This window comes from Vogesella facilis (assembly GCF_042648525.1).
Lineage (GTDB): Bacteria > Pseudomonadota > Gammaproteobacteria > Burkholderiales > Chromobacteriaceae > Vogesella > Vogesella facilis.
In genome coordinates this window covers 8,132-64,573 of the sequence record NZ_JBHRXN010000031.1, presented here as the reverse complement: position 1 = coordinate 64,573, position 56,442 = coordinate 8,132, and the positions used below count along the sequence as shown (strand labels likewise).

Genomic DNA, 56,442 nt, shown 5'->3' with positions numbered 1-56,442 from the left:
AGGTAATCATGGCCGGCCTGCCGACGGTGGAAAAACTGATCGTGGTGCCCTACGTCGGCGATACCGACACCCTGGCCGCCAGCCTGCCGCGCGCGCTGACGCTGGACGACTTCGTCGCCGGCCTGGTGGGCAGCAGCGTCAGCTTCACCCGCGTGGCGTTCAACCACCCGCTGTTCATCCTGTATTCCAGCGGCACCACCGGCAAACCCAAGTGCATCGTGCACGGCCACGGCGGCACCCTGCTGCAGCACCTGAAGGAACACCAGCTGCACGCCGACATCCATGCCGGCGACCGCCTGTTCTACTTCACCACCTGCGGCTGGATGATGTGGAACTGGCTGGTTTCCGGCCTCGCCAGCGGCGCCACGCTAATGCTGTTCGACGGCTCGCCGTTCGCCAAGAGCGGCCGCATCCTGTGGGAATATGCCGAGGCCTACCGCTGCAGCCACTTCGGCACCTCGGCCAAGTACCTCGATGGCCTGAAGAAGATCGACCTGCAGCCGGGCCGCGACTACGACCTCTCCTGCCTGCGCGCGGTGTTCTCCACCGGCTCGCCGCTGGTGGCGGAAAGCTTCGACTGGGTGTACCAGGCGATCAAGGCCGACCTCAACCTGGCGTCGATTTCCGGCGGCACCGACATCGTGTCCTGCTTCGCGCTGGGCTGCGCCAACCTGCCGGTGTACCGCGGCGAGCTGCAATGCCGCGGCCTGGGCATGGCGGTGGAAATCTGGAACGACGCCGGCAAGCCGGTGCGCGGCGAGAAGGGCGAGCTGGTATGCACCCAGCCGTTCCCGTCGATGCCGGTGGGCTTCTGGGGCGATGCCAGCGGCGAGAAGTACCGCAAGGCCTACTTCGAGCGTTACGCCGACACCTGGTGCCACGGCGACTACGCCGAGCTGACCGCGCACGACGGCATGATCATCTACGGCCGCTCCGACGCGGTGCTGAACCCGGGCGGCGTGCGCATCGGCACCGCCGAGATCTACCGCCAGGTGGAAACCTTCGACGCGGTGCTGGAAAGCATCGTGGTGGGCCAGCGCTGGCTGGACGACGAGCGCGTGGTGCTGTTCGTCAAGCTGCGCGACGGCAGCGAACTGGACGCCGAGCTGGTGGCGCGCATCAAGGACAAGATCAAGAACGGCGCCAGCCCGCGCCACGTGCCGGCCAAGATCATCGCCGTGGCCGATATTCCCAAGACCATCAGCGGCAAGATCGTGGAGCTGGCGGTGAAGAACGTGATCCACAACGAGCCGGTGAACAACCTCACCGCGCTGGCCAACCCGGACGCGCTGCAGCTGTTCGCCAACCTGGCGGAGCTGCAAAGCTAGGCTGCGGCCAACCTTGCCTGCCCTCACAGCGCCCACCAGCCGGTGGGCGCTGTTTTCTTTGCAGCGCCGCTGCCGCACAGCGACATGCCCCGCCTGGGGCCGGCAAAAAAACAGGCACCCGCATGGGTGCCAGACAGGATGCTACGGGGAGAGCACTGCATTACCACGGACTGCCGGCGCAGCGGCTGCGGCAGCCGAGCACCGCCAGCGCTGCGCCGGAGTCCTTAGTTACGGTTCTGGTAGTTCTTGTAGTTGGCCGCAGTCACCAGCTCGTACGGCACCCAGATCATGCTGGGCACCTTCTCGCCGGCAGCCAGGCGCAGCGCCGCATTCACCGCGCCCTTGCCCTGCGCCGCGGCGTCCTGGAACACCGTCACCTTCATGTCGCCGGCCTTCATCGCGTTCAGCGCATCCTGGGTGGCGTCGATGCCGGCCACCACGGTCTTGGCCAGCTTGCCGGAGGACTTCAGCGCCTGGATCGCGCCGAGCGCCATTTCGTCGTTATTGGCCACCACGGCATCGAACTGCAGGCCGGCGGTCATCCAGTTCATCACCAGGTCGCGGCCCTCGGTGCGCGACCACTTGGCGGTCTGTTTTTCCACCAGCTTGATGCCGCTGCACGGCGCCTTGGCCATCACCTCCTCCGCGTACTTGGTGCGCAGCCGCGCCTCCTGGGTGGCCAGGTCGCCCATCATGATCACCACATTGCCCTTGCCGTTCAGCTGGCGGCACACCTCCTGCATCTGGATGGTGCCGGACACCGCGTCATCCGAGCCGACGAAGGCCACTTTCGGCGGCAGCGTCTTGTCGGTGGGCATGCGGTTGACGAACACCAGCGGGATGCCGGCCGCCTGCGCCAGCTTGGTGATCTTCGGCGTGGTGCTGGTATCCACCGCGCTGACCACGATGGCGTCCACCTTCTGCGCGATGAAGTTCTGCACCTGGCTGATCTGGCGGCCAACGTCGTTCTGCGCGTCCTCCAGCTGCAGGTTCACCCCCTTCTGGCTGGCGGCGTAGCTCTTCATATTGGTGCGCAGGATGGTGAGGAAATTATTGTCGAAAGTGGCCATGGTGACGCCCAGCCGCGCGGCGGAGGCCGGCATGGCCTGCATGGCGAGGGAAACCAGTACTACCGAACCTGCATGTTTGATGACGCGTTTCATTGGTGTATCTCCTGTGTTTTATTAATACCACCGACCCCGGCCGCCTCCCCGCAGGAAGACCGCCGGAAAATGACGCTGTTTCAGACTGCTGTTGCCTTACCCGCCGCGGCGCGGCACCTGCGGTACGCCCGCCGCGGCCGGCTGTTCATCACTGCTGGATTGCCGCCTGGCCGCGGATTTCGGCCAGCGCCACCGGACGGCGCTCGGTCACCGAGGCGATGCAGGCCAGCGCGATTTCCAGCGCCGCCTTGGCGTCCGCCCCGTCCGGGCCGCTGTTGCGACCGCTGCGCACCGAGGCGACGAAGGCGTGCAGCTCGGCGGTGTAGCCGTCGATGAAGTGGTCGGTATCCAGCCGCCAGGTGTCGTTGGACACGCCATCCTTGTCGAACAGCGTCATGCTGGAGCGGCGCACGTCGCCCATGGCGACCATGCCGCCGGAGCCGAACACCTCGCCGCGGATGTCGTAGCCGTAGCTGGCGCAAAAGTTGGCCTCCGCCACCGCCACCGCGCCGTTGTCGAAGCGGATGGTCACCACCGCGGTATCCAGAAAGCCCTGCTCCTTGCAGTCCGGGCGCACCAGCGCGTCGGCTACCGCATACACCTCGGTGGCGCGGGCGCCGGCGTTCAGCCACAGCAGGGTGTCGAAGTCGTGGATCAGGGTTTCGAAGAACACCGTCCACAGAGGAATGCGTGCCGGATCCCCGCCAAACGGACCCGGATCACGGGTCAGCGAGCGCAGCAGCTGCGGCGTGCCCACCTTGCCGGCCTCGATCGCCGCCTTGCCGTCGGCAAAGGCACGGTCCCAGCGGCGGTTGAAGCCCACCTGCAGCGGCACGCCGGCCTCGCGCGCCGCGGCGATGGCCAGCTCGGCATCCGCCAGCGTCAGCGCCATCGGCTTCTCGCAGAACACCGCCTTGCCGGCACGGGCGGCGGCCACCGCCAGATTGGTATGGAAACGCGCCGGCGAGGCGATGATCACCGCCTCGATCTCCGGGTTGGCCAGCAGCTCATCGACATCGGTGTAGGCCAGCGGGCATTCCAGCTGGTCGGCCAACTTCGCGGCGGCGCCCGGTGCCGGGTCGGCAATGGCGGCCAGGGTGGCGTTCTTCAGGCGACGGGCAACGATCTCGGCATGCGAGGCGCCGATGCGGCCGGCACCGATCAGCGCCACGGCTACGGGTTTGGTGGATGACATGTCTCACTCCTTGTGTTGTGGGGGATGAATGCAGCAGCGCGCTCAGGCCGGCAGCGTGAAGGCGTCGCGGAAGCGGCGCAGCGCCAGCTCGTCGTCGCCGGAGGCAAACGCCTCCAGGCCGATGCTGCCGCGGTAGCCCAGCGCCTGCAGCGCCCGGGCGATGGTCGGATAGTTGATCTCGCCGGTACCCGGCTCGCAGCGGCCGGGCACGTCGGCCACCTGGATTTCGCCGATATGCGGCGCGCACTTGTGCAGCAGCTCGATCAGGTTGCCCTCGCCGATCTGCGCGTGGTACAGGTCCAGCATCAGCTTGAGGCCGGGGCGGTTCACCGCCGCCACCAGCGCCAGGCAGTCCTCGGCGCGGGCAAACGGCACGCCGGGGTGGTCCACCGCGGTGTTGAGGTTCTCCAGCACGAAGGTCACCCCTTCGCGCTCGCCAAGATCCGCCAGCTGGTTGAGGGTGTCGCGCGCCTGCAGCCACATGGCGCCGCTGACATGGTGTGCCGGCTGCACCGGCAGGCCCTTGTTGTCGAGGCCGGTGCCGTGCAGGTTCAGCCGCGGAATGCCCAGCGCCTTGGCCACCGGGATCGACTCGCGCGCGGTGTGCAGCAGCTGCTCGGCGCCGGCCGCATCGGCCAGCGTGCCGCGGATATAGCCGGTCATCGACGAGAAGGTGGCGCCGGTGCGCGCCAGCGCGTCGATGTCGTGGCGGGTCCAGTCCCAGATTTCCACCTGGAAGCCCAGGTCGTGGATGCGATGAATACGCTCGACGATGGGTAAATCGCGAAACACCATTTCGGCACATACCGCCAGCGTGAACGGGCTGGCTTGCTGCTGATCCTGACTGCTCATCTCTCTCTCCACTGTGGATTCGGTTCTGCGGCCAACCTTGCGGCGGTCGCCTTACTGCAAAATTTGCTACCGGTTGCAAAAACGATTGCAGCCATGCCGACAAGGCTTGCCGCCCAGTGCGCCAGCCGCGTGGCCGCACACCGCTGGCGCAGGTCTGTCATTTGCAACCGGTTGCAAGCCCGAGCGTAATAACCACCGCCCGTGCCAGCCGCCTGCCGCAGCCCATCCGGCCGCGGCGGGCAACCCGCTTTGCTACCGGTTGCAATGGCGTTACATTAGTAGCCGCTTCGGCACGAAGTCAAGAAATAATTTTCTTTTAAATTTACAATCGGAAAATAAATTTCAAGGAAGCAACATGAGCAAATCCAGCCGCGCCACCGCCGCCGACGTGGCCCGTGCCGCCGGGGTGTCGAAATGGACGGTCACCCGTGCCTTCACCCCCGGCGCCTCCATCGCCGAGCACAGCCGCGAACGCGTGCTGCAGGAGGCCGCCAAGCTGGGCTACCGCCCCAACCTGCTGGCGCGCAGCCTGGCCACCAAGACCACCAACCTGGTGGCGATCCTGGTGGACGATTTTGCCAACAGCTACAAGCTGCCGGTGCTGGAGGTGCTGACCCAGGCGCTGCAGGCCGAGCAGATGGCCGCGGTGCTGATCAACATCAACCAGCACTTCGACCACCTGTCCGCCATCCTAGACGCCGACCAGCGCCAGGTGGACGCGGTGATCCTGGTCGGCACCGATTTCAAGGACGAGGCGCTGAACGAGCAGGCGCTGCCGGCCTCGCGCCCGCCGCTGTACGTGCTGGCGCGGGAAAGCACCATCGCGCACATCCCCGGCGTGTCCTGCGACGCACGGCTGTCGATGGCGGCGATCAACCAGCACCTGTGGCAGCGCGGCTACCGCCGCCCCGGCTTCATGTCCGGCCCGCGCTCGCTGTCCACCGCGCTGGGGCGCAAGCTGCATTTCGCCGCCTTCTGGCAGCAGCAGCTGGGCATCGCGGTGCCGGAGCTGCGTGCCGGCAGCTACGACCGCAACGCCGCCGCCGCCGCGCTGCGCCAGTATCTGCAGGCCACGCCGGCGGCGGAGCGCATCGACGTGCTGATGTGCGAGAACGACGCGCTGGCGATCGGCGCCATCGAAACCGCGCGCCACGAGTTCGGCCTGCGCGTGCCGCAGGATCTGGCCATCGTCGGCTACGACGGCGACGAGCTGGCCGCCACGCCGTCATTCAACCTCACCAGCTACCGCCAGCCGCTGCCGCAGATGGTGGCGGCGCTGATGGCCATGCTCAAGGGCCAGGCGCCGGCGCAGTCGCTCAACTTGCCGGGCGAACTGCTGCTGCGCGGCTCCAGCTGAGCACCGCTACACGTTGGCCGCAGTGTAGGTAACAAAGGGCAGCGTGCTCTGCAGCGAGCCGCGCGGCGCCTTGTGCTGGATCGCCGCCACCATCACCTCCACCAGCCGGCTGGCCAGCCATTCCTGCGGGTGCGACAGCACCATGTTGACGCGGCGGTCGATCAGCGCCTGGCGGGTAATGGCGGTCAGATCCAGGCACACCGTCACCAGCTCGCGCGGCGCGGCGCCGATGTTCAGCGCCTGGATCACCCCCTCGATGCCGCCGCCGGCGATGTAGAGGCCGCACAGGTCCGGGTGCTGCTTCAGCAGCTGCAGCGTGGCCACCTGCGCCAGCTGGATATCCTCCAGGCTCACCAGCGTTTCCAGCAGCTGGAACTGCGGCGCGTATTCGCGGAAGTAGGAGCGGAAGCTCATCTCGCTCTGCTCCTGGCACAGGTAGCGGTGGCTGCCGACGATCACCCCCACCTTGCCCGGCACCGGCGCCAGCTCGGCAATCGCCCACGCCGCGCTGCGGCCAACCTTGCGGTGGTCGATGCCGACGTAGCCGCTGCAGCTGTCGGCGCTCAAATCGGAAATCAGCGCGAACACCGGCGTGCCGGCGGCGCTGATGGCGTCTATCGCCTGGCTCACCAGCGGGTGGTCGGCCGCCACCACCGCGATGGCGTCCACCTGCTTGCTCAGCTGCCACAGCCGGCTGACCACCTGCTCCGGCGTCAGTTCATCCAGAAACGACACCAGCGGCCGCCCGGCCGGCACCAGCTGCGTCCGGGTGGTGGCCTCCAGCACCGCACCCAGCTCCTGGTAGAACGGGGTGCTGCTTTTTTGCAGCACGAAGCCCAGCCGGTAGCCGGCGGTGCGCTCGTCGATGCGGTCGCGTATCAGCCCGGCGCGGCGAAAGCCCAGCCTTTCCGCCGCCACCAGCACCCGCTCGGCGGTGTCCTGGCTGACGCTGGCGCGCTTGTTGATTACCCGGTCCACCGTGGCCACGCCCACCCCCGCCTCGCGGGCCACATCCGCCATTGTCGGTCCCATTTTCTTGCTCCGCCTTGATGGTTTCTATCATCACATCGCCAGCACTTCATGATAGCAACTGATGCGAAATGAAGTTGCCGGATTGTGCGCTAACGCTTGCTGATTATACTCGATTTACCACGCCACAGCCTTGATTCACCCCAAGGCCATGCCGCGTCGGCGATCAAGAAAACACCCAGAGGAGAATGATAGAAAATGATAAAAAACACCCACATCCGCGACTACAGTCTGGACGGCCCCTGCGGCCAGCAGGCCGCCGCGCGCGGCCTGGTATCGGCACAGTGGTTTGCCTGCACGGTAGACCGCAAGCAGATGAAGCAGCTGATGCAGCGCAGCGACTGGCAGGCGCTGCAATACCTGGGCACTTGGCTGGCGCTGCTGCTCGGCAGCGGCGTGCTGGCCTATCTGAGCTGGGGCACACCGTGGGCAGTGCCGGCCTTCCTGCTGTACGGCCTGCTGTACGCCGCCGGCGAGCACGGCTCGCACGAGCTGTCGCACGGCACGCCGTTCCGCACTGGCTGGCTGAACACTTTCTTCTTCCAGCTCACCTCCTTCCTGGCGCTGCATGAAACCGTGTTCTGGCGCTGGAGCCACGCCCGCCACCACACCGACACCATCATCGTCGGCAACGACCGCGAGATCGCCTTCCCGCGCCCCATCCGCCTCATCGGGCTGTTTGCCGACTTCTTCTTCCTCAAGTCCGGCAGCATCGAATTGCTGCGCACCGTGCGCCACGCCTTCGGCAGCGTCAGCAGCGCCACCCGCTCCTTCGTGCCGGCGTCCGAGGTTGGCCGCATGATCCGCAGCAGCCAGGTGCACACCCTGATCTTCGCCGCCACCATCGCCGCCTGCGTCTACAGCGGCAGCATCCTGCCGGCGATGTTCATGGTGCTGCCGCGCTTCTACGGCTCGCCGCTGACCCAGGTGTTCAACATCACCCAGCATGCCGGCCTGGCCGAGGACGTGCTGGACCACCGCCTGAACACCCGCACCGTAATCTTCAACCCGCTGTTCGCCTTCCTGTACATGAAGATGAACTACCACGTGGAGCACCACATGTTCCCGATGGTGCCGTTCTACAACCTGCCCAAATTGCACGCGCTGATCCGCGAGCAGTGCCCGCCGGCCCACCCCGGCCTGCTGCACGCCTACCGCGAGATCATCCCGGCGCTGTGGCGCCAGCGCCGCGAGCCCGGCTACACCATTCCGCGCCAACTGCCGCCGGCGCCCGCCCAGAGCACGCTTGCGGCCAAGCCCGTTACCGCCGCCAGCGCGGCCTGACAACACATACCAGGAGACCGCCATGAGCCACTGGATCAACGCCTGTGATATCGACGACATCGAACCGGAAGACGTGCTGCGCTTCGACCACGCCGGCCACAGCTACGCCATCTACCACGCGCCGGACGGCCAGTTCTACGCCACCGCCGGCCACTGCAGCCACGAGAAGGTGCACCTGGCCGACGGCCTGGTGATGGACCACATCATCGAGTGCCCCAAGCACAACGGCCGCTTCGACTACCGCAGCGGCAAGGCGCTGGGCGCGCCGGTGTGCGTGAACCTGCCGACCTACCCGGTAAAGCTGGAAGGCGGCCGGGTGTGGATCGCGCTGGCCGACGCCTGAACGGAGCCGCGCCATGAGCCACCCCGCCCCCATCATCATCGTCGGCGCCGGCCATGCCGGCGGCCGCGCCGCACTGGCACTGCGCGAACAGGGCTACGCCGGGCCACTGCTGCTGATCGGCGACGAGCCGCACCTGCCCTACGAGCGCCCGGCGCTGTCCAAGCAGCTGCTGCTGGGCAGCCAGCCGGCGGAAGCCTGCCATATCGGCAGCAGCCAGCAGTACCGCGAGCTGGACATCGAGCGGCTGAGCGCCACCCGCGTCAGCGCCATCGCCCCGGCCAGCCGCCAGATCACCCTGCACGACCGCCGCACGCTGCCTTATCACAAGCTGCTGCTGGCCACCGGCGGCCGCGCGCGCCAGGCCACACTGCCTGGTGCCGACCTGGCCGGCATCCAGCTGCTGCGCACGCTGGACGACGCCGCCGCGCTGCGGCCGCGGCTGCAAGCCGGCCAGCGGCTGCTGGTAGTCGGCGGCGGCTTTATCGGCCTGGAGGTGGCGGCCAGCGCGCGCCAGCTGGGCTGCCAGGTTACCGTGCTGGAAGCCGGCGACAGGTTGGCCGCACGCGCGCTGCCGCCGGCCATCTCCGCACGCCTGCTGCAGCTGCATCAGGCGCATGGTGTGGAGGTGCGGCTGGGCTGCAGCCTGCGCGGCTTCGTCGGCCACGGCAGCGTAACCGCGGTGGAGCTGGCAGACGGCGAACGCCTGCCGTGCGACACAGTGGTGGTGGGCATCGGCATCCAGCCCAACACCGAGCTGGCCGCCGCCGCCGGGCTGGCGGTGGGCAACGGCATCCGCGTCGACAGCCGGCTGCAGAGCAGCGATGCGCACATCTACGCGGTGGGCGATGCCTGCGAGTTTCCGGCGCCGCAGGATGGCCAGCCGCAGCGGCTGGAAACCTGGCGCAATGCCGAGCTGCAGGCCCGCCACGTGGCGTGCAACTTGCTGGGCGCCGACGAGCCGTATGCCGCGCTGGGCTGGTTCTGGTCCGACCAGTACGACCACAGCCTACAACTGGTGGGCAGTCTGCCGGCGGCGGCCAACTGTGTGACGCGCCAGCTGGCCGATAGCGGCGTGCTGCTGTTCTGCCTGGATGCGGCGGGCCGCCTGCAGGGCGCCTGTGGCTGGGGCGCCGGCAACAGCGTCGCCCGCGACATCAAGCTGGCGGAAATGCTGATCGCCAGCGGCAAGGCGCTGGACCCGGTGGCGCTGGCCGCACCCGATATCAACCTGAAGACCCTGCTGAAAGGGGCAAGCCGTGACTAAACGTTTGCTGGTATTCCAATCGCTGTGGGCGATGGAAAACATCCATAACGGCCACAGCCGCAGCGTGGAGGAAAACCTGCAGCAGCTGGCCGCCGCCGGCTTCGACGGTTTTACCGACCACTACTACCAGCGCGCCCACGTGCAGCGACTGGCCGCCACCGCCCGCGAGCTGGGCCTGCAGGCCGAGGGCCAGGTGTTCCCCACCGATATCGACGGCCTGCAGCCGGCGCTGGAGCTGGGCAGCGAGTTCGGCTGCCACCACATCACCATCCAGGCCGACCTGCGCCCGCGCAGCGTGCGCGAGGCGGTGCGGGTGCTGGAAGGCTGGCAGCGGCTGGCGGAGCAGGTGGACTTCCCGGTGCTGCTGGAAACCCACCGCTACCGGCTGAGCAACGACCTGCTGTTCATGCTGGACGTGCTGGAACAGCTGCCCCACCTCAAGCTGCTGGCCGATCTGTCGCACTACGTGGTGGCGCGCGAACTGCCGCTGCCGCCGGCGGCGGAAGACCAGCAGCAGATCCGCCACATCCTGCAGCACAGCTGGGGCTTTCACGGCCGGGTGTCCAACGGCCACCAGGTGCAGGTGCCGCTGGGCTACCCGCAGCATCAGCCGTGGCTGGATGTGTTCCAGGACTGGTGGCGCTACGGCATGCAGCACTGGCTAAGCCGCGCCGGCAGCGAGGACACGCTGTCGTTCACCTGCGAGCTGGGGCCGGCACCGTATGCCATTACCGGTGCCGACGGCCTGGACGTGGTCGACCGCTGGCAGGAATCGCTGCAGCTCAAGCGCATCGCCGAGCAGGCCTGGCAGCAGGCGAGCGCGGCGGCGGCGCCCGCCCCCGGCCGCGCCCGGCACGCGTAGCCGCGCGCTACGGCTGCCGGCTGGAGGCCAAGGTTGGCCGCAACGCCCGGTAGCCGGCGCTGGCGCTCAGTAGCAGCGCCAGCACGACCAGCGGCAGCGCCACGGCAAAGGTGACATGCATGCCGTGCGCCACCTGCGCCGGGCTGGCAGCTGCGGCCGCGCCGCCGGCGGCGGCGGCGAACACCGCACCCAGCAGCGCGCTGCCGCTGATCAGCCCCAGATTGCGCGCCAGGTTGAGCATGCCGGCCATCAGCCCGCGTTGCGCCGTGTCGATGGCGGCCATGCTCTGCGTGGTGTTGGCGGCCTGGAACAGTGCGTAGCCGGCGGTGAGCAGTGTCATCGGCGCCACGTACGCCGCCACCCCGAAGCGGCTCGGCAGCAGCGCCAGCAGGCCGCAGCCCAGCGCCACGCCGGCCAGGCCGGCAAGCTGCATGCGCTGCGCGCCGAGGCGGTCGACCAGGCGCCCGGCCGGCACCCCGCTCAGCGCCGCCACCAGCGGCCCCACCGCCACCACCAGGCCGACCGCCCCGCTGCCCAGCCCCAGTGTGTGCGCCAGGTAGAACGGCCCCACCAGCAGCGTCACCATCACCACCGCCGCCACCAGCAGGCTGCTGGCCAGGCTGGCGCGCAACAGCGGCTGGCGGAACAGCCGCAGCTGCAGCAGCGGCGATGCCACCCGCGCCTCCACCAGCACGAACAGCCCCGCCCCCAGCAGCGCCGCCGCCAGCAAGGCCAGGTTGCGCACACCGAACTGGCCGCGCCCCAGCGTCATCGCCAGCGCATAGGCGGCCAGGCTGCCGGCCAGCAACAGGGTGCCGGCCACATCGAAACTGGGGCGCGGCGCCGCCGGCTGGCGGTCGGGCCCGGGCAGCTGGCGCCACACCAGCCACAGCGCCAGCAGCCCCAGCGGCACGTTGAGCAGGAAGATGGCGCGCCAGCCCAGCGCGGCGATCAGCAGCCCGCCCAGCGACGGCCCCAGCGCGGTGCCCAGCGCCGAGGTGGTGCCCAGCAGCCCCATCACGCTGCCGGTTTTGTCCGCCGGCACCAGTTCGCCGACAAAGGCCAGCGTCAGCGCCATCATCACCGCCGCCCCCAGCCCCTGCAGCGCGCGGGCGGCGATCAGCAGCGGCAGCGATGGCGCCAGCGCGCACAGCAGCGACGCCAGGCTGAACAGCGCGAGGCCGCCCAGCAGCAGCCGGCGCTTGCCGAACAGGTCCCCCAGCCGCCCGACGCCGACAATCAGGCTGGTGACCGCCAGCAGGTAGCCGAGCACCACCCACTGCACTTGCTGGAACGACGCCTGCCAGACCTGCGCCAGCGTCGGCAGCGCGATATTGGCGCTGCTGGTGGCCAGCGAAGACAGCAGCAGCGGCAGTGACAGGCTGAGTAGCGCCAGCCGTGGCAAGGCGGCGGCGGCAACGTTGGCCGCAGCGCGGCCGGATACGGGATTGGACATTGGCTTGCGGCTCCACAGATTCGGTGCTGCCAGCATAGGCGGCGGCCACAGCTGGCGGAAGACGCACGATTTGCACTTTATCGTTGCGTTTGACGCCAGCTATCCACCATGCCAAGGTGACGGCATGACACTCCCCGATCTCAACCTGCTGCAAACCCTGGACGTGCTGCTGGCCGAAGGCAGCGTGGCGCGCGCCGCGCAGCGGCTGCAACTCAGCCCGTCGGCGATGAGCCGGGCGCTGGCGCGCCTGCGCGAGGTCACCGGCGACCCGCTGCTGGTGCGCGCCGGGCGCGGGCTGGTGCCGACGCCGCGGGCGCTGGAACTGCGCGAGCGGGTAGCCGAGCTGGTGCAGGAGGCCGCTGTGGTGCTGCGCCCGGCCCAGCTGCCCGAGCTGGCCCAGCTGCAGCGCACCTTCACCCTGCGCAGCAGCGATGGCTTCGTGGAAAACTTCGGCGCCGCGCTGCTGGCGCGCATCGGCCAGCAGGCGCCCGGCGTGCGGCTGCACTTCCTGCCCAAGCAGGACAAGGACAGCACGCCACTGCGCGACGGCAGCGTCGACCTGGACACCAGCGTGGTGGGTGCGGCCACCAGCCCGGAACTGCATGCGCAGACGCTGTTCCACGACCACTTCATCGGCGTGGTGCGCCACGACCACCCGCTGAGCCACGGCGACATCACGCTGGCGCACTATGCCGCCGGCCGGCACATCGCCATCGCGCGCCGCGGCGTTGTCGGCGGTGCGCTGGACGCCGCGCTGCAGCCGTTCGGGCTGGCGCGCAACATCGCCACCATCGTCGGCGGCTTTGCCACCGCGCTGACGCTGGCGCGCGGCAGCGACCTGATCGCCAGCGTGCCCGCGCAGCACACCGGCAATCTGCGCGCCGGCATGCACAGCTTTGAACTGCCGTTTGCCGCGCCGCAGATCACGGTGTCGCTGCTGTGGCACCCGCGGCTGCACGCCGACCCGGTGCACCGCTGGCTGCGCGGCTGCGTGCGCGAGGTCTGCGCCGCGCTGCGCCAGCCGCCGCCAGCGTGACGGCGTTCGCCGCGGCATGCGCGCCGGTACCGGCGTAACCACGGCGGAAAGGTTGGCCGCACGCCGCGGCGGCCAAGCTTGGACTAGCGCCGGCGCCGGCGCCAGTGCAGCAACAGCTTGCCGGCGAGCAGCAGCGCGATCAGCGCCAGCAGCGCCGCCTCCTGGTAGCGCTGGAGATCGGCGAACAGCCACTGCAGCGAGTGGCCGAACAGGAAGCCGCAGCCGGCGATCAGCGGCGCCCAGATCGCCGCGCCCAGCAGGTTGAAGCCGGCAAAGCGCCAGGCCGACACCCGGCTCATGCCGATCACGATCGGCCCGATCACCCGCAGCCCGTACATGAAGCGCACGCCGACGATCACCCAGGCGTCGTAGCGCAGCAGCAGCCGGTTGACCTGCTCGGCGCGCTGCACGCCGGCGGGCAGGCGCCGCAGCAGCGCCGCGTTGTAGCGGCGGCCGAGCCAGAAGAACAGCTGGTCGCCCAGCGTGCCGCCGCCCAGCGCCAGCAGCACCACCAGCGGCAGCGACAAATACCCCTGCTGCGCGGCAAAACCGGCCAGCAGCAGCAGGCTTTCCCCTTCCAGCACCGCGCCGACGAACACGGCCAGGTAGCCATAGTCGGCAAGCAGTTGCGCTAATGTCATGGTCGTTCCCGATGGTAAAGGCACTTGCAGCGGATTCCGCTTCGAGTGTACAAGCTTGCTGCAAAAACCCGGCAGCCGCTGCGGCCAACCCTGGCAGCCACCGCGGCCACGGCCATGCCCGGCCGTGCAGCGCGCCCGGCGCCAACCCGGCGCCCGGCGCAAAACCGGCCAGCCCATGCGCTACCCGCGCGGCGGCGGCGCGCCGGCCACTACGAGCAAACGCTTTATGTCACGACTGATCCGCGCCCTTTGCCTGCTGCTGTGCGGCAAAGCGGCCGTGGCTGGCCAGACCATCAATCTGGCCACCACCGATTACCCGCCCTACTTCTCGCCGGCATTGCCGAACGATGGCGTGGTGGCCGCCATCACCCGCGCGGCGCTGGCCAAGCGCGGCTACCACCTGCAACTGCACTACCGCCCGTGGGCGCGGCTGATGGCCGAAGTGCACGGCGGCCAGTTCGATGGCGTGATGGCGGTGTGGTACCAGGCCGAGCGCGCCGACTACCTGCGCTACAGCGCGCCGCTGGTCAACACCGTGATCGGCTTTTACGCGCGCTACGACAAGCCGCTGGCGGTCAATACCCTGGCGGCGCTCAAGCCCTATGTGATCGGCGTGGTGCGCGACTACAAGAACCCGGATGCCTTCGACGCCGCCCGGCTGCGCGTCGAGCCGGCCAACGACGACCTGACCAATCTGAAAAAGCTGGCCGCCGGCCGGCTGGACCTGGTGCTGATCGACAAGGTGCTGGCCAGCTCGCTGCTGCCGGCACTGCCCAGCGCCCAGGTCGCCAAGATCCACTGGCAGAATCCGCCGGTGGCGGTGATGCCGCTGTATGTCGGCTTCGCCCGCGCCCGCCCCGACAACGCCAGGCTGACCGCCGAGTTCAACCGCGGCCTGCAGGCGCTGCACAAGAGCGGCGAGTTTGCCAGGCTGCTGCAGCAGTACCATCTGCCGCAATAAACCCCGCGCCCGCCCCCAACGTTGGCCGCAGCCGGCTCGCCTAGCCGCCCAGGCCGAACGGGTCGTCGATGCTGTGGCTGGGCTGGGTAAACCAGCGCGGCCCGGCGTCGCTCATGTAGAAGTGATCCTCCAGCCGCACGCCGAATTCGCCCGGCACGCAGATCATCGGCTCGTTGCTGAAGCACATGCCGGCCGCCAGCGGCGTCTGGTCGCTGCTCACCAGGTACGGCCATTCGTGGATGTCCAGCCCGATACCGTGGCCGGTGCGATGCGGCAGGCCGGGCATGGCGTAGCCGGGGCCGAAGCCGTCGGCCTCCAGCTGCCGCCGCGCGGCGCGGTCCACCTCGCCGCACGGGGTGCCCAGCTGCGCCGCGGCGAACGCCGCCGCCTGCGCCGTCTTTTCCGCGTTCCACACCTGCCGCTGCCGCGCACTGGGGGTGCCGAACACATAGCTGCGGGTGATGTCGGACAGGTAGCCGTGCAGCGCGCAGCCGGTGTCGATCAGCACCATGTCGCCGTCCTTGAGCGTCTGCGCATGGCGCACGCCGTGCGGGTAGGCGGTGGCCTCGCCGAACAGCACGATGCAGAAGGTGGAGCCGCTGGCGCCCACCTGGCGGTGCGCCTGCTGGATGAAGGCCTGCACCTCGCCGGTGCCGATGCCGGCGTACAGCATGCTGGCGGTGGCCTGCTGCACCGCCAGCGTCATGTCCTTGGCGCGCTGCATCAGCGCCAGCTCCGCCGCCGACTTGTGCATGCGGCACCAGCTGGTAACGATGCTGGCATTGACCAGCTCGGTCGCCGCACAGCTTTTGGCGATGCCGTCCACGGTAAAGAACGGCGTGCTTTCGTCCAGCGCCAGCACGCCGCCGCCCGCTGACGGCAGCACGCTGCGCAGTACCGCGGCCAGCAGCTGGTACGGGCTTTCGTGCTCGTGCCAGCTGTGCAGCGGGCCGTCCAGCTGCATGAACTCACGGATGGTGCCCAGCTCGAACCACGGCGCGATGAACTGCACCTCGCCGCGGCTGGGCAGGATGGCGCCCACCAGCCGCTCGCTCGGCCGCCACTGCAGGCCGGTAAAGTAAGTGAGGCTGCTGCCGGCATGCAGGTACATGGCGGCAATGCCCAGCGCCTGCATGCGCTGCTGCGCGCGGGCGATGCGCTGGCGGTATTCGTCCAGCGCGATCGGCTCTGCCCCCGCGGTCATGTCGTGCAGGCTTGCCAGCGCCTGCGCCTGTGTTTGTCCACCGACTCCAATTGTCATCGTCACTCCACGCGAATACTGCGCGCTGGCGCGCTGCGGCCAACCTTTGGCGGTCGCCGCCCTGCCCGCCAGCCAGAATGGCCCCGCCCCGCCGCAGCGGGGCGCGGGCCGCATCCCCGGATAATAGGCTCAGGCCGACAGGCTGGCGAATGCCTCGTCCAGCCCCAGCACGCTGCCGGAGCGGGCCGGGTCATAGCCGGCCAGCTGGCCGACCGCGTCGCGGAACGCCGCGCTCTGCAAGGCGGCCAGCATGTGCTGCAGCGTGGGATGCTGCAGCATGTCGCGGTGCAGCAGGAAGAAATAGCGCTCGTTCTGCAGCGGCAGGAAATCCAGGTCGAAGCGCCGCGCCGCGGTCTCGATGCCCAGCCCGACGTCGGCCATGCCGCTGGCGATGAAGGCCGCCACCGCGGCGTGGGTCAGCTCCGCCTGCTCGTAGCCGTGCACCTGCTGCGGCGCCACGCCGGCCTTGTGCAGCAGCATGTCCAGCAGCAGCCGCGTGCCGGAGCCGGGCTGGCGGTTGACGAAGCGCACCGCCGGCCGCGCCAGGTCGGCGATGTCGTACACCTTGCGCGGGTTGCCGCGCGCCAGCATCAGCCCCTGGCGCCGGGTCACGATATGGATCACGCAGTGCGCCTGGCGATCGAAATGCGCGGCGTAGCTGGCGACGATGGCCGGCTCGAACTCGCCCAGCGGCACGTGGAAGCCGGCCAGATCGCACTCGCCGGCCTGCAGCGCCGCCACCGCGTCCTGGCTGCTGCGGTACTTGAGGTCGATCGCCATGCCGGCCTCGCTCAGCGTGCGCATCAGTTTTTCCACCGCGAAGCCGTGGCTGGCGTGCAGCCGCAGCGGCGCGCCCACCGCCTGCAGCGCCAGCCGCAGCTCGGATTCGATCTCCGAGGCCAGCGTTTCCAGCAAGGGGCCGATGCGCGCCTTGATGCGGTGGTTGGCCCACACCAGCCGCTCGCCCAGCGGGGTCAGCCGCGCGCCGCGGCCGCGCGCCATGTTCAGCAACGGCGCCCCCAGCTGCTGTTGCGCCTGCTGCAGCAGCCCCCAGGCATGGCGGTAGGAAGTGTCGCAGGCCTTGGCCGCCGTCAGCAGGCTGCCGTGCGCGTGCACCGCGGTCAGCAGCTCGATCAGCCGGAAAGGAATCTGTTCGCCGCCCTCGGCGGCGACTCCCCACACCAGCTGGCTGTGCACCCGCAGCGGCGCGGCCACATTATGTTTTGGCTGCATATAACTCCGGTCATTCGCATCATATTGAAAACTGCCGCACAAGCTAGCATCCTGCAGCAAAGCGTGCCGGCTATTATGCTTAGCACTGCATATGACTGTCGCGCGATCTCGACCATTCGGCGTCGGATAAAGACAGATCGGCCCGCGCTTTCGGCGCGACAATCGCCGCAACCCACCATGACATGCCCGCACGGCAGACGCTCGATAGAGGAGCCACCATGACCACGCAACAAGACCTGGCGCGCCGGCAAGTCCAGGCCGTTCTCCAGGCGCAGCAGCAGCAAGCCGGCGCCTTGTTGCCCATCCTGCACGCGGTGCAGGACACGCTGGGCTACATTCCCGACTGGGCGGTGGCCGACATCGCCCAGGCGCTGAACCAGAGCCGTGCCGAAGTGCACGGCGTCATCACCTTCTACCACCACTTCCGCACCAGCCCGCCGGCGGCGCACACGCTGCAGATCTGCCAAGCCGAAGCCTGTCAGGCGCGCGGCAGCCGCGCGCTGACCGCGCACGCCGAACAGGCGCTGGGCTGTAGCCTGCACGGCCGCAGCGGCGACATCGGCCTGGAGCCGGTGTACTGCCTGGGGCTGTGCGCCACCGGACCCAACATCATGCTGGACGACAAGCTGGTATCGCGCGTGGACGCGGCGCGGCTGGATCGCCTGCTGGCCGGCGTGAAGGAGGCCTGATGAACACACTCAAATTCTATGTGCCGCGCGATTCCGCGGCGCTGGCGCTGGGCGCCGACGACACCGCCGCCACGTTGGCCGCAGAGGCGGCCCGCCGCGGCGTGGACATCGAACTGGTACGCAACGGCTCGCGCGGCCTGTTCTGGCTGGAGCCGCTGCTGGAAGTGCAGACCGCGCAAGGCCGCGTCGCCTACGGCCCGGTGCAGGCCGACGACGTGCCGGCGCTGTTCGACGCGCTGCTGGCCGGCAGCGAGCATCCGCTGTGCCACGGCCTGACCGACGACATCCCGTATCTGAAAAACCAGGAACGGCTGACCTTCGCCCGCGTCGGCATTACCGACCCGCTGTCGCTGGCCGACTACCAGGCGCACGAAGGCTTTGCCGGCCTGCGCAAGGCGCTGGCGCTGAGCGGCGCCGACATCGTGCAGACGGTGCTGGATTCCGGCCTGCGTGGCCGTGGCGGCGCGGCGTTCCCGGCCGGCATCAAGTGGCGCACCGTGGCGCAGGCACAGGCGGCGCAGAAATACGTGGTGTGCAATGCCGACGAAGGCGACTCCGGCACCTTCTCCGACCGCATGGTGCTGGAAGACGACCCGTACATGCTGATCGAGGGCATGACCATTGCCGGCCTAGCGGTGGGCGCCAGCGAAGGCTACATCTACATCCGCTCCGAATACCCGCACGCAGTGGCAGTGATGAACGAGGCGATTGCGCTGGCTACCGCCGCCGGCTTCCTCGGCGACGACATCCTCGGCAGCGGCAAAACCTTCCGGCTGCAGGTACGCAAGGCCGCCGGCGCCTATGTCTGCGGCGAAGAGACCGCGATGCTGGAAAGCATCGAGGGCAAGCGCGGCGTGGTGCGCGCCAAGCCGCCGCTGCCGGCGCTGGCCGGGCTGTTCGGCCAACCTACCGTAATCAACAACGTGATCACCCTGGCCACCGTGCCGGTGATCCTGGCGCGCGGCGCCGCCTTCTACGCCGGCTACGGCATGGGCCGCTCGCGCGGCACGCTGCCGTTCCAGCTGGCCGGCAACCTGCAATACGGCGGGCTGGTGGAAAAAGCCTTCGGTCTGACGCTGCGCGAGCTGCTGCACGACTTCGGCGGCGGCAGCGCCACTGGCCGGCCGCTGCGCGCGGTGCAGGTCGGCGGCCCGCTGGGCGCCTACCTGCCGGAAGCACAGTTCGACACGCCGCTGGATTACGAAGCCTTCGCCGCGCTGGGCGCGGTGGTGGGCCACGGCGGCGTGGTGGCGTTCGACGACAGCGTGGACATGGCCGAGCAGGCGCGCTACGCGATGGAATTCTGCGCCATCGAATCCTGCGGCAAATGCACGCCGTGCCGCATCGGCTCCACCCGCGGGGTGGAGGTGATCCAGCGCATCCAGCGGCACGAAAACCGCCCGCAGCAGATCGAACTGCTGCGCGACCTGTGCGACACCATGCTGCACGGCTCGCTGTGCGCGATGGGCGGCATGACGCCCTACCCGGTGCTGTCGGCGCTGAATCACTTCCCCGAAGACTTCGGCGCCCATGACGCGGCAGAGTAAGGAACAGACGATGAACACCCAGATTCACGACACCGACTTTGGCACCCCGGCCCGCGTCTCCGAGCGCATGGTCACCCTGGAAATCGACGGCCAGCAGGTCACCGTGCCGGAAGGCACCTCGCTGATGCGCGCCGCCGCCGAGGCCGGCACCATGGTGCCCAAGCTGTGCGCCACCGACAGCCTGGAGCCGTTCGGCTCCTGCCGGCTGTGCCTGGTGGAAATCGACGGCCGCCGCGGCTTTCCCGCCTCCTGTACCACCCCGGCCGAAGCCGGCATGGTGGTGCGCACCCAGAGCGACAAGCTGCAAAGCCTGCGCAAGGGGGTGATGGAGCTGTACATCTCCGACCACCCGCTGGACTGCCTGACCTGTGCGGCCAACGGTGACTGCGAACTGCAGGACATGGCCGGCGTTACCGGCCTGCGCGAAGTGCGCTACGGCCTGGCCGGCGCCAACCACCTGGACAGCAAGAAGGACGAGTCCAACCCATACTTCAGCTACGACCCGGCCAAGTGCATCGTCTGCAACCGCTGCGTGCGCGCCTGCGAGGAAACCCAGGGCACTTTCGCGCTGACCATCTCCGGCCGCGGCTTCGAATCGCGCGTGTCGCCGGGCCAGAGCGAAGCCTTCATGGAATCCGAGTGCGTATCGTGCGGCGCCTGCGTCGACGCCTGCCCCACCGCCACGCTGCAGGAAAAATCGGTGATCCAGTTCGGCCAGCCGGAACACAGCAAGATCACCACCTGCGCCTACTGCGGCGTCGGCTGCGGCTTCAAGGCCGAGATGAAGGGCAACCAGGTGGTGCGCATGACGCCGTGGAAAGACGGCAAGGCCAACGAGGGCCACGCCTGCGTCAAGGGCCGCTTCGCCTGGGGCTACGCCACCCACCCGGACCGCATCACCAAGCCGATGATCCGCAGCAAGATCACCGACCCGTGGCGCGAAGTCAGCTGGGAAGAAGCCATCGGCTACGCCGCCAGCGAGTTCAAGCGCCTGCAGGCCAAGTACGGCAAGGATTCCATCGGCGGCATCACCTCCAGCCGCTGCACCAACGAGGAAACCTACCTGGTGCAGAAGCTGATCCGCGCCGGCTTCGGCAATAACAACGTCGACACCTGCGCCCGCGTCTGCCACTCGCCCACCGGTTATGGTCTCGGCCAGACCCTGGGCACCTCGGCCGGTACCCAAACCTTCAAGTCGGTGGAGCAGTCCGACGTGATCATGGTGATCGGCGCCAACCCCACCGACGGCCACCCGGTGTTCGGTTCGCGCATGAAGAAACGGCTGCGCGAAGGCGCCAAGCTGATCGTGATCGACCCGCGCAAGATCGACCTGGTGGACAGCCCGCACGTGAAGGCCGACTACCACCTGCCGCTGAAGCCGGGCACCAACGTGGCGATGGTTACCGCGCTGGCGCACGTGATCGTTACCGAAGGGCTGCTGGCCGATGCCTTCATCGCCGAGCGCTGCGAGGAGAAATCCTTCCGCGACTGGCAAGACTTCGTCAGCAAGCCGGAAAACTCGCCGGAGGCCACCGCCGACATCACCGGCGTGCCGGCCGAGCTGGTGCGCGGCGCGGCGCGGCTGTACGCCACCGGCGGCAACGCCGCCATCTACTACGGCCTGGGCGTTACCGAGCACAGCCAGGGCTCCACCATGGTGATCGGCATCGCCAACCTGGCGATGGCCACCGGCAACGTTGGCCGCGAAGGCGTCGGCGTCAACCCGCTGCGCGGCCAGAACAATGTGCAGGGCAGCTGCGACATGGGCTCGTTCCCGCACGAGCTGCCGGGCTACCGCCATATCTCCGACACCACCACCCGCCAGCTGTTCGAGCAGGCGTGGGGCGTGGAGCTGGACCCGGAACCGGGCCTGCGCATTCCGAACATGTTCGACGCCGCGCTGGCCGGCAGCTTCATGGGCCTGTACTGCGAAGGCGAGGACATCGTGCAGTCCGACCCCAACACCCAGCACGTCACCGCCGCGCTGTCGGCGATGGAATGCATCGTGGTGCAGGACATCTTCCTCAACGAAACCGCCAAGTACGCGCACGTGTTCCTGCCCGGCTCCTCGTTCCTGGAAAAAGATGGCACCTTCACCAACGCCGAGCGCCGCATCTCGCGCGTGCGCCAGGTAATGAAGCCGCTGGCCAAGTACGCCGACTGGGAAGTGACCCAGCTCTTGGCCAACGCGCTGGGGCTGAAGATGGACTACAGCCACCCGTCGCAGATCATGGCCGAGATCGCCGCGCTGACGCCCAGCTTTGCCGGCGTCAGCTACGAGAAGATCGACAAGCTCGGCAGCGTGCAGTGGCCGTGCAACGACGACGCGCCGGACGGCACGCCGACCATGCACATCGACGGCTTCGTGCGCGGCAAGGGCAAGTTCTTCGTCACCCAGTACGTGGCCACCGACGAGAAGGTCAACCGCCGCTTCCCGCTGATCCTCACCACCGGCCGCATCCTGTCGCAGTACAACGTCGGCGCGCAGACCCGCCGCACCGACAACGTGGCCTGGCACCCGGAGGACGTGCTGGAAATCCACCCGCACGATGCCGAGGAGCGCGGCATCAAGGATGGCGACTGGGTCGGGGTCAGCAGCCGCGCCGGCGAAACGGTGCTGCATGCCAAGGTCAGCGAACGCATGCAGCCGGGCGTGGTGTACACCACCTTCCACTTCCCGGAATCCGGCGCCAACGTGATCACCACCGACAACTCGGACTGGGCCACCAACTGCCCGGAATACAAGGTCACCGCGGTGCAGGTGCTGCCGGTAACGCAGCCGTCGGAATGGCAGCAGGGCTACCAGCGCTTCAACCGCACCCAGCTGGAGCTGCTGGAGCAGGCCGGCGGCACAGAAGGCAAGGCATGATGGCGCCGGAACAACCGCCCGCCCCCGCCGGCGCCAGCCGCTGCCAGGTGCAAACCTGGCAGGCTGGCACGGTGAGCGCCCAGCAGGACACGCTGGCGGAGGAGCTGCCGGTGGCGCTGGAATTCAACGGCATCTCGCACGCGGTGATGCTGGCGACGCCGCTGGATCTGGAGGACTTCGCGCTCGGCTTTGCGCTCAGCGAAGGCATCGTCGACAGCGTGCAGGAGGTGTTCGACATCCAGCAGGAAAGCGGCTGCGACGGCATCACAGTCAAGCTGGAGATCGCCACGGCGCGCTTTGCCCGCCTGAAGGAAATGCGCCGCAACCTCACCGGCCGCACCGGCTGCGGCCTGTGCGGCACCGAGAGCCTGGCGCACGCCGTACGGCCGCTGCCGCCGCTGGCCCAGCCCGGCGTGGTGCACGAAGCCGCCATCCGCCACGCGCTGGCCGCGCTGCGCCAGCACCAGACGCTGCAACAATTGACCGGTGCCACCCACGCCGCCGCCTGGTGCGGCGACGACGGCAGCATCCGCGTGGTGCGCGAAGACGTTGGCCGCCACAATGCGCTGGACAAGCTGATCGGCGCGGTACTGAAAAGCAAACCGGCGCAGCGCGACGGCTTCGTGGTGGTGACCAGCCGCGCCAGCATGGAGATGGTGCAGAAAACCGTCACCGCCGGCTTTGGCTGCCTGGTGGCGATCTCCGCCCCTACCCGGCTGGCCACCGAGCTGGCGCAGGCGGCCGGGCTGTGCCTGATCGGCTTTGCCCGCCCCGAGCGCTGGGTGGCCTACAGCCACGCCGAGCGCATCTGCGCCGCCGCCCCCGACACGCCCTGCGACTGACTTCGAGACGACCCATGGACACCCAACACCTGACCCACATGGCCAACCAGATCGGCAGCTTCTTCGAGGCGATGCCGGATCACCAGGAGGCGCTGGCCGGCATTACCCTGCACATCAAGCGCTTCTGGGAGCCGCGCATGCGCCGCGCGCTGCTGCAGACGCTGCAGCAGGATGCGGCCAACCTTAGCCCCATCGTGCGCGAGGCGCTGCAGGCCGACGACAGCTGGCAGCCGGCCGCGCGCTAGCCCCGCGCTACTGCATCAGCCCGGCCATGCGCCGCGCCAGCTGCTGCGCCAGCCGGCGCTGCCAGCCGGGGCTGTGCGCGTTGCGCAGCACCCGGTCTTCCCAATCGAAACTGCGCAGGATGGCGTTGTAGCCCAGCCAGCGCAGCGGTTCCGGCTCCCACTGCCGCAGCTGTGCCGGCGTGGTGAGCCAGGGAATCTGCAACACGTCGTCTGAGCTGCCGCAGATCAGCGCCGCCATGCAGCGCGCGGCCAGATTGCTGGCGCCGACCCCTTCGCCACCGTAGCCGCCGGCACAGATCACGCCGTTGGCCGCATCGACCACGATCTGCGGCGCAAAGCCGCGCGCCACGCCGAGATTGCCGCCCCAGGCGTGGGTGATGCGCGCCGGTGCCAGCATCGGGAACAGCTCCAGCATCAGCTGCCGGCGCATGGCGATCTCCGCCGCCGTCAGCACGAACGGCGTGCGCAGCCGACCCCGAAAACGGTAGCCGCCGCGCGCGCCAAACACCAGCCGATTGTCGCGGGTACGTTGGCCGTAACTGACCAGCCGGCTCCATTCGCTGAATGCCTGGCCGTGCGCCAGGCCGATCTGATCCCATAGTTGCTGTGGCAGCGGCTCGGTGGCGATCAGCATGCTCTGCACCGCAATCTGCTGGCCGCGCACGCCGGCCACGCCGGCGCTGTAGGCTTCCAGCGCCGGCAGCACCCAGTTCGCCCGCACCCGGCCGTGCGCCGTTTCCGCCTCATGCCGGCGGATGGCGCGCACCGCGCTGTGCTCGTACAAGCGCACCCCCAGCTCCTGCACGCGGCGCGCCAGCGCGCGCACCAGCCTGGCCGGCTGGATGGTGGCGACATGCGGCGAGAACACCGCGCCGTACGGCTGCGCCAGCCGCAGCTGCTGCTGCAGCGCCGCCGGCTCCAGCCAGGCGAAATCCTGCTCGCCGTGGCCATGCGCATGCCAGTGCGCCAGTTGCTGCCGCAGCCAGCCCGCCTGCTCCGGGTAGCGCGCGGCGCAGTACAGCACGCCGCCGTGGCGGAAGTCGCAGTCCAGCCCTTCTTTCGCCAGCACGCGGCCAACCTCGGCCGGGATGTCGCGCAGCAGCGCCAGGCTGGCGTCGCGCGCCGCCGGCGCCAGCCCGGCCAGCAGCCGCTCTTCGCCGGCCAGCTCGCCGATCACCCAGCCGCCGTTGCGGCCGGAGGCGCCGTGACCGGCGCTGTGCGCCTCCAGCACCACGATATCCAGCTGCGGCGCCCGCTGCTTCAGGTAGTAGGCGGTCCACAAGCCGGTAAAGCCGGCGCCGACGATGACCACGTCGGCCGCGGTATCGCCCGCCAGCGGCGGCGCCGGGGCGATGTGCTGCAGTTGCTCCATCCACAAACTGTTGCTGCTTGGCGGCGACATGGCGCGCTCCCCCCTGGTTGACGGCGCAACCCTAGCCGGCGGGCGGCACGCTTGTCGTTGCTGCGGGCACGCAGCGAATCTGCCGCAGGTAGGCCGCCGGCGTCATGCCGGTCTGCTCGCGGAACGCGCGGTAGAACGCCGACAGCGAATTGAAGCCGGCGGCAAACGCCAGCGCGTCGATGCGCGCCGGCGGCGGCTGCGTCGCCAGCTGCGCCAGCAGGTAGTGCACGCGCGCCGCGTTCACGTACTGGTAAAAGCGCCGGCACAGCACCTGGTTCAGCAGGTAGGACAGCTGGTTACGGCTGTAGCCGGTGGCGGCGGCCACCGCCTGCAGATTGCAGTCCGGGTCCAGAAACGGCTGCTGCTGGCGAAAGTAGCTGTCGAGGTCTGCGGCCAACCTGCTCAGCTGCCGCGCCGACAGCCCCAGCCGCGCCAGCGCGCTGCGCGCATCGCCGCTGCCGGCGGCCTGCACCGGCTGCTGCAGGGTGGCGTATTCGTGGATGCGCCACACCCGCCCGTCCCGCACCCGGATCGCCTCGCTGCTGCAAAACAGCGCACGGCCGCCGTGCAGCGCCAGCTGGTACTGGATGAAGGCGGTGTCGCCATCCACGCGGATGCGGTCGACATGCTCCAGCCGCTCGTTGCTGCCGGCCGGCAGCGCCGCCTGCACGTAGTCGCGCAGCTCGGCGCGGCGAAACACCCGGTTCTGCAGGTGGTCGTGGTATTCGATGTCCGGGTGGTAACAGCCGAGGATGGCGTCCAGCTCGCGCCGCTGCCATGCCTGGTGATAGCGCAGCACTACCTGGTAGGTGTCGTCGTTGAAGCCGGGGCTGTCCATGCTGCGCGGTCCTGTCTGCTGTGTCTTGCCTGCTGTGTCTTGTTTGCGCTGCGCACCTGCCCGTCGCGGGCGCGCAGCGCCATGTCGTGCCAGCACGTCGCCGCGGCCGCCCGCGCAGGCAGCGGACGCGGGCGCCTGCCGGCTACAGCGCGCCCTCGGCGCGCAGCACCCGTTCCAGCGCGGCAAAGCACTCCGCGTCGATGGCGCTGTGCAGGTGCTGGCGCATGATGTCCAGTGTCTTGGCCACCGGCGTGGCCGGGTGGTACGGGCGCTCGGCATTGATGGCGTCAAAAATGTCCGCGGTGGTGATGATGCGGGTTTCCAGCGCGATGGCCGCGGCGCCCAGCCCGCGCGGGTAGCCGCTGCCATCCAGCTTTTCGTGGTGCGCGCCGGCCACCCGCGCCAGTTCGGCAAAATGCTCGATGCGCTCGAGGATGGCTTCGGTGTAGCCGGCATGGCGCTGCACCGCCGCCCATTCGTCGGCGTCCAGCTTGCCCGGCTTGTCGAGGATGGTGTTGCTGACCCCCAGCTTGCCCACGTCGTGCAGCAAGGCGGCGCGTTTCAGCCAGCGGCGGCGTGCCGGCGCCATGCCCAGCTCGGCGGCGATGCAGTCGGCGTAATGGCCGACGCGCTGGCTGTGGCCGGCGGTAAACGGGCTCTTGGAATCCACCACCTGGCCAAAGCCTTCGGCGATCTCGTCCATGTAGTCCTCGTCCAGCGGCAGCGCATACTGCGCCGGCTCCAGCGCCAGCACCGCCCGGTCGATGTCGTCGGCCTCCAGCTGCTGCCAGAACGGCGCGCTGGCGCCCAGCTGGATGACCACCGCCACCAGCTGCGGATCGAACCAGCTGCCGGCGCGCCCCTGCACCTCGGCCAGCGCGGCATGGCGGCCGTGGGTGACATGGAACACGTCCAGCACCTGCGCCAGCAGCGCAATGCGCGCCGCCAGCGGAATGTTCTCGCCCAGCAGCCCCAGCGGCCGGCCGGAGCCATCCCAGTGCTCGTCCAGCGCCTGGATGCCGGCGGCGACGTTGTCGTTGAAACGCAGCTGGCGCGCGATGTCGGCACCGCGATGGCAGCGGGTGTTGATCAGCTCGTCGGCCATTTCCTTGCCGTGGCGCAGCACGTTGAGGATGGACTGCGCGCGCTGGCGCCAGCTGCTGGCGTGGGTGCCGGTGTTGCTGAACACGAAGCCCAGCATCTGCGGCAGGCTGGCGCCGACCAGCTTGAAATCCTGTTTGAACTGGCGGTCATCGGTGAGATACAGCTCGCTGATGCGCGCCGCGTTGCTGCTGCAGCCCAGGTCTTTCAGCAGGATGGTGTAGTACAGATCCCACAGCTGCTGCGCCGTCAGCCCCAGTGCCTGGCCGATGTGCATGCCGATCCAGCAGCTGCGGATGCAGTGGCCTTCCGGCTGGCCCTCGGTGATATCCAGCGCGTAGCTGAGCGCGCTGATGAGTTCTGACAGTTTCAGGGTGGTAGCCATGCGCGTCCCGAATGAAATGAGCCGGCCGCCGCGGCCAACGTTGGCCGCACGGCAATGCTGCGCAGGATGCGATAAAAACGGCGGCCGCGATAGCCATTTGCCATCCGCCGCGCGGCGGCTCAGTCGTTGCTCACCGCCAGTTCGTCGAGAAATTTCTCCAGCACCAGGTTGGGCCGCCGCCCCTTGCGCGTGGCCACGGTCAGCGGCACCTGGTAATGCAGCTCGGCCGGGCGGATGGCGCGCAGCCGGCCCTGCGCCACCCAGCTGGCGGCGAAGTGGTCCGGCAGGTAGCCGATGTAGCGCCCGGTGAGGATCAAAAAGGCGATGCCCTCGCGGTCGCTGGCGGTGGCGCTGCCACCCAGCAGCTGCTGGCTCTGCTGCGCCTCCGCCGGCAGGCGGAAGCTCGGCAGCACCGCCGGCGCGGCGGCGATGTCGGCATCGCTGATATCGGCATCGGCGCGCCAGAACAGCGGGTGGCCCTGGCTGCAGTACAGCAGCGAGTGCTCGTCGTACAGCGGGATGTAATCCAGCCCGGCCAGCGGGCTGACCAGCGGCACCACGCCGACGTGCAGCTGGCCGTCCAGCACCCCCAGCTCGATATCGCTAGGCGTCATCATGCCGATATTGATGCGTACCCCCGGCCCCTGCTCGCTCAGCGCACTCAGCGCCTGGGTGATGCGCATGCGCGACTGGGTGACCAGGCTGTTGACGATGCCGATGTTCAGCTCGCCGCGCAGCTGCTGGTGCAGCTGGTTCACCTGGCTGCGGAATGCCTCGATGGCCGCCAGCATGGTCTGGCTGGCGTGCAGCACCTCGCGCCCCTCGTCGGTGAGCGCAAAGCCGGCGCGGCCGCGCTGGCACAGGCGGATGCCGAGGCGCTTTTCCAGATCGCCCATGTGCAGGCTGATCGCCGAGCGGCTGATGCCCAGCACGCTTTCCGCCGCCGAGAAGCCGCCGCACTCGGCCACGGTCTTGAACAGCCGCAGCAGGCGGATATCGAAATCGCTGACCTGGCTCAGGGATGCCTTCTTGCTCATGTTTAACAAACACTCAACTTAACGTGAGAAAGATGTGATTTAACTCACATTTACTCCTGGTGCAAGCTAGCACCATCAACACAGCGCTCACAGGAGCCACGTCATGAACAACTGCAACGACCAATTTGCCGTCAGCGATCTGAATCTCGATGCCCAGTGGATGCCGTTCTCGGCCAACCGCGCGTTCAAGCGTGATCCGCGCATCATCGTGGGCGCCGAGGGCAACTACTTTATCGACGACAAGGGCCGTCGCATCTTCGACAGCCTGTCCGGCCTGTGGACCTGCGGCGCCGGCCACAACCGCCCCGAGATCCAGGAAGCGGTAGCCCGTCAGCTGGGCACCCTGGACTATGCGCCGGGCTTCCAGTACGGCCACCCGCTGGCCTTCCGCCTGGCCGACAAGATCGCCGGCGTGATGCCGGACGGCCTCAACCACGTACTGTTCACCGGCTCCGGCTCCGAATGTGCCGACACCGCGGTGAAGATGGCCAAGGCCTACTGGCGCCTGAAGGGCCAGCCGAGCAAGACCCGCTTCATCGGCCGCGCCCGTGGCTACCACGGCGTGAACATCGCCGGCACCGCGCTGGGCGGCATCGGCGGCAACCGCAAGATGTACGGCCAGCTGATGGACGCCGACCACCTGCCGCACACCCTGCAGCCGGGCATGGCGTTCACCAAGGGCATGGCCGACACCGGCGGCGTGGAGCTGGCCAACGAGCTGCTGAAGCTGATCGAACTGCACGACGCCTCCAACATCGCCGCGGTGATCGTGGAGCCGATGTCCGGTTCCGCCGGCGTGATCGTGCCGCCGCAAGGCTACCTGCAGCGCCTGCGCGAAATTTGTACGCAGCACGGCATCCTGCTGATTTTCGACGAGGTGATCACCGCCTTCGGCCGCATGGGCAAGTGGACCGGCGCCGACTACTTCGGCGTGACCCCGGACATCATCAACACCGCCAAGCAGGTGACCAACGGCGCCATTCCGCTGGGCGCGGTAGTGGCTTCCAGCGAGATCTACAACACCTTCATGCAGCAGGGCACGCCCGAGCACATGATCGAGTTCACCCACGGCTACACCTACTCCGGCCACCCGGTGGCCTGCGCCGCTGGCCTGGCCACCCTGGAGCTGCTGCAGCGCGACCAGCTGATCGAGCAGTCCGCCGCGCTGGCGCCGGTGTTCGAAGAAAAACTGCATGCCCTGCGCGGCAGCAAGCACGTGGTGGACATCCGCAACTGCGGCCTGGCCGGTGCCATCCAGCTGGCCGCCCGCGACGGCGATGCCGCCATCCGCCCGTACGAGGCCGGCATCAAGCTGTGGCAGGCCGGTTTCTACGTGCGCTTCGGTGGCGACACCCTGCAGTTCGGGCCGACCTTCAACACCACTGCGCAGCAGCTGGACACCCTGTTCAACGCCGTTGGCGATGTCCTGAACCAGACCGCCTAAGCGTCCCCTCCCCGCGCGGGGAGACCACCGATTTCTGTATCCGGAGAGTAATGACATGACTACCGTCGCCCATCTGATCAATGGTGAATTCGTCACCAACGTTGGCCGCACCGCCCCGGTGTTCAACCCGTCCCTCGGCGAAGCCGTACGCCAGGTGGCGCTGGCCGACCAGGCCACCATCCAGGCCGCCATCGACGCCGCCAAGGCCGCGTTCCCGGCCTGGCGCAACACCCCGCCGGCCAAGCGCGCGCAGGTGATGTTCCGCTTCAAGCAGCTGCTGGAAGCCAACCGCGACAAGATCGCCGCCATGATCAGCGAAGAGCACGGCAAGACCATCGAGGACGCCATCGGCGAACTGCAGCGCGGCATCGAGAACGTGGAATACGCCTGCGGCGCACCGGAACTGCTGAAGGGCGAATACAACCGCAACGTCGGCCCGAATATCGACAGCTGGTCCGACCACCAGCCGCTGGGCGTGGTGGCCGGCATCACCCCGTTCAACTTCCCGGCCATGGTGCCGCTGTGGATGTACCCGCTGGCCATCGTGTGCGGCAACTGCTTCATCCTCAAGCCGTCCGAGCGCGACCCGAGCTCCACCCTGTTCATCGCCCAGCTGCTGCACGACGCCGGCCTGCCCAAGGGCGTGATCAACGTGGTGCACGGCGACAAGACCGCCGTCGACGCGCTGATCGAGGCGCCGGAAGTGAAGGCGCTGAGCTTCGTCGGCTCCACCCCGATCGCCGAGTACATCTACAGCGAAGGCACCAAGCGCGGCAAACGCGTGCAGGCGCTGGGCGGCGCCAAGAACCACGCGGTGGTGCTGCCGGATGCCGACCTCGACAACACCGTCAACGCGCTGATGGGCGCGGCGTATGGCTCCTGCGGCGAGCGCTGCATGGCGATCTCGGTGGCAGTGGCGGTAGGCGATCAGGTGGCCGACAAGCTGGTGGAAAAACTGCTGCCGAAGATCGCGGCGCTGAAGATCGGTGCCGGCACTTCCTGCGGCCTGGACATGGGCCCGCTGGTCACCGGCGCGGCGCGCGACAAGGTGAAGGGCTATATCGACAGCGGCGTGGCGCAGGGCGCCACGCTGGTGGTGGATGGCCGCACGCTGTCGGTGGCTGGCCACGAGCAGGGCTTCTTCGTCGGCGGCACGCTGTTCGATAACGTGACCCCGGAAATGACCATCTACCAGGAAGAAATCTTCGGCCCGGTGCTGTGCATCGTGCGCGTCGGCAGCCTGGAAGCGGCGATGCAGCTGATCAACGACCACGAGTACGGCAACGGTACCTGCCTGTTCACCCGCGATGGCGAAGCGGCGCGCCTGTTCTGCGACGAAATCGAAGTCGGCATGGTCGGCGTCAACGTGCCGCTGCCGGTGCCGGTGGCCTACCACAGCTTCGGCGGCTGGAAGCGTTCGCTGTTCGGCGACCTGCATGCCTACGGCCCGGACGGCGTGCGCTTCTACACCAAGCGCAAGACCATCACCCAACGTTGGCCGCAACGCGCCAGCCACGAGGCGTCGCAGTTCGCCTTCCCCAGCCTGTAATTGTCTGCGGCGCGCTAGCGCGCCATGAGCAGCAGCAAGGGCCAGCCCGCTACCGGGCTGGCCCTTGTGTTTTGGTGGCGGCCGGAGCGCCAGACTGCGCCCGCGCGGGCCGGTCAACCGGCGGTCGGCAGCCCTTGCTTGCCTTGCTTGCCTTGCTTGCCTTGCTTGCCTTGCTTGCCTTGCTTGCCTTGCTTGCCTTGCAGCCGCGTGATCGACCACAGCAGCAAACGTTGGCCGTAGCCAGTCGCAAGCTAGACAACCTGCGGCCAACTTGGCCGCCCCCGGCTGCGATGCCCCACGCCGAGCCATAACCCGGCCGGTGACCTCAAACCTTGGCCGCAGCCCACCTTGCCGGTTGCAGCCAACTACGCGATCCAGCCGCCAGGTCGTGACCCACGGCCGCAACGGTACTCATCACGGTAAACGTTGGCCGCAGCCCACCTTGCCGGTTGCAGCCAACTACGCGCCCCAGCCGCCAGGTCGTGCCCCACCTCCACAATGGCACTCATCACGGCAAACGTTGGCCGCAGCCCGCGGGCAATCCGTGCCTTTCCACACGCGGGCCGAAACCCCGAGCACCAGCCCCGCGCCATGCCACGGCCCGGCCGGCAGCGGCGCCGGCGGCGTCAAACGTTGGCCGCCACCGCAGGCCGCGGGCGGCCGCTCGCCCACTACTTCGGGCGCCCCCTTGCCGGTATCGCAGGCAGAGCGGCACGCCGCCGCGGCCCAGCGCCGGCACCGATAAAAAAAGGGGCAGCGATTTACGCTGCCCCCAAACTACAACACCCAACGGATACGCCACAAAGCGCCCTGCCACTACTACTACAACCTGTTGCCCGCCTCCGGCGCGCGCTGTTCCTCGGCCATCTTGATGATCTCGCTGGTGGCGCGCGCGGTCTGCAAGGCCAGCTTGCCCACCTCCTCCGCCACCACCGCAAAGCCGCGCCCGGCCTCGCCGGCGCGCGCCGACTCGATGCCGGCGTTCAGCGCCAGCAGATTGGTCTGCTTGGAGATGTCGCGGATCACCGAGGAGAACGACAGGATCTTGCCCATGTTCTCCTCCACCCGTTGCCGCTCGGCCAGCTGCAGCGCCGCCGCCTCCTTCTCGTGCGAGATGTCGCGCAGCGCGCCGGCGGAATGGGTGACCACGCCGTGGCTGTCGCGCACGGTGGCGGCGCGCTCGCGGAACCACACATAGCCGCGATGCTTGGTGCGCATGCGGAATTCCACCGCGTATGGCGCGTCGCGCTGCAGGTGCAGGTCGTAGGCGCGCTGCACCAGCGTCACGTCGTCCGGGTGGATGCACTTGAGCCAGCTCTCCCAGCTGTTGGGAAACTCGTCCTTGTCGAACTGCAGCAGGTTGCGGTACTGCGCCGAGAACTTGATGCGGTTGCGCGCGTGGTTGGGGTCGCCATCCACCACGTAGAACACCCAGAAGCCCTCGGTCAGCGCCTCGGACGCCAGGTTGAACTCGTCGAACTCGGTTTTCATGCCCAGATACAGCTGGTTGAGCTGGAAGTTTTCCAGCCGCGACGCTTCCAGCCGCGCCTGCACATCCTTGAGCTGGTGCTGCAGCTGCGCCAGCTCGTCGCCCTGCGCCGTGGCCTGCTGCCGCCACTGCGCGGCATCCAGCCGCAGCTGCGCCAGTTCCTGCTGTTGCCGCCGCAGTTCGCGCAGCTGGCCCTGCAACTCCTGCAACGCCACGCGCAGCTCGTACGGCAGGCTCTGCTCCGGATGAACGAATGCCTTGTCTGAATCCCGCACCAGATGCTCCAGATAGTCGGTCAGCTGCAACAAGGTCTTGCGGTGTTTGCCTATTCCCAGCATGCGCTTGCTCCTGCCGCCCCGGCCGTGGCCGGGGTGGCGTCCACAACGATTGGTCGGCCCTCAGCGCAAGCGCAGCAGGGTGGATTTCAGCTCGGTGTATTTCTCCAGCGCGTGCAGCGACTTGTCGCGGCCATTGCCGGATTGCTTGAAACCGCCGAACGGGAAGTTCATGTCGCCGCCCTCGTCGTAGCAGTTCACCCACACCGTGCCGGCACGCAGCGCACGGGCGGCGCTGTGCGCGGTGGCCAGATCGGCGGTCCACACCGCGGCGGCCAGGCCATATTCACTGTCGTTGGCAATGGCAATCGCCTCTTCCAGCGTGCCGAAGCTGATCACCGCCAGCACCGGGCCGAAGATCTCCTCGCGCGCCAGCCGCGCCTGCGGCCCGGCCACCTCGAAGATGGTCGGCTGCACATAGTGGCCGCCACTGTCCTGCCGCACCTGCGCGCCGCCATGCAGCAGCCTCCCCTCCTCGCGACCAAGCGCGATGTAGCCCAGCACCCGCTCTAGCTGCTGCCGGTCGATGATGGCGCCCATCGCGGTGGCCGGGTCCAGCGGGTGGCCGGGGGCAAAGCGCTGCGCCGCACTCAACAGCTTGTCGAGAAATACCGCCTTGATATCGCGATGCACCAGCAGGCGCGAGCCGGCGGTACACATCTCGCCCATGTTGTAGAAGATGGCGCTGGCGGCGGCGTTGGCCGCACGGTCCAGGTCCGGGCAGTCCGGCAGGATGATGTTGGGCGACTTGCCGCCCAGCTCCAGCCATACCCGCTTCAGGTTGGACTGGCCGGCATACTGCATGATCAGCTTGCCCACCGCGGTGGAGCCGGTGAACGCCAGGCAGTCCACATCCGGGTGCAGCGCCAGCAGCCGCCCCGGCTCGCCAGCGCCGGGCAGCACGTTGAACACCCCGGCCGGGATGCCGGCCTCCTGCGCCAGTGCCGCGATGCGGATGGCGCTAAGCGGCGACTTTTCCGACGGCTTCAGCAGCACGCTGTTGCCGGCGGCCAGCGCCGGGGCGAATTTCCACGCAGCCATCAGCAGCGGGAAGTTCCACGGCACCACCGCCGCCACCACGCCGATCGGCTCGCGCGTCACCAGCCCCACCAGGTGCTGGTCCGCCGGCGCCACTTCGCCGCCGCTCTTGTCGATGGCCTCGGCAAACCACTCGATACAGTAGGCGGCGCCCGGCACATCCACGCTCAGGGTGTCGGCAATCGGCTTGCCGCTGTCCAGTGTTTCCAGCAGCGCCAGCTCGTGCCGATGCTCGCGGATCAGCGCAGCCCAGCGCAGCAGTACCGCCTTGCGCTGGCGTGGATTAAGGCCGCGCCACACACCGGCCTCGAAGGCGGCGCGGGCGGCGGCCACCGCCGCGTCCACCTCGGCGGCGCCACAGTCGGCCACGGTGGCCAGGGTACGGCCGTCTATCGGGCTGAGACAGGCAAAGCTGCCGCCCGCGGCAGCCTGGCAGTATTCGCCGCCGATAAAGGCCCGGCCTTCTATCGACAGCGCGGCAGCCTGTTGCTGCCAGTAGGCAAAATCGTGTTGCTGCATGGTCACCCCCGGTGCCGGCAGGCGCATGACGGGCCCGCCGGTATGTGTATCTGCGGCCGCCCGATGCGGCCAACGTTTGACGCTAGGCCAGCCCGCGCGCCAGGCGGCGGGCGCGGCAGGCGTCGCCAAAGGCGCGGAAGATGGCGCTGGACAGCGTGTCCTCCGCATGGCGCCACTCCGGATGCCACTGCACGCCGAGGGCGAAAGCCGGCGCATCGCGCACGCTTACCGCCTCCACCAGCCCGTCCGGCGCCACCGCCTCTACCTGCAGCCCGGCGCCGAGGCGATCCAGCCCCTGGCCATGCACCGAATTCACCGTCGCCGCACGCAGGCCGCTGATGGTGGCCAGCACGCCGCCGCCGCTCAACTGGATGCCGTGCGCCGGGCCGTACTGCACCGCCAGCGGCTGCGACTTGTCCTCGCGGTGATCGGCCAGGCCGGCAACCTCATGCACCCGCTGGTGCAGGCTGCCGCCGAAGGCCACGTTCAGCTCCTGAAAGCCGCGGCAGATGGCCAGCAGCGGCACGCCCTGCGCCACCGCGGCGCGCAGCAGCGGCAGCGTGGTGGCATCGCGGGCCGCATCGTGCAGGGTGCCCGGCAGGCTGGGCGCGCCGCCATACAGATGCGGCTCGACATTGGAATAGCTGCCGGTGAACAGCAGCCCGTCGACGGCGGACAGGATGTCGGCCGCGCTCTGGCGCTCGCCCAGCGCCGGCAGCAGCAGCGCCAGGCCCTGGCTGCCGTCGACGATGGCATTGATGTATTTCTCGCCGACCACCTGCGACCAGTGGATACCGGCCAGGGATCGGTCGGCGGTGATGCCGATTACGCTACGGTTTGACATGGTGTGCATCGTAAAAAAAGGGCCGGACCACCGCCGAAAGGGTCGGAACGGACGGCAGCCCGGCCAGAGGAGAAATTCCAGGGCTTGCTACAAATCGAGCGTCAGCGTGGGCGTCCTGGCCCGCGACACGCACAGCATCATCACCTTGCCGCTGGCGCGTTCCTGCTCGGTGAGCAGCATGTCGCGGTGATCCGGCTCGCCGCACAGCACGCGGGTTTCGCACATGCCGCACACCCCCTGCTCGCACGACGACGGCACGCAATGCCCGGCATCGCGCAGCGCATGCAGGATGGACTTGTCCGCCGGTATCGCCAGCTCGCGGCCGCTGCGCGCCAGCACCACCGTCAGCTCGCCGGCCTGGACGTTGGCCGCAGGCGGCGCGGCGGCGAAGCGCTCGATATGCAGCCGCGAGGCCAGCTCCTCGGCCGCGAAGCGCGCCTCCAGCGCATTAAGCAGGCCGGCCGGCCCGCAGCTGTAGGTGTGCATGCCGCTGGCGGCCAGCTTGACGATGGCGTCCAGGTCCAGCATGCCGGCCTCGTCCGCCGGCAGGATGCGTACCTTGTCGTCGCCGTAGGCGGCCAGCTCCGCCACAAAGGCCATCGATTGCCGCGCGCGGCCACCGTACAGCAGCAGCCAGTGGGCGCCGCTGCGCTCCGCCTGCCGGATCATCGGCAACAGCGGGGTGATGCCGATGCCGCCGGCCACGAACAGATAGCTGTCCGCCGCCTGCAGCTCGAAGGCATTGCGCGGCCCGCCGATGGTCAGCCGCTGGCCAACGCGCAGCGCGGTATGCACCTCGCGCGAGCCGCCGCGGCCGGCGGCCTCCAGCAGCACGGCGATACGGTAGCGCCGGCTGTCCTGCGGGTCGCCGCACAGCGAGTACTGCCGCACCGTTGCGGAAGGCAGCACCAAATCGATGTGCGCACCCGGCGTCCACGACGGCAATGGCGACCGATCCGGCGCCTGCAGCTCCAGGGACATCACCCCTTCCGCTTCCAGACGCATGCAGGTGACTTGCACCTCGATTTGTGTGCTGCGCGTGCTCATACCAGTGCCTGCTCTTGCGATGCGGCCGCTGCCTGCGGGCGGTTGCCACGTTCGATGAATTCGCGATAGGCGCGACGGTAGTTCAGCGTGTACAGGTCGGACTGCACCGAGTGCTCGACAAAATTGCCATCCCAGTCGATCTCGCGCGGCACGATGCCGGCGGCCACCGGCAGGTCTTCCCAGTACAGCTCCTTCTCCAGTCGCAGGCACTCTTCCAGGCTTTCACCGCGGTAGTCGCTGGCGTTGGCCACGCCCCAGAAGATCTTCACGTCGTCATAGGCCACCGGGCACGGGAAGCCGGCCACCACGCGGGTGCCGAGCTTGTCGTACTTGTAGGTGATGGCGATGAAGCCCGGCGCCACCATGTGGTAGTGCATCATGCAGTCGCCGTCGGTGGCCCATTCGCCCTGGCAGGCACTGAGCGGGCGATCCATCCACACGTCCAGCCCGTCGCGGCGCACGTTCAGCGGCTCCACCAGCGGCGACATCTGCCCCATCATGCCGCGGTGCACATAGGCAAAGTGCGACACATCGCCAAAGTTCTCGATGGCCACCGCCACGCCGGTGGGCGAATCCAGCGGCTCTGCGGCCAACCATTCCAGCTCCAGGCCATGCCATTCGGCCAGGTCGTACATCTCGAATGCCGGCGCTTCCAGCGTGGTCCACACATGGCCGTAGCGCTCGACACAGGCATGGGTGCGGATGGCGGCGGTGTGCGGAATCTTGCACTGGTCTTCCATCGACGGTACATGCGAGCAGCGCCCGGTGGTGGCGGCAAACTGCCAGCCGTGGTACGGGCAGGCGATGTTCTCGCCCTTGATCTCGCCCTGCGCCAGATTGGCGCCGCGATGCGGGCAGCGGCTTTCCTGCACCACCGCCTTGCCGGAGGCGGTGCGGTACACCACCAGTTTCTCGCCCAGCAGCGTGGCCGCCAGCGGCTTGTCCTGCAGATCCACCGAGCGGGCCACCGGGAACCACTGGCGGCGCATGGCCTGTTCGGCCTGCTGACGCAGCGTAGTCTGTGTCGTCATGATGCTTCTCCTCTGTTGTGACTTAGATGCCGACCATCAGCGCCCCGCCATTGACGGGAATCACCTGGCCGGTGATGAACGCCGCCTGGTCCGAGGCCAGGAAGGCCACGGCGGCAGCGATTTCTTCCGGATGGGCAAGGCGGCCAAGCGGGATGTTGGCGCACTCGTCCGCGATGTATTCGTCCGGCACCATGCGGGTGAGGATGGCGCCCGGGGTCACGGCATTGACCAGAATCCCCTCGCGCACGAACTCCTTGGCCATGGTCTTCATCAGCCCCAATTGGGCGGCCTTGGCCACCATGTAGCCGTAGGAGTGGCCGTCCGGCACCTGCCCCCACTGCGAGCTGATGAAGATCACGCGCGCGGCGCGGCTGGCGCGCAGCCAGGGCAGCGCGGCGCGGGTGAGGTACATCGGCGCGTGCACGTTGATCTGCAGCAGGCGGTCGAAATTGGCTTCGTCGGTGTTTTCCAGCCCGGTCATCGAGTAGATCAGCCCGGCGTTGTGCACCAGGATGTCGATGCCGCCCAGCAGCTCGACGCTGCGGGCAATCGCCTGCTCGGCCAGCGCGCGCTGGGTGATGTCGGCGGTAATGGCGATGCTGCGGCCACCGGCCTGCTCGATTTCGGCGGCGGTGTGGTTGGCCGCATCGGCATCGATGTCCAGCACCACCACCGCGGCGCCCAGGCTGGCCAGCAGGCGGGCATGGGCGCGGCCGGCACCACGGCCGGCGCCGGTGACCAGCGCCACGCGGCCATGCAGCCGGCTGGCATCGGCCGACAGCGTCAGCACGGATTTCGGCGCGGCGCGCGCGGCGGGGTTGTTAGCGGTTTGTGACATGGTGGGTTCCTGAATGAAAGTGGCCGGCACGGGCATCGGCCAGGCGGACTGCCCGTGCCGGGTGATCCGTGCTTAGGCGCCGGCCTTGTGCGGCTCGGTGACGTAGAGCATGTTGCCGTCCGGGTCGAACATCGGGCGGTAGCGGTACCAGGTGCCGCTGGGGTGCTGCCACTCGATCGGCGCGCCGGTCACCCACTCCACCTTGCCGGCCAGCGCCGCCATGGCGTCGTCCAGGCTTGCCACCTCGAAGGCGAAGGAGTCGAAACCCGGCTTGTCCTTCAGGTTCACCGCCGTGCGGCGCGCCACCGGGGTGTCGTCCTCGGTGTGGAAGATGTAGAGGGTGACATTGCCCATCTCGATGGCTGCCCAGCGCTCTTCCGGCTGGTAGGGCAGGTAGAAACCCAGGCCCAGCGTGCCGTGGTAGAAGTCCACCAGCCGCTGCACGTTGTGGGTCAGAATGTCCATGTTGTCTAAACGCTTGAGCTTCAACACGATGTAACTCCTTGGGTGGTGGGGGTAATCAGACGGCGCCGAACAGCTGCGCATGGCGGCAGGGGCCGCCGCGCAGCGCCTGCAAGGTGCCGTTTTTAACGTCGAGCAGGATGCTGGCCAGGGTGGCGTACTGCCCTGCTTCCGGCAGGCTGCTGTCCGGGTGGCAGCACACGGCGCCAGTGCTGCCCAGGTGGCTGCTCATCGCCGCCAGGATGTCGCCGGCGCGCAGGCCGGGGCGGCCCCGCAGGCGGCGCAGCAGCTGGTCGTAGCGCACCAGGGTGTCCGGGTATTGCGCCGGCTCGGTGTCGAACTGGCAGGCCGGGCTGGAAAGAAAATGGTTGGTATGCACCAGCAGGCCGTCCTCGTGCGGGAACACCAGCCCCGGCCCGCCCGGGTGCAGTTCCACCGATACCGCCGTGCTGGCGTTGTCGGCGGAGGCCACCAGCGTCAGCGATGACGAGGCGGAAACGTTGGCCGCAGACAGCAGCTGCAGCGCCTGGTTGACGTCGCGCTGGGTGTCCAGCAGCCAGCGCGCGGCCACATGCACCGGCACGCCGATGCGCTGGCCGTCGTGGCGGTGGTGCAGGATGTTGAAATGCAGGCCCAGCCCGCGACTGTTGACGCCGGCCTTGCCGACGATGCCGAACTCGGTGACGGTGGTGGTGTGGCTGCCATCGGCATGCGGGATCTCCCACACCAGCCACTGCTCGGCAAAATCGGCGTACCAGTCCCAGGTCTGCACCGTGACCGGCGCATCGCTGAACGGGTCGATCTTCACCACGGTGGAACACTCGCCGCGCAGCTGGGCGCCCAGCAGCGCCAGGATCTCGGTGCGCGCGTTGATGGCACCGATCAGGCGCGCATCCAGCCCGGCGCCCTCGGCCATGCCGAGGATTTCCCGGTGCAGCGGCGGCGCAAAGGCGGCGATGGCGTCCAGTGCCTGTGCGCCCAGCGCCAGCAGGTCCACCTCGCGGCCGGCAACCCGGTCGAACAGCGCCTGGTAGCACAGCACGCTGCCGCGGATTTTGGCGGCGTACTGCTGGCCGAATTCCTGGCCGCGCGCCTGCGGCTCGGTACAGCTGGAGCGGAAGCGGATGCTCATTTCGCCTCCCGCTGCAGTTGCGGCGCCACATGCGCCGCCACCTCGTCCAGGCGGGCAAACCACACGTCGCCGTCGGCCACCAGGCGCTCGACGAAACGTTCCAGCTGCTCGAAGCGCGCACCGCGGCCGATCACTTCCGGATGCATGGTGAAGCTGGTATGGCGGCCATCGCGGCGGGCGGAGGCGTATTCGGCCAGCCAGCTGTCCACCAGGGTGCGCGGGTGGGTGAAGTTGCCGCCGTTGTCGATGCTCCAGCCGAACATCGGGTAATCATCCAGCGACCAGTGCACCGGGATCTCCAGAATGGAGCGGCCATTCCACTGCTCGTAGTACGGGCGGTCGTCGCCCATGCAGCTGGAGTCGTAGGCAAAGCCGTGCGCCAGCAACAGCTCGAAGGTTTCCGGGGTCAGCTCCCAGGACGAAGAGCGGTAGCCGGCCGGCTTGGGGGCGCCGGCACGCTGCAACGCAGCCAGGCCGCGCTCGATCTCCTCGGTCTGCGCCTCGGGCGAGGCCTTGTCGCTGCGCAGGTGCATATGGCCGTGATGGCCGATCTCGTGACCATCGCGCAGCAGCAGCTCCACCACGCCCGGATGCTGCTCGGCGGTGTAGCCCGGCACGAAGAAGGTGGCGCGGATGTCATGGCGGCGCAGCAGCGCCAGGATGCGCGGCACACCGCGCACCACGCCGAAGCGGCCCTCGGACAGGCTGGTCAGGCGGCGGGCATAGCTCGGGCTTTCGCCCAGGTAACCGGCTTCGGCATCGACATCGAAGGTCAGCGACACCGCAGTGGACTTCTGCTGCGGCCACTGCGGGTGGGTGGTGTGTGGTTTCGTCATTTTCTGTCTCGCTCTCGATAACAGGCCTGCGTGATGGCAGCGCTAGTGCACCGGCCGCCACGGCAGGCCGTGGCCAAACATGCGGCGGCCAAGCCCGGGAGCCGGCGGTGCGATTTGCGCATTGCGCAGTTCGCTCCACTTTTGGCTGCGCAGCAGTAAAACCCCTGCTGCACGCCCCGCCCGGCTGGGCCCGGCCTGCCGCCATGACCGGTGCTGCTTTGCCGCCTTGCGGCGTGGCCATGTGGTGATTTGATAATAAACACAGCCGATGCGCTTATCTACGTTTTTTTTATTTTTATTTGCGCATTGCGCATTTGAAATGAAGATTTTTTGACTTATGCGCAACAAGACACACGCTGCGCCACGCAAAACCTGCCGGCTGCAGCGCTGGCAGCACAATGGCAAGAACAATGGGGTGTTGATCGACTGCATGCGCAACAAATCACAATAGAAGGCGCGCAACGCGCAGCAGGCGTGCAGAGCGGCAACGCGGAGTGAGCGCCGGCACAACGGGAGGCGTACCGGCGGCAGGCGGGAGAACAAACCAGCGCCAGCTGGCGGGCGGCAGCGGCGACCAGCAGCTAGACGAAGCGGGGCGTAACGTTGGCCGCAAGCCAGCCCGCCCGCCCGCAGCGACAGCCACGGGAGCATGAAAAAAGGGACGCTGCCGCGCGGCCAGCGTCCCTCGGTTGCCCGCCTGGCGGCGGCAAATGCTAGTTAGCCGATCACGGTGAGCTTGGCCGAGATCCACACCACCGCCACCGCCAGCAGCAGCGCCAGATACGGCAGCACGCCGGCACGCGCATGCGGCAGGTCGATGTCGCGACGCATGGACTCCGGAAACTGGCCCTTGTCCTGCCAGTAGTGGCGGTAGATGAACACCGGCACGATCAGGAAGGTGGCGATCAGGCCATTGCGCAGGGTGTTTTCACCCTGGAAGTTGGCGCCGGCGCCAACGAACACCAGGTCGATGAAGCCGCACAGCGCCCCCAGCCCCAGCAGCCAGTTGGCGCACTTGTACGGGCGCGGCCAGTCCGGGCGATCCAGGCGGTGAATCCAGCCGGACTGCAGGTTGAGGAATACGAAGATCATGTAGCAGACGTTGGATACCGCCAGCACCGACATGTAGTTGGACATCAGCAGCAGGAACACGTTGAAACCGAGGTCGGTCCACATCGCGCGCGTCGGCGCGCCATGCTGGTTGACGTGCGACAGGTACTTGGGCAGCCAGCCGTCCACCGATGCCTGGTACAGCGTGCGCGACGAGCCCATCATCGAGGTCATCACCACCAGCAGCACCGACAGCACCAGCATGGCCACAATCACGTTGAACACCACCGCCCCGCCGCCGACGAACTTGGCCATGGCGGCGCCGACGCCGGAACCGTCGATGATGCTGGGCGCCAGCATGCCCTCCAGCCCCAGGTGGCCCTGAAAGGCGATCGGCACCACGATGAACATGAACAGGCACAGCAGGCCGGAGGCAAAAATGGCGCGGAAGGTGTCTTTCTGCGGGTCCTTGAATTCGCGGGTGTAGCACACCGCGGTTTCGAAGGCGAAAGTGGACCAGCAGGCCAGGAACATCGCCCCCAGCGCGGTGCTGATGCCGGCGGCGTTCCAGCTGCCCATCACCGCGGCGCCGGAAGCGTCGTGCGCCAGCGGCAGCAGCGGCAGGAAGCGGCTGGACGGCATGTCGTCGGTGAACAGCGGCACCAGCGAGATGATCAGCAGCGGCGCCAGCGAGGCGATACCGAGGATGCGCTGGGTCTTGGCCGCGGCGGAGGCGCCGCTGTGCTGCAGCTTGAAGGTAATCAGCAGAAAGACCAGTGCCAGCACGAAGGTGGCGTTCACCCGCAAGGTGAGATCCTTGCTGATGAAGCCCAGGTCCAGCAGGGTGAGCTGCCAGCTGTTGATCGCCGAGTCGGCCGGAAACAGGCTGCTGAGCGTGTAGCCCGCCGCCAGGCTGGTGCCCAGCGCCAGCATTGGCGACCACGCCAGCCAGTTGCACCATACCGATACCGGCGCCACGAACTTGCTGTAGCGCACCCAGCCCAGCGCACCGTATACCGACGCGCCGCCCGATTTGTGCGGGTACAGCCCGGAGATCTCGGCATAGGTAAAGCACTGGGCAAAGCCGATGGCAATGGCCAGCAGCCAGATAAACCAGGCCGGCTGGCCGATGGTGGCGGCCACACCGCCAATCACGAACAACACTCCGGCCGGCACGCCGCTGGTCACCCAGAAAGCGTCTTTCCAGGTCAGGCTGCGGTGCAGGTCATGGCCTTGCGATGCGGCGTGCTCCGGCACGCCGGCTGCAGTGGGCGGCAGCAGTTCTTGTTGCAAACTCACGATAGATCTCCTTTATCACCAGAATACGTGTTCCACACTGGTTGCGCGCTATTTCATGTACCGCCCGGTACGGCGCTGCGCCGGGCGGGTGCTGCCATGCGGCAGCGTTGTTGTTGTGCTGGCAAGCCGTGGCTTGCCCTCCTTTGCCGGTGGTCACTGCTACGGGCATCACCCGCACCGCGCTGACTGCCGGAAACATTCCCTGCTGCTGATGTGCCGAACGGGCCGTCTGGCTGCCTGTTGCCAGGCGACAAGCCTGCCGGCCACTCGTTATCCCTCCCCTGGCCTGTGGCGTGCGGTTGTTGTCGACGCTTCGATAATAGCCACACACTTTGCGCTTAATCATTTTTTTATTTGTTTTTTCTGCGCATTGCGTATCAAAAAAACATCACAACCAATCCATGCGCAATTGTTGTGCGCAAAACATTACGCATGACAAAAGCGAGAATGCAGCACGCGACAGGGGAAAATGGCCGCACGGGAGCGCGCGCCAGCATGGCGGCGCAACCGCGGCGGACATGGCGGCAAAGCGGTAACGGGATAGGCGCTGGCACGGCAGCGCTGGCAGCGGCAGCGGCCGTCTTGCTGCCGCGCAGGCAAAGGTTGGCCGCATGGCGGCGCTACATGGTGGCTAGCGCGCTAGCGGGGAAGCGCCCGGAGGGTGGGCAAGTGGGACTGGCGGGGGACAGGCAGGGAAACGGCTGGCGGCGGAGGGCTGACCTCGCGCCGCCGGGGCGATCAGTAGCTCAGCTCGGACGGCGGGGTGGTGAAGCGGATCTTGTGCACCTTGATTTCCTGGTTGGTGCTCACCGCGCGCACCCCCGGCAGGCTGCGGATTTTCTGCAGCAGCAGCCACAGACTGTCGTCGTCGCGGCACATCACCTGCACGCACAGGTTGGCGGTACCGATGATGGACGACAGGTAGCACACTTCCGGCCAGCGGCCGAGGGTGTCCACCACCCGCTCGTGCTCTTCCGCCGCCACGTCGGCAAACAGCAGCGCCAGCTTGGCGTGCCCCAGCTTGGACGGGTTGGTGAACGCCAGGATCTGCAGCACTTCCAGCTCCTGCAGCCGCTTGACGCGGGTGCGCACCGTCGCCTCCGGCACGTTCAGGTTGCGTGCGATTTCGCGGAACGCCCGCCGCCCGTCGTCCTGAAGTTCACGAATGATCTCGAAATCGAGCGAGTCGAGTGCAGAAATCGACATTGTCAGTCCTCTTGTACGGTGGCCGTCGGTTAACCCGGCGGTATGGTAATCGATATTGGCGCGCTACAAGCAGCGCGGCGAGCGGCGCCGGCCGGGTGCCGGCGCCCTGCCCGGCAGCACGCCACAAACGCAAAGCGCAAAACAACAACACAAAAATAAACAAATGCGTAATATATTTTGCAATATAAACTTGATTGCGCATTCGTTGTGTGCCATCTTGGTAATCAATTGATACACCTCAAGCCCTTGCGTTACGCTACCGACACCTAGCCAGCCATACCGCCATGAACTTCATCGCCCATCTGTTTCGCCGCCAGCAACGTTCGGCCCTGAGCCGACGGCGAATCCGCATGGCGGCGGCCAGGCTCAATCCGGTACTCAACGTCATGCTGGCGTTCTGGGCGCAGTTCCACTGCCGCCACGCCCGCCCTCCGCGGCCCTGCTCTCACTGAAGCGTCTGTTCCCCCGTCCCTAGCCGACGGAACGCCCCGGGCCTTTGCCTGCGGGCGACCTTCACCCTGCGCGAAGCCGCGCGAGAGAGAGCCATCATGACCTTTGCCCACGAGCAGGAAGCCCTGCAATTTCTGGCCCAGTACCCGGAAATCGAACTGTTTGAACTTTTCATCCTCGACGCCAACGGCGTGCCGCGCGGCAAGCTGCTGCACCGCGAGGAGCTGCTGGCGGTGTACCGCAGCGGCCGGCCGCTGCCCAGCGCCATTCTCAACCTGACCATGCAGGGCGAAGACACCGAAGGCAGCGGCCTGGTGTGGGATGTCGGCGATATCGACTGCCGCGCCTACCCGCTGCCCGGCAGCCTGGTGCGCCTGCCGTGGCGCAGCATGCCCACCGCCGCGCTGCAGGTGCAGATGCACCCGAGCGAGGGCCTGCCGGCGGTGGTGGCCGACCCGCGCCACGTGCTGCAGCAGGTGGTGGAGGCCATGCAGGCCGATGGCCTGTACCCGGTGATGGCCTGCGAGCTGGAGTTCTACCTGCTGGACGCCAAGGCCGATGCCCAGGGCCGGCCGCAGCCGGCGCTGGATATCGACGGCGGCCGCCCCAGCCAGACCCAGGTGTACGGCCTGCGCGAACTGGAGCAGATCGAACCGTTCCTCGCCGACCTGTACAACGCCTGCCGCGAGCAGCACATCCCGGTGCGCACCGCCATTTCCGAGTACGCCCCCGGTCAGGTGGAAATCACCCTCGAACACGGCCCGGCACTGGAAGCCATGGACCAGGCGGTGCGCTACAAGCGGCTGGTGAAGAGCATCGCCGCCGCGCACGGCATGAAGGCCTGCTTCATGGCCAAGCCGTTTGCCAGCATTGCCGGCTCCGGCATGCACATGCACATCAGCGTGGCGGACAAGGACGGCAACAACCTGTTCGCCGCCGAGGACAAGGCCGGCACCCAGATGCTGCGCCACGCGGTGGGCGGCATGATGGCCTGCCTGCTGGATTCGCTGCTGCTGTTCTGCCCCAACGCCAACTCCTACCGCCGCTTCCAGGCCAACAGCTACGCGCCGTTCGCGCCGACCTGGGGCGTGGACAACCGCACCGTCAGCCTGCGCGTGCCCGGCGGCCCGGCGCCCAGCCGCCATGTCGAGCACCGCGTGTGCGGCGCCGACGCCAACCCCTACCTGGCCGCCGCCGCCATCATCGCCGCCTCGCACCGCGGCATCCGCGAGCAGCTGGACCCGGGCGCGCCGATCGAGGGCAACGGCTACGCCCAGGCCGAGACCCGGCTGCCCACCGACTGGCTGAGCGCGCTGACCGCACTGGAAAAATCCGCCTGGGCGCGCGACGCCTTCGGCCCGGCCTTCCTCAAGGTCTACCTGGCGGTGAAGCGCGAGGAATACCGCCAGTACATGGCGGAAGTGGGCGAGCAGGACTGGCGCTGGTACCTGAACCAGGCCTGATCCCGCCCGTGCGGCCAACGTTGGCCGCAAACCCTTACCCCGCCGCCCCGGCCCCGTGCCGGGCGGCGCTGTTCCCTGCAGGAGCAAGACATGAACGCACCGTACCAAGGCGGCAGTGCGCCGCGCAGCCCGTCCTACTACAGCGCCACCATCCAGCAAGAAAGCGACTACCCCGCGCTGCGCGGCACCGTCGATGTCGACGTGGTGGTGATCGGCGGCGGCTTCACCGGCGTGGCCAGCGCGCTGGAACTGGCCGAACGCGGCCTGCGCGTGGCCATTGTGGAAAGCAACAAGATCGGCTGGGGGGCCAGCGGCCGCAACGGCGGCCAGGTCACCGGCAGCCTGTCCGGCGATGGCGCCATGCGCCAGCAGATGCGCAACACCCTGGGCAGCGACGTCGACGACTTCATCTGGTCGCTGCGCTGGCGCGGCCACGACATCATCGAACAGCGCGTGGCCAAGTACGACATCGCCTGCGACCTGAAACACGGCCACCTGCACGCGGCGATGAAGCCGGCGCACATGGCCGAGCTGCGCGCCAACTTCGAAGAGGCGCAGCGCCGCGGCATGGGCGAGCACGTCACGCTGCTGGATGCCGCCGGCGTGCGCGGGCAGCTGGCCAGCGAGCTGTACCTGGGCGCACTGAAAAACACCCGCAATATGCACCTGCACCCGCTCAACCTGTGCCTGGGCGAGGCGCGCGCCGCCGCCGGCCTGGGGGTGCAGATCTTCGAACACACCGAGGTGCTGGACATCGTGCACGGCGCGCACCCGGCGGTGCTGAGCGCGCACGGCCGCATCAACGCCCGCCAGGTGCTGCTGGCCGGCGACGTGTACCACAAGCTGGAGCAGGGCAAGCTCGGCGGCAAGATCTTTCCGGCCATGGGCGGCATCGTCACCACCCGCCCGCTGGGCGAGCTGGCAACCCAGCTCAACCCGCAGGATCTGGCGGTGTACGACTGCCGCTTCGTGCTGGACTACTACCGCCTGACCGCCGACGGCCGCCTGCTGTTCGGCGGCGGCGCCAACTACTCCGGCCACGATTCGCGCGACATCGCCGCCGAGCTGCGACCGTGCATCGAGCGCACCTTCCCGCAGCTGAAGGGGGTGGAAATCGACTACCAGTGGAGCTGCGCGATGGGCATCGTGGTGAACCGCATCCCGCAGCTGGGCAAGCTGTCGGACAACGTGTGGTACTGCCAGGGCTACTCCGGCCACGGCGTGGCCACCAGCCACATCATGGGCGAGATCATGGCCGAGGCCATCACCGGCACGCTGCAGCGCTTCGACACCTTTGCCGCCTGCAAGCACATCAAGGTGCCGCTGGGCAGCAAGCTCGGCAACCCGCTGCTGGCGGCCGGCATGTGGTACTACCAGCTACTGGAAAAACTGCGCTGAGGCGAACGGGGCGTCGCCGGCCGCCGCCGGCGGCGACCCGGGCCGTCCATTTCGTCGGTGAAACGGGTCGGAACCAGACAATTGCCGCGCCGGCATTGCCCCTACCATGGCAGGCCCTTATCCGACCGTTTGGAGCCGACATGTCCGATTTCATCACTGTCCTGCGTGAAACCTGCCCGACGCCGGTGCTTGACGCCACCAAGTGGAAGCGCATCGGCGGCGACCCGCACACCGTGAACCTCAACGCCTACCTGTCCAAGGACGGCAGCAAGATCATGGGCACCTGGATCTGCACCCCGGGCAAATTCGAGGTGAACTACGAGAAATGGGAGTACTGCCACTTCCTCGACGGCTACTGTATCATCACCCCGGAAGGCGAGCCGCCGCTGCACCTGAAGGCCGGCGATGTATTCGTGATCGAGCCCGGCATGAAAGGCACCTGGGAAGTGGTGGAGACGGTGCGCAAGTACTTCGTCTTTGCCTGAGCCCGCCCGCCGCTAGCGCTGCCGTAGCCGGCAGGCCGGCGGCGGCCCGCCCCCTCCTGCGCCCGCCACGCTCGCCGTGGCGGGCGCAGCTTTTTGCGGCCAACGTTGGCCGCAAAGCGCGCCACGCCCTCCCCCTGCCGCCGGCGCCGGCGCGCCGCATTTGCCCACCGGCCGGCGGCTGGCCTTGCTATAGTGTCCGCCACACACCGCCACCCCACCTGCCTGCCCGAGTTTGCTGCACATGGATACCCAGCCCCCGCTACACGACCACGCCGCGTTACGGCACGAGCTTGCCCAGCTGCAACAGCAGCTGGCCGACCTGCAGCACGCCAATGGGCTGCTGCAGGAAAAACTGGCCGCGGCGCTGGATGGCACCGGGCTGTGCCTGTGGCAGGGCCTGCCGCCCAGCGGCGAGCTGCAGGTGTTCAATCTGCAGGACTTCAAGCCGGACGACATGGCGTCGCACTTCGACGTCTGGTATGCCAAGGTGCACCCGGACGACCGCGACAGCGTGCTGGCCAACTACCTGGCGCATCTGCGCGGCGACAGCGACTGTTACGAGGCGGAATACCGCACCCTTGGCCCGGACGGCAAAGTTACCTGGCTGTGGGATCGCGGCCGGGTGATCGAGCGCGCCGCCGATGGCGCCCCGCTGCGCATCATGGGCGCCCATGCCGACATTACCCGCCGCAAGGAAAGCGCCCAGGCGCTGCAGCGCATGGCGCAGCACGACGCACTGACCGGGCTGCTGAACCGCAGCGCCTTTTACCAGCGGCTGAGCCAGGCCATCGCGCACGCCGGGCGCAGCGGCGGCAGCCTGGCGGTGCTGTTTGTCGACCTGGACCTGTTCAAGCAGATCAACGACCGCCACGGCCATGCCGTCGGCGACAAGCTGCTGCAGTTCGTCGCGCAGCAGCTGCAGCAGGTGGTGGGCGACGGCGATGTCGCCGCCCGCCTCGGCGGCGACGAATTCATCCTCTATCTGCACGGCGAGGCCGGGCCGCCGGCGGTGGCGGCCGTCGGCCAGCGCCTGCTCGAACGGCTGAACCGGGTGCAGCTGCTGGACGGCCTGGCCATCGACCTGGGCGCCAGCATCGGCACCAGCCGCTACCCGGACGACGGCAGCAATGCCGAGGCGCTGGTGCAGCACGCCGATGCCGCCATGTACCAGGCCAAGGCGGATGGCCGCCATCGCGTGCGCCACTACCTTCGGCCGCCAGCCTAGCCCGGGTCTGCCGCACACCACCGGGCGCCTGCGGCCAACGTTGGCCGCACGCCCCGGATGTGCCCTTGGCTTATGCTCCAGCATGCAAAACGCCCACCTGAACGGTGGGCGTTGTTGTTGCCGCCAGCCGGCAGCCTACAGCGCCAGCTGCGAGCCCAGCTCCACCACCCGGTTCGGTGGTAGCTTGAAGTAGGACGAGGCGGCGCCGGCGTTGCGGAACATGGTGAGGAACAGCTTCTCGCGCCAGGTGCTCATCACCCCCGCCCCCACTTTCGGAATCAGCGTCTCGCGGCCGAGGAAGAACGAGGTGTCCATCATCTCCAGCACCAGCCCCTGCGACGCGCAGGCCTGCAGCGCCGCCGGCACGTCCGGCTCGTCCATGAAGCCGAACACCACCCGCACCTGGTAGAAGGCCTCGCCCAGCGCCGTCAGCGTGGCGCGCTCGGCCGGGGGCAGGTACGGCACGTCGGCGGTTTCCACGGTGAGGATCACCACCCGTTCGTGCAGGCTCTTGTAGTGCTTCATGCTGTGCAGCAGCGCGTGCGGCGTGCTGTGCAGATCGGAGGTCATGAAGATGGCGGTGCCCTGCACCCGCGGCACCGCCGGCGCCATCAGCTCGACGAACTGCGCCAGCGGCATGCCCTCGCTGGCCAGCTTGTCGTGCACCAGCTGGCGGCCGCGCTTCCAGGTAGTCATCACCGTGAACACCAGCAGCCCCATCGCCAGCGGGAACCAGCCGCCCTCGAACAGCTTGAAGGCGTTGGCGCTGAAGTAGGCGATATCCACCAGCAGCAGGCCGCCGAGGATCAGCGCGCACTTGCCGCGGCTCCACTGCCACTGCTGGCGCGCCACCATGAAGGTGAGGATGGTGGTGATCACCATGGTGCCGGTTACCGCAATGCCGTAGGCCGCCGCCAGCTTGCCGGAGGAGCCGAAGCCCACCACCAGCACCGCCACCGCGATCAGCAGCGCCCAGTTCACCGCCGGCAGGTAGATCTGGCCGATCTCGCGGCTGGAGGTGTGCAGCACTTCCATGCGCGGCGCGTAGCCCAGCTGGATGGCCTGGCGGGTAAGCGAATAGGCGCCGGAGATCACCGCCTGCGAGGCGATCACCGTGGCCAGCGTGGCCAGCAGCACCATCGGCAGTAGCGCCCAGCCCGGCGCCAGTAGGTAGAACGGGTTGGCGATCGCCTGCGGGTTGCGCAGCAGCAACGCGCCCTGGCCAAAGTAGTTGAGCACCAGCGCCGGCAACACCAGGCTGAACCAGGCCAGCTGGATCGGGCGGCGGCCGAAGTGGCCCATGTCGGCGTACAGCGCCTCGCCGCCGGTCAGCGCCAGCACCGAGCCGCCCAGCGCCAGAAAGCCCAGCAGCGGGTTGGCCGCAAAGAAGCGCACTGCGTGCCACGGGTTCAGCGCCGCCAGCACCGCCGGGTTGTGCACGATCTCGCTCACCCCCAGCACTGCCAGCACCGCGAACCACAGCACCATCACCGGGCCGAACAGCGCGCCCACCTTCTCGGTGCCGTGCTTCTGCATCACGAACAGCACGAACAGCACCGCCAGCGACAGCGGCACGATGTAGGGCGTCAGCGCCGGGGTGGCGATGCCCAGCCCCTCCACCGCCGACAGCACCGAGATGGCCGGGGTGATGATGCTGTCGCCGTAGAACAGCGCGGCGCCGAACAGCCCCAGCAGCATCAGCAAAGCCACCTGCTTCTTGCTCTTGGCGTGGTGCAGCACCAGCGCCATCAGCGCCATGATGCCGCCCTCGCCCTTGTTGTCGGCGCGCATGATGATGCTGACGTACTTGAAGGCCACCACCACCAGCAGCGACCACAACACCAGCGACAGGATGCCGAGGATGTTGCCGTGGGTCAGTGGCACCGGGTGCGCGCCGGCGAAGATTTCCTTCATGGTGTACAGCGGGCTGGTGCCGATGTCGCCGTACACCACCCCCAGCGCGGCCAGGGATAAGGCGGCCAGACGGCCGGAATGTTGGGTAGCAGTCATGCGTGGTTTCCGATGCTCAGAACTGGAAGCGGTAGCCCACCCCGGACAGGGTGATGAAATGCACCGGCTGCGCCGGGTCCTGCTCCAGCTTCTGGCGCAGGCGGCTCATGTAGATGCGCAGGTAATGGCTGTCGTCGGCATGCCCCGGCCCCCACACCGCCTGCATCAGCATGCGGTGGGTCAGCGCCTTGCCGGCGTCGCGCAGCAGCGCGCACAGCAGCGTGTACTCCATCGGCGTCAGCGCCACTTCCACGCCGCCGCGCCGTACTTCGCGCCGCGCCAGGTCGACGCTGACCTCGCCAAAGTGCAGCAGCGGCGAGGCGTCCAGCTGGCGCGCGTGGCGGCGGGTCAGCGCGCGCACCCGCGCCAGCAGCTCGCCGACGCCGAACGGCTTGGTCAGGTAATCGTCGGCGCCGGCATCCAGCGCCGCGATCTTGTCGGCCTCGTCGCTGCGCGCCGACAGCACCAGCACCGGCGCCTGCGACCAGTGGCGGAAGTCGCGGATCAGCGCCACGCCGTCCATGTCTGGCAGCCCCAGGTCGACGATCAGCAGCTGCGGCTGGCGGCTGGCGGCCTCCACCAGCCCGCGCTGGCCGTTGTCGGCCTCGTACACCGTCCACTGCTGGCCCTCCAGCGTGCTGCGCACGAAGCGGCGGATGTGCGGTTCGTCCTCGATCAGCAGGATGCGGATGTCAGCGGGATTCATGTTCGTCCTCGGTCAGCACCGCCGGCGGGGTGCCCAGCGGCAGGCGCAGGCAGGCGATGGTGCCGGCCCCCGGCGTGGCCGACAGTGTCAGGCTGCCGCCGTGCGCCTCGGCGATGGCCTTGGCGATGCCCAGTCCCAGCCCCACCCCCGGCTTGCTGGATTCGGCCTCGCCGCGCTCGAACAGCGCAAACAGCCGCTGCAGCTCTGCCGGCTCGATGCCGGGGCCGGCGTCGCACACCGCCAGGCAGGCATCGCCGCCCTCGACATAGCCGCGGATGCGGATAGTGCTGCCGGCCGGCGCGTACTTGGCGGCGTTTTCCAGCAGGTTGCACAGCACCCGCTCCACCAGCACCGCGTCGAAGCGCACCAGCGGTAAGTCCGGCGCCAGCTCCAGCTGCAGCGGGTGTGCGGCCAACGTTGGCCGCAGCAACTGCAGGCTGGTGCTGACCACCTCCTCGTACAGCTGCCATTCCTGCCGCAGCGGCAGCTTGCCGGCCTGCAGCCGCGCCATGTCCAGCAGGTTGCTCATCATCTTGTGCACCGCGCCGGCCTGGTCGCGGATCAGCCGCGCCGCCTCGCGCTCGGCCGCCGGCAGCGGCCGCGCCGCCAGCGCGTCGGCCATGCCCAGCAGGCTGGTCAGCGGCGTGCGCAAGTCGTGCGACAGCGCCGCCAGGATCGAGCTGCGCAGTTTCTCGGCGCTGATCGCCACCTCGGTCTGCCGCGCCACGTCGACGTAGTGCAGCCGTTCCACCGCGATGGCCAGCAGCGAGGCCAGGGTGACGAACAGCGGCTCGCGCTGCAGGAAATCCTGCCCGGCCGCGCTGTCGGGGTAGATGGCCAGCACGCCGCGCACGCCCATCGGCGCCCGCAGCGGCAGGTACAAGGGCGGCGGGCCGGCGTCGGCATCGCCGTGCACCGGCTGCTGGCGCGTGAACGCCATCTGCAGCAGGTGGCTTTCCAGCAGCTCGCTGTGCGCGGTATCCAGCTGCCGCTGCGGCGTCAGCCAGAAGCAGCGCACGCGGCAGTGCTGGTGCGCGGCGTAGCTGGCCACCGCCGCCTCCACCTGCTCCAGGCTGGCGGCGCCGGTCAGGGTGCGCGCCAGTTCGTAATGCTCGCGCGTTTCGCGCTCGTGGCGGCGCACGCGCGCGCTTTCGTCCTGCAGGCTGGTGGTGAGTCCGGTGGTGAGCAGCCCCACCGCCAGCATCACCGCGAAGGTGATCAGGTACACGCCGTCGCTGACGGCGAAGGTGAAGTGCGGCGGCACCAGGAAGAAATCGAACAGCGCCACCCCCAGCAGGGCGGCGAACACGGCCGGGCCACGCCCCAGTTTCAGCGCCACCAGGAACACCACCAGCAGGAACAGCATCACCGCGTTGGCCAGCTCCAGCGTGGCGCGGAACGGCGCGGTGAGCAGGGTCACCAGCAGGCAGGCGACGATCACCAGACCGTAACGCCACAGCCCGGAGGCTTGATGGGCTTGCATGTTGTTGTACTCGCTTGTCCAGATGCTGTAACGATAGGGGAGCGCCGGTAAAAAATTTGTAGAGAGTTGTTGCCGTGCTGTAAACAAGCCGTAAACGCCCGCCGGCCGCGCGCCACGCAGCGCCGGCGGCCGCGCCGACCCCTATTCCAAGGAGCAGCGATGCTGGCCGCCCTGCGCACCCTCCCCCGCACCGTGTGGCTGATCGGGCTGATCAGCCTGCTGAACGACAGCGCCAGCGACATGCTGTACCCGCTGCTGCCGCTGTACCTGTCGTCGGTGCTGCTGGCCGGGCCACGGGCGCTGGGGCTGATCGAGGGCATCGCCGAGGCCAGCGCCAGCCTGCTGAAGCTGGTCTCCGGCGTGATGGTGGATCGCAGCCGGCGCAGCAAGCCGTGGCTGCTGTGCGGCTACGGCCTGGCCGGGCTGGGACGGCCGCTGATCGCCGTAGTCGGCAGCTGGCCGTGGCTGCTGGCGATCCGTTTTGCCGACCGCGTCGGCAAGGGCCTGCGCAGCTCGCCGCGCGATGCGCTGCTGGCCGCCAGCGTGGCGCCGCAGCAGCGCGGGCTGGCATTTGGCCTGCACCGCGCCATGGACAATGCCGGCGCGGTGATCGGCCCCCTGCTGGCCAGCGCGCTGCTGGCGTGGCAGGTGCCGCTGCAGAGTATTTTCCTGTGGTCGGCGCTGCCGGCCGCGCTGTGCCTGGCGCTGGTGTGCTGGCTGCGCGAGCCGCCGCGCCCGGCGCCGGCGGTGGCAGCGCGCAACTGGCGGCTGCAGGCCATGCCGCCGCCGCTGCGCCGCTACCTGCTGGTGCTGGCGCTGTTCACGCTGGGCAACTCGTCGAATATGTTCCTGCTGCTGCACGCGCAGCGGCTGGGGGTGCCGGCGGCGCAGATTCCGCTGCTGTGGGCGGCGGTGTCGGCGGTGGCGATGCTGTTCTCCACCCCGCTGGCGGCGCTGTCCGACCGCGTCGGCCGCGTGCCGCTGCTGCTGGGCGGCTATGTGCTGTACGGGCTGTTCTACCTGGCCTTCGGCCTGCAGAGCCAGCCAGGTTGGCCGCTGTACGCGCTGTTCGCCGGCTACGGCCTGTTCATGGCCGCCACTGAGGGGGTGGAGAAGGCGCTGCTGGCCGACCTGGCGCCGGTCGATGCCCGCGGCAGCGCCTTTGGCTGGTTCCACCTCACCAGCGGCCTCTGCCTGCTGCCGGCCTCACTGCTGTTCGGCTACCTGTACCAGGCGGGCAGCCCGCTACTGGCGTTCGGCTTTGCCGCCGCCTGCGCGCTGCTGGCCGCCGGCCTGCTGTGGCGCTGGCTGGGGCCGCACGCGCTGCCGCTGCCGGCGGCCAGCACGCCAGCCGGCAAGCCCTGAGCGCCGCGCGCCGTAACAGCGCCGTCCGCTGACACGGGTTTGCGCCAGCGCAAGCCGTCATCGCGCTGGCGGACTAGGATCAAACCAGCAGCCGCCGCGCCCTGCCCGCCACCCTGGCCGCAGCGGCCACTGCGGCCAACCTTTTACGCACCCGAAACGGAGTCACCATGCAGCTGACCTTTCTCGGCGCCGCCGGCACGGTAACCGGCAGCAAATACCTGCTGGAATGCGCCGGCAAGCGCATCCTGCTCGACTGCGGCCTGTTCCAGGGCTTCAAGCAGCTGCGGCTGCGCAACTGGAGCGGGTTGCCGTTCAACCCGGCCGAGCTGGACGCGGTGGTGCTGAGCCACGCCCACCTCGACCACAGCGGCTACCTGCCGGCGCTGGTGCGCGACGGCTTTCGCGGCAGCATCTACGCCTCGGCCGCCAGCTGCGCGCTGGCCGCCATCCTGCTGCCGGACAGCGGCTACCTGCAGGAAGAAGAAGCCGACTACGCCAACCGCCGCGGCTTTTCCAAGCACAGCCCGGCGCTGCCGCTGTATACCGAGGCCGATGCCGAACGGGCGCTGGAATACTTCGTGCCGCTGCCGTTCCAGCAACGCCGCGAGATCCTGCCCGGCGTGCAGCTCTTGCTGCGCCCGGCCGGCCACATCCTCGGCGCGGCCAGCGTGGAGCTCGTCGCCGACGGCGTGACCGTGGTCGGCTCCGGCGACCTGGGCCGCCAGCGCGACCCGATCATGCCGCCGCCGGCCGCGGTGGCGCATGCCGACTACCTGCTGCTGGAGTCCACCTACGGCAACCGCCAGCACCCGGCAGAAGACCCGGAGGCGGTGCTGGCCGCGGTGATCAACCGCACCGTGGCGCGGCACGGCATCACCGTGATTCCGTCGTTTGCGGTGGAGCGGGCGCAGGTGCTGCTGTATTTCCTGTACCGGCTGAAGCGCGCCGGGCGGATTCCGCGCGAGCTGCCGATCTACCTGAACAGCCCGATGGCCAGCGATGTCACCGCGGTGTACCAGCAGTTCCGCGACAGCCACAAGCTGTCGGACGAGGACTGCCAGGGCATGTGCCAGGTGGCGCAGATGGTGCGCACGGTGGAGGAATCCAAGCGCCTGAACGAGCTGCGCACGCCGGCGGTGATCATCGCCGCCAGCGGCATGGCCACCGGCGGCCGGGTGCTGCACCACCTTAAGGCATTCGCCCCCAACCCGCGCAACACGCTGCTGTTCTCCGGCTTCCAGGCCGGCGGCACCCGCGGCGCGCTGATCGTGGCCGGAGCGCACAGCGTGCGCATCCACGGCCAGGAGGTGCCAATCAACGCCGAGGTGGTGGCGCTGGAGCACCTGTCCGCCCACGCCGACAGCGACGAGATCATGCACTGGCTGGACGGCTTCGCGCAGCCGCCGCGGCACACCTTCATCGTGCATGGCGAGCCGGACGCCGCCGATGCGCTGCGCCGCCGCCTCAGCGTGGAAAAACACTGGCCGGTGAGCGTGGCCGAACAGGCGCAGTGCGTGC

49 protein-coding genes (1 of these 49 running past the window's edge) are annotated in these 56,442 nt (G+C 68.4%); 22 read left to right on the top strand and 27 right to left on the bottom strand.

Features of this window, described 5'->3' with window-relative positions; genetic code table 11:
• Positions 1–1,328, top strand: the 3' portion of a protein-coding gene (locus tag ACFOLG_RS11505; protein ID WP_386091864.1) for an acetoacetate--CoA ligase. It extends 634 nt beyond the left edge of the window; the window shows 1,328 of its 1,962 coding nt (coding positions 635–1,962); its start codon lies beyond the left edge, outside the window; its stop codon occupies positions 1,326–1,328.
• A gap of 224 nt (positions 1,329–1,552) precedes the next feature.
• Here ACFOLG_RS11505 and ACFOLG_RS11500 read toward each other — a convergent pair whose 3' ends face one another.
• The 3 genes from ACFOLG_RS11500 to ACFOLG_RS11490 all read right to left on the bottom strand — a co-directional run bounded on the left by ACFOLG_RS11500 (position 1,553) and on the right by ACFOLG_RS11490 (position 4,538).
• Positions 1,553–2,491 (bottom strand): sugar ABC transporter substrate-binding protein, encoded by a 939-nt coding sequence (locus ACFOLG_RS11500; RefSeq protein WP_386091862.1) that lies wholly within the window; start codon positions 2,489–2,491, stop codon positions 1,553–1,555.
• Positions 2,492–2,639: 148 nt separating this feature from the next.
• On the bottom strand, positions 2,640–3,686 hold the full coding sequence (locus ACFOLG_RS11495) for a Gfo/Idh/MocA family oxidoreductase (protein WP_386091860.1): 1,047 nt from the start codon (positions 3,684–3,686) through the stop codon (positions 2,640–2,642).
• A gap of 42 nt (positions 3,687–3,728) precedes the next feature.
• Positions 3,729–4,538, bottom strand: coding sequence for a TIM barrel protein (locus tag ACFOLG_RS11490; RefSeq protein WP_386091858.1), 810 nt, complete (start codon positions 4,536–4,538; stop codon positions 3,729–3,731).
• Between the two features lie 355 nt (positions 4,539–4,893).
• On the opposite strand from ACFOLG_RS11490, the gene ACFOLG_RS11485 reads away from it, so the two are divergent.
• On the top strand, positions 4,894–5,895 hold the full coding sequence (locus ACFOLG_RS11485; protein WP_386091857.1) for a LacI family DNA-binding transcriptional regulator: 1,002 nt from the start codon (positions 4,894–4,896) through the stop codon (positions 5,893–5,895).
• A gap of 6 nt (positions 5,896–5,901) precedes the next feature.
• Here the strand turns inward: ACFOLG_RS11485 and ACFOLG_RS11480 are convergent, their stop codons facing one another.
• Positions 5,902–6,927, bottom strand: a complete 1,026-nt coding sequence (locus tag ACFOLG_RS11480) for a LacI family DNA-binding transcriptional regulator (RefSeq protein ID WP_386091855.1) — start codon at positions 6,925–6,927, stop codon at positions 5,902–5,904.
• 195 nt (positions 6,928–7,122) lie between these two features.
• Here ACFOLG_RS11480 and ACFOLG_RS11475 point away from each other — a divergent pair, with 195 nt between their 5' ends.
• Genes ACFOLG_RS11475 through ACFOLG_RS11460 form a run of 4 tightly spaced genes read left to right on the top strand, consistent with a single transcriptional unit; the run spans position 7,123 to position 10,677 of the window.
• Entirely contained in the window at positions 7,123–8,208 is a 1,086-nt protein-coding gene (locus ACFOLG_RS11475) for a fatty acid desaturase (protein ID WP_386091853.1), read from the top strand.
• A 22-nt stretch (positions 8,209–8,230) separates the two neighbouring features.
• Positions 8,231–8,551 carry a MocE family 2Fe-2S type ferredoxin gene (locus ACFOLG_RS11470; protein WP_386091851.1) on the top strand — a complete coding sequence of 107 codons (321 nt, stop codon included), beginning with the start codon at positions 8,231–8,233 and terminating at the stop codon, positions 8,549–8,551.
• A gap of 13 nt (positions 8,552–8,564) precedes the next feature.
• Positions 8,565–9,815, top strand: coding sequence for an NAD(P)/FAD-dependent oxidoreductase (locus tag ACFOLG_RS11465; RefSeq protein WP_386091849.1), 1,251 nt, complete (start codon positions 8,565–8,567; stop codon positions 9,813–9,815).
• Positions 9,808–10,677: a sugar phosphate isomerase/epimerase family protein gene (locus ACFOLG_RS11460; RefSeq protein WP_386091847.1), complete on the top strand. Its 870-nt coding sequence runs from the start codon at positions 9,808–9,810 to the stop codon at positions 10,675–10,677. Before ACFOLG_RS11465 ends, ACFOLG_RS11460 begins: the two co-directional genes overlap by 8 nt.
• A 7-nt stretch (positions 10,678–10,684) precedes the next feature.
• Here the strand turns inward: ACFOLG_RS11460 and ACFOLG_RS11455 are convergent, their stop codons facing one another.
• Positions 10,685–12,133, bottom strand: coding sequence for an MFS transporter (locus ACFOLG_RS11455; RefSeq protein ID WP_386091845.1), 1,449 nt, complete (start codon positions 12,131–12,133; stop codon positions 10,685–10,687).
• Between the two features lie 124 nt (positions 12,134–12,257).
• Between ACFOLG_RS11455 and ACFOLG_RS11450 the strand changes: the two genes are divergently transcribed.
• On the top strand, positions 12,258–13,169 hold the full coding sequence (locus ACFOLG_RS11450; RefSeq protein WP_386091843.1) for a LysR family transcriptional regulator: 912 nt from the start codon (positions 12,258–12,260) through the stop codon (positions 13,167–13,169).
• 83 nt (positions 13,170–13,252) lie between these two features.
• Here ACFOLG_RS11450 and ACFOLG_RS11445 read toward each other — a convergent pair whose 3' ends face one another.
• On the bottom strand, positions 13,253–13,810 hold the full coding sequence (locus tag ACFOLG_RS11445) for a DedA family protein (RefSeq protein ID WP_386091841.1): 558 nt from the start codon (positions 13,808–13,810) through the stop codon (positions 13,253–13,255).
• Positions 13,811–14,036: 226 nt separating this feature from the next.
• Between ACFOLG_RS11445 and ACFOLG_RS11440 the strand changes: the two genes are divergently transcribed.
• Positions 14,037–14,771, top strand: coding sequence for a substrate-binding periplasmic protein (locus ACFOLG_RS11440; RefSeq protein ID WP_386091839.1), 735 nt, complete (start codon positions 14,037–14,039; stop codon positions 14,769–14,771).
• 40 nt (positions 14,772–14,811) lie between these two features.
• Here ACFOLG_RS11440 and ACFOLG_RS11435 read toward each other — a convergent pair whose 3' ends face one another.
• A complete protein-coding gene (locus ACFOLG_RS11435; protein WP_386091837.1) occupies positions 14,812–16,032 on the bottom strand; it encodes a M24 family metallopeptidase in 1,221 nt (406 codons plus the stop codon).
• A gap of 129 nt (positions 16,033–16,161) precedes the next feature.
• Positions 16,162–17,265 (bottom strand): substrate-binding domain-containing protein, encoded by a 1,104-nt coding sequence (locus ACFOLG_RS11430; protein WP_386091835.1) that lies wholly within the window; start codon positions 17,263–17,265, stop codon positions 16,162–16,164.
• A 218-nt stretch (positions 17,266–17,483) separates the two neighbouring features.
• Between ACFOLG_RS11430 and ACFOLG_RS11425 the strand changes: the two genes are divergently transcribed.
• From ACFOLG_RS11425 to ACFOLG_RS11405, 5 genes are read left to right on the top strand one after another with little or no spacing between them, the layout of a single operon-like run.
• A complete protein-coding gene (locus ACFOLG_RS11425; protein WP_386091833.1) occupies positions 17,484–17,954 on the top strand; it encodes a formate dehydrogenase subunit gamma in 471 nt (156 codons plus the stop codon).
• The gene (locus ACFOLG_RS11420) at positions 17,954–19,501 is read left to right on the top strand and encodes a formate dehydrogenase beta subunit (protein WP_386091831.1); all 1,548 of its coding nucleotides are present in this window, start codon (positions 17,954–17,956) and stop codon (positions 19,499–19,501) included. Before ACFOLG_RS11425 ends, ACFOLG_RS11420 begins: the two co-directional genes overlap by 1 nt.
• Positions 19,502–19,511: 10 nt before the next feature.
• Positions 19,512–22,370: a formate dehydrogenase subunit alpha gene (gene fdhF, locus ACFOLG_RS11415; RefSeq protein WP_386091829.1), complete on the top strand. Its 2,859-nt coding sequence runs from the start codon at positions 19,512–19,514 to the stop codon at positions 22,368–22,370.
• Positions 22,367–23,212, top strand: coding sequence for a formate dehydrogenase accessory sulfurtransferase FdhD (fdhD, locus tag ACFOLG_RS11410; RefSeq protein WP_386091827.1), 846 nt, complete (start codon positions 22,367–22,369; stop codon positions 23,210–23,212). Before fdhF ends, fdhD begins: the two co-directional genes overlap by 4 nt.
• A 14-nt stretch (positions 23,213–23,226) precedes the next feature.
• The gene (locus tag ACFOLG_RS11405; protein ID WP_386091825.1) at positions 23,227–23,457 is read left to right on the top strand and encodes a formate dehydrogenase subunit delta; all 231 of its coding nucleotides are present in this window, start codon (positions 23,227–23,229) and stop codon (positions 23,455–23,457) included.
• Positions 23,458–23,464: 7 nt separating this feature from the next.
• On the opposite strand, the gene ACFOLG_RS11400 is transcribed toward ACFOLG_RS11405, so the two are convergent.
• From ACFOLG_RS11400 to ACFOLG_RS11385, 4 genes are all read right to left on the bottom strand, one after another.
• Entirely contained in the window at positions 23,465–24,859 is a 1,395-nt protein-coding gene (locus ACFOLG_RS11400; RefSeq protein ID WP_386091824.1) for an NAD(P)/FAD-dependent oxidoreductase, read from the bottom strand.
• A gap of 31 nt (positions 24,860–24,890) precedes the next feature.
• Complete coding sequence (locus ACFOLG_RS11395; protein WP_386091822.1) at positions 24,891–25,697, bottom strand: AraC family transcriptional regulator; 807 nt, start codon at positions 25,695–25,697, stop codon at positions 24,891–24,893.
• A gap of 142 nt (positions 25,698–25,839) precedes the next feature.
• Entirely contained in the window at positions 25,840–27,183 is a 1,344-nt protein-coding gene (locus tag ACFOLG_RS11390; RefSeq protein WP_386091821.1) for an HD-GYP domain-containing protein, read from the bottom strand.
• Positions 27,184–27,302: 119 nt separating this feature from the next.
• Positions 27,303–28,220 carry a LysR family transcriptional regulator gene (locus ACFOLG_RS11385; protein ID WP_386091819.1) on the bottom strand — a complete coding sequence of 306 codons (918 nt, stop codon included), beginning with the start codon at positions 28,218–28,220 and terminating at the stop codon, positions 27,303–27,305.
• 103 nt (positions 28,221–28,323) lie between these two features.
• Here ACFOLG_RS11385 and ACFOLG_RS11380 point away from each other — a divergent pair, with 103 nt between their 5' ends.
• The gene (locus ACFOLG_RS11380; protein ID WP_386091817.1) at positions 28,324–29,664 is read left to right on the top strand and encodes an aspartate aminotransferase family protein; all 1,341 of its coding nucleotides are present in this window, start codon (positions 28,324–28,326) and stop codon (positions 29,662–29,664) included.
• Between the two features lie 55 nt (positions 29,665–29,719).
• Positions 29,720–31,213: a CoA-acylating methylmalonate-semialdehyde dehydrogenase gene (locus tag ACFOLG_RS11375; RefSeq protein WP_386091816.1), complete on the top strand. Its 1,494-nt coding sequence runs from the start codon at positions 29,720–29,722 to the stop codon at positions 31,211–31,213.
• An 822-nt stretch (positions 31,214–32,035) separates the two neighbouring features.
• On the opposite strand, the gene ACFOLG_RS11370 is transcribed toward ACFOLG_RS11375, so the two are convergent.
• From ACFOLG_RS11370 to ACFOLG_RS11315, 12 genes are all read right to left on the bottom strand, one after another.
• Positions 32,036–33,040, bottom strand: a complete 1,005-nt coding sequence (locus ACFOLG_RS11370; protein ID WP_386091814.1) for a methyl-accepting chemotaxis protein — start codon at positions 33,038–33,040, stop codon at positions 32,036–32,038.
• A 60-nt stretch (positions 33,041–33,100) separates the two neighbouring features.
• Complete coding sequence (locus ACFOLG_RS11365; RefSeq protein ID WP_386091812.1) at positions 33,101–34,594, bottom strand: aldehyde dehydrogenase; 1,494 nt, start codon at positions 34,592–34,594, stop codon at positions 33,101–33,103.
• An 82-nt stretch (positions 34,595–34,676) separates the two neighbouring features.
• Positions 34,677–35,438, bottom strand: coding sequence for a gamma-glutamyl-gamma-aminobutyrate hydrolase family protein (locus ACFOLG_RS11360; protein ID WP_386091810.1), 762 nt, complete (start codon positions 35,436–35,438; stop codon positions 34,677–34,679).
• Between the two features lie 87 nt (positions 35,439–35,525).
• On the bottom strand, positions 35,526–36,485 hold the full coding sequence (locus ACFOLG_RS11355; RefSeq protein WP_386091807.1) for a PDR/VanB family oxidoreductase: 960 nt from the start codon (positions 36,483–36,485) through the stop codon (positions 35,526–35,528).
• Complete coding sequence (locus ACFOLG_RS11350; protein ID WP_386091805.1) at positions 36,482–37,516, bottom strand: Rieske 2Fe-2S domain-containing protein; 1,035 nt, start codon at positions 37,514–37,516, stop codon at positions 36,482–36,484. Before ACFOLG_RS11350 ends, ACFOLG_RS11355 begins: the two co-directional genes overlap by 4 nt.
• Before the next feature lie 22 nt (positions 37,517–37,538).
• The gene (locus ACFOLG_RS11345) at positions 37,539–38,354 is read right to left on the bottom strand and encodes an SDR family NAD(P)-dependent oxidoreductase (RefSeq protein ID WP_386091803.1); all 816 of its coding nucleotides are present in this window, start codon (positions 38,352–38,354) and stop codon (positions 37,539–37,541) included.
• Between the two features lie 72 nt (positions 38,355–38,426).
• Positions 38,427–38,846, bottom strand: coding sequence for a VOC family protein (locus ACFOLG_RS11340; protein ID WP_386091802.1), 420 nt, complete (start codon positions 38,844–38,846; stop codon positions 38,427–38,429).
• A gap of 28 nt (positions 38,847–38,874) precedes the next feature.
• Positions 38,875–39,948 carry a C45 family autoproteolytic acyltransferase/hydolase gene (locus ACFOLG_RS11335; protein ID WP_386091800.1) on the bottom strand — a complete coding sequence of 358 codons (1,074 nt, stop codon included), beginning with the start codon at positions 39,946–39,948 and terminating at the stop codon, positions 38,875–38,877.
• Positions 39,945–40,784 (bottom strand): polysaccharide deacetylase family protein, encoded by an 840-nt coding sequence (locus ACFOLG_RS11330; protein ID WP_386091798.1) that lies wholly within the window; start codon positions 40,782–40,784, stop codon positions 39,945–39,947. Before ACFOLG_RS11330 ends, ACFOLG_RS11335 begins: the two co-directional genes overlap by 4 nt.
• A 42-nt stretch (positions 40,785–40,826) precedes the next feature.
• Positions 40,827–41,216, bottom strand: coding sequence for a hypothetical protein (locus ACFOLG_RS11325; RefSeq protein ID WP_386091796.1), 390 nt, complete (start codon positions 41,214–41,216; stop codon positions 40,827–40,829).
• A gap of 285 nt (positions 41,217–41,501) precedes the next feature.
• Positions 41,502–43,133 (bottom strand): APC family permease, encoded by a 1,632-nt coding sequence (locus tag ACFOLG_RS11320; RefSeq protein WP_386091794.1) that lies wholly within the window; start codon positions 43,131–43,133, stop codon positions 41,502–41,504.
• Between the two features lie 738 nt (positions 43,134–43,871).
• Positions 43,872–44,339 carry an Lrp/AsnC family transcriptional regulator gene (locus tag ACFOLG_RS11315; RefSeq protein ID WP_386091792.1) on the bottom strand — a complete coding sequence of 156 codons (468 nt, stop codon included), beginning with the start codon at positions 44,337–44,339 and terminating at the stop codon, positions 43,872–43,874.
• Positions 44,340–44,623: 284 nt separating this feature from the next.
• Between ACFOLG_RS11315 and ACFOLG_RS11310 the strand changes: the two genes are divergently transcribed.
• The 5 genes from ACFOLG_RS11310 to ACFOLG_RS11290 all read left to right on the top strand — a co-directional run bounded on the left by ACFOLG_RS11310 (position 44,624) and on the right by ACFOLG_RS11290 (position 49,360).
• A complete protein-coding gene (locus tag ACFOLG_RS11310; protein ID WP_386091790.1) occupies positions 44,624–44,791 on the top strand; it encodes a hypothetical protein in 168 nt (55 codons plus the stop codon).
• A 96-nt stretch (positions 44,792–44,887) separates the two neighbouring features.
• Positions 44,888–46,252 (top strand): glutamine synthetase family protein, encoded by a 1,365-nt coding sequence (locus ACFOLG_RS11305; RefSeq protein WP_386091788.1) that lies wholly within the window; start codon positions 44,888–44,890, stop codon positions 46,250–46,252.
• A gap of 90 nt (positions 46,253–46,342) precedes the next feature.
• Positions 46,343–47,650, top strand: coding sequence for an NAD(P)/FAD-dependent oxidoreductase (locus ACFOLG_RS11300; RefSeq protein WP_386091787.1), 1,308 nt, complete (start codon positions 46,343–46,345; stop codon positions 47,648–47,650).
• Positions 47,651–47,790: 140 nt separating this feature from the next.
• Positions 47,791–48,135 carry a cupin domain-containing protein gene (locus tag ACFOLG_RS11295; RefSeq protein ID WP_386091785.1) on the top strand — a complete coding sequence of 115 codons (345 nt, stop codon included), beginning with the start codon at positions 47,791–47,793 and terminating at the stop codon, positions 48,133–48,135.
• A 241-nt stretch (positions 48,136–48,376) separates the two neighbouring features.
• Positions 48,377–49,360, top strand: a complete 984-nt coding sequence (locus ACFOLG_RS11290) for a diguanylate cyclase domain-containing protein (protein ID WP_386091783.1) — start codon at positions 48,377–48,379, stop codon at positions 49,358–49,360.
• A 135-nt stretch (positions 49,361–49,495) separates the two neighbouring features.
• Here the strand turns inward: ACFOLG_RS11290 and ACFOLG_RS11285 are convergent, their stop codons facing one another.
• The 3 genes from ACFOLG_RS11285 to ACFOLG_RS11275 are packed head-to-tail and all read right to left on the bottom strand — an operon-like array spanning position 49,496 to position 53,559.
• On the bottom strand, positions 49,496–51,370 hold the full coding sequence (locus ACFOLG_RS11285) for a potassium transporter Kup (RefSeq protein ID WP_386091781.1): 1,875 nt from the start codon (positions 51,368–51,370) through the stop codon (positions 49,496–49,498).
• A 16-nt stretch (positions 51,371–51,386) separates the two neighbouring features.
• The gene (locus ACFOLG_RS11280) at positions 51,387–52,076 is read right to left on the bottom strand and encodes a response regulator (protein ID WP_386091779.1); all 690 of its coding nucleotides are present in this window, start codon (positions 52,074–52,076) and stop codon (positions 51,387–51,389) included.
• A complete protein-coding gene (locus ACFOLG_RS11275; RefSeq protein ID WP_386091777.1) occupies positions 52,063–53,559 on the bottom strand; it encodes a DUF4118 domain-containing protein in 1,497 nt (498 codons plus the stop codon). The genes ACFOLG_RS11280 and ACFOLG_RS11275 overlap by 14 nt, the downstream gene beginning before the upstream one ends.
• Before the next feature lie 159 nt (positions 53,560–53,718).
• Between ACFOLG_RS11275 and ACFOLG_RS11270 the strand changes: the two genes are divergently transcribed.
• Positions 53,719–54,924 carry an MFS transporter gene (locus ACFOLG_RS11270; RefSeq protein WP_386091776.1) on the top strand — a complete coding sequence of 402 codons (1,206 nt, stop codon included), beginning with the start codon at positions 53,719–53,721 and terminating at the stop codon, positions 54,922–54,924.
• A 167-nt stretch (positions 54,925–55,091) separates the two neighbouring features.
• The coding region (locus ACFOLG_RS11265; RefSeq protein ID WP_386091774.1) for an MBL fold metallo-hydrolase RNA specificity domain-containing protein at positions 55,092–56,442 on the top strand (1,351 nt) is incomplete at its 3' end.

Excerpts from the sequence above, each read along its gene's own strand:
- ACFOLG_RS11500 (WP_386091862.1), bottom strand. The coding sequence starts at position 2,491 with ATGAAACGCGTCATCAAACATGCAGGTTCGGTAGTACTGGTTTCCCTC.
- ACFOLG_RS11495 (WP_386091860.1), bottom strand. The coding sequence starts at position 3,686 with ATGTCATCCACCAAACCCGTAGCCGTGGCGCTGATCGGTGCCGGCCGC.
- ACFOLG_RS11490 (WP_386091858.1), bottom strand. The coding sequence starts at position 4,538 with ATGAGCAGTCAGGATCAGCAGCAAGCCAGCCCGTTCACGCTGGCGGTA.
- ACFOLG_RS11485 (WP_386091857.1), top strand. The coding sequence starts at position 4,894 with ATGAGCAAATCCAGCCGCGCCACCGCCGCCGACGTGGCCCGTGCCGCC.
- ACFOLG_RS11480 (WP_386091855.1), bottom strand. The coding sequence starts at position 6,927 with ATGGGACCGACAATGGCGGATGTGGCCCGCGAGGCGGGGGTGGGCGTG.
- ACFOLG_RS11475 (WP_386091853.1), top strand. The coding sequence starts at position 7,123 with ATGATAAAAAACACCCACATCCGCGACTACAGTCTGGACGGCCCCTGC.
- ACFOLG_RS11470 (WP_386091851.1), top strand. The coding sequence starts at position 8,231 with ATGAGCCACTGGATCAACGCCTGTGATATCGACGACATCGAACCGGAA.
- ACFOLG_RS11465 (WP_386091849.1), top strand. The coding sequence starts at position 8,565 with ATGAGCCACCCCGCCCCCATCATCATCGTCGGCGCCGGCCATGCCGGC.
- ACFOLG_RS11455 (WP_386091845.1), bottom strand. The coding sequence starts at position 12,133 with ATGTCCAATCCCGTATCCGGCCGCGCTGCGGCCAACGTTGCCGCCGCC.
- ACFOLG_RS11450 (WP_386091843.1), top strand. The coding sequence starts at position 12,258 with ATGACACTCCCCGATCTCAACCTGCTGCAAACCCTGGACGTGCTGCTG.
- ACFOLG_RS11445 (WP_386091841.1), bottom strand. The coding sequence starts at position 13,810 with ATGACATTAGCGCAACTGCTTGCCGACTATGGCTACCTGGCCGTGTTC.
- ACFOLG_RS11440 (WP_386091839.1), top strand. The coding sequence starts at position 14,037 with ATGTCACGACTGATCCGCGCCCTTTGCCTGCTGCTGTGCGGCAAAGCG.
- ACFOLG_RS11435 (WP_386091837.1), bottom strand. The coding sequence starts at position 16,032 with ATGACAATTGGAGTCGGTGGACAAACACAGGCGCAGGCGCTGGCAAGC.
- ACFOLG_RS11430 (WP_386091835.1), bottom strand. The coding sequence starts at position 17,265 with ATGCAGCCAAAACATAATGTGGCCGCGCCGCTGCGGGTGCACAGCCAG.
- ACFOLG_RS11425 (WP_386091833.1), top strand. The coding sequence starts at position 17,484 with ATGACCACGCAACAAGACCTGGCGCGCCGGCAAGTCCAGGCCGTTCTC.
- ACFOLG_RS11420 (WP_386091831.1), top strand. The coding sequence starts at position 17,954 with ATGAACACACTCAAATTCTATGTGCCGCGCGATTCCGCGGCGCTGGCG.
- fdhF (WP_386091829.1), top strand. The coding sequence starts at position 19,512 with ATGAACACCCAGATTCACGACACCGACTTTGGCACCCCGGCCCGCGTC.
- fdhD (WP_386091827.1), top strand. The coding sequence starts at position 22,367 with ATGATGGCGCCGGAACAACCGCCCGCCCCCGCCGGCGCCAGCCGCTGC.
- ACFOLG_RS11405 (WP_386091825.1), top strand. The coding sequence starts at position 23,227 with ATGGACACCCAACACCTGACCCACATGGCCAACCAGATCGGCAGCTTC.
- ACFOLG_RS11400 (WP_386091824.1), bottom strand. The coding sequence starts at position 24,859 with ATGTCGCCGCCAAGCAGCAACAGTTTGTGGATGGAGCAACTGCAGCAC.
- ACFOLG_RS11395 (WP_386091822.1), bottom strand. The coding sequence starts at position 25,697 with ATGGACAGCCCCGGCTTCAACGACGACACCTACCAGGTAGTGCTGCGC.
- ACFOLG_RS11390 (WP_386091821.1), bottom strand. The coding sequence starts at position 27,183 with ATGGCTACCACCCTGAAACTGTCAGAACTCATCAGCGCGCTCAGCTAC.
- ACFOLG_RS11385 (WP_386091819.1), bottom strand. The coding sequence starts at position 28,220 with ATGAGCAAGAAGGCATCCCTGAGCCAGGTCAGCGATTTCGATATCCGC.
- ACFOLG_RS11380 (WP_386091817.1), top strand. The coding sequence starts at position 28,324 with ATGAACAACTGCAACGACCAATTTGCCGTCAGCGATCTGAATCTCGAT.
- ACFOLG_RS11375 (WP_386091816.1), top strand. The coding sequence starts at position 29,720 with ATGACTACCGTCGCCCATCTGATCAATGGTGAATTCGTCACCAACGTT.
- ACFOLG_RS11370 (WP_386091814.1), bottom strand. The coding sequence starts at position 33,040 with ATGCTGGGAATAGGCAAACACCGCAAGACCTTGTTGCAGCTGACCGAC.
- ACFOLG_RS11365 (WP_386091812.1), bottom strand. The coding sequence starts at position 34,594 with ATGCAGCAACACGATTTTGCCTACTGGCAGCAACAGGCTGCCGCGCTG.
- ACFOLG_RS11360 (WP_386091810.1), bottom strand. The coding sequence starts at position 35,438 with ATGTCAAACCGTAGCGTAATCGGCATCACCGCCGACCGATCCCTGGCC.
- ACFOLG_RS11355 (WP_386091807.1), bottom strand. The coding sequence starts at position 36,485 with ATGAGCACGCGCAGCACACAAATCGAGGTGCAAGTCACCTGCATGCGT.
- ACFOLG_RS11350 (WP_386091805.1), bottom strand. The coding sequence starts at position 37,516 with ATGACGACACAGACTACGCTGCGTCAGCAGGCCGAACAGGCCATGCGC.
- ACFOLG_RS11345 (WP_386091803.1), bottom strand. The coding sequence starts at position 38,354 with ATGTCACAAACCGCTAACAACCCCGCCGCGCGCGCCGCGCCGAAATCC.
- ACFOLG_RS11335 (WP_386091800.1), bottom strand. The coding sequence starts at position 39,948 with ATGAGCATCCGCTTCCGCTCCAGCTGTACCGAGCCGCAGGCGCGCGGC.
- ACFOLG_RS11330 (WP_386091798.1), bottom strand. The coding sequence starts at position 40,784 with ATGACGAAACCACACACCACCCACCCGCAGTGGCCGCAGCAGAAGTCC.
- ACFOLG_RS11325 (WP_386091796.1), bottom strand. The coding sequence starts at position 41,216 with ATGCAGTCGATCAACACCCCATTGTTCTTGCCATTGTGCTGCCAGCGC.
- ACFOLG_RS11315 (WP_386091792.1), bottom strand. The coding sequence starts at position 44,339 with ATGTCGATTTCTGCACTCGACTCGCTCGATTTCGAGATCATTCGTGAA.
- ACFOLG_RS11310 (WP_386091790.1), top strand. The coding sequence starts at position 44,624 with ATGAACTTCATCGCCCATCTGTTTCGCCGCCAGCAACGTTCGGCCCTG.
- ACFOLG_RS11305 (WP_386091788.1), top strand. The coding sequence starts at position 44,888 with ATGACCTTTGCCCACGAGCAGGAAGCCCTGCAATTTCTGGCCCAGTAC.
- ACFOLG_RS11300 (WP_386091787.1), top strand. The coding sequence starts at position 46,343 with ATGAACGCACCGTACCAAGGCGGCAGTGCGCCGCGCAGCCCGTCCTAC.
- ACFOLG_RS11295 (WP_386091785.1), top strand. The coding sequence starts at position 47,791 with ATGTCCGATTTCATCACTGTCCTGCGTGAAACCTGCCCGACGCCGGTG.
- ACFOLG_RS11290 (WP_386091783.1), top strand. The coding sequence starts at position 48,377 with ATGGATACCCAGCCCCCGCTACACGACCACGCCGCGTTACGGCACGAG.
- ACFOLG_RS11285 (WP_386091781.1), bottom strand. The coding sequence starts at position 51,370 with ATGACTGCTACCCAACATTCCGGCCGTCTGGCCGCCTTATCCCTGGCC.
- ACFOLG_RS11280 (WP_386091779.1), bottom strand. The coding sequence starts at position 52,076 with ATGAATCCCGCTGACATCCGCATCCTGCTGATCGAGGACGAACCGCAC.
- ACFOLG_RS11275 (WP_386091777.1), bottom strand. The coding sequence starts at position 53,559 with ATGCAAGCCCATCAAGCCTCCGGGCTGTGGCGTTACGGTCTGGTGATC.
- ACFOLG_RS11270 (WP_386091776.1), top strand. The coding sequence starts at position 53,719 with ATGCTGGCCGCCCTGCGCACCCTCCCCCGCACCGTGTGGCTGATCGGG.